Annotated in this window: 59 protein-coding genes (1 of these 59 only partly in view); 23 read left to right on the forward strand and 36 right to left on the reverse strand. The window is 68.9% G+C overall.

Annotated features, from left to right (window positions below; translation table 11 throughout):
• The first annotated feature begins 424 nt into the window (after window positions 1-424).
• Together AB0F43_RS36720 and AB0F43_RS36725 are read left to right on the forward strand one after the other, a co-directional pair.
• Window positions 425-1,213 (forward strand): SDR family NAD(P)-dependent oxidoreductase, encoded by a 789-nt coding sequence (locus AB0F43_RS36720; RefSeq protein WP_360488041.1) that lies wholly within the window; start codon window positions 425-427, stop codon window positions 1,211-1,213.
• Window positions 1,210-2,856, forward strand: coding sequence for an AMP-binding protein (locus AB0F43_RS36725; protein WP_360488044.1), 1,647 nt, complete (start codon window positions 1,210-1,212; stop codon window positions 2,854-2,856). Before AB0F43_RS36720 ends, AB0F43_RS36725 begins: the two co-directional genes overlap by 4 nt.
• Window positions 2,857-2,868: 12 nt before the next feature.
• On the opposite strand, the gene AB0F43_RS36730 is transcribed toward AB0F43_RS36725, so the two are convergent.
• Both AB0F43_RS36730 and AB0F43_RS36735 read right to left on the reverse strand, forming a co-directional pair.
• Window positions 2,869-3,582, reverse strand: coding sequence for an alpha/beta hydrolase (locus AB0F43_RS36730; protein ID WP_360488047.1), 714 nt, complete (start codon window positions 3,580-3,582; stop codon window positions 2,869-2,871).
• 11 nt (window positions 3,583-3,593) lie between these two features.
• The gene (locus tag AB0F43_RS36735) at window positions 3,594-4,370 is read right to left on the reverse strand and encodes an LLM class flavin-dependent oxidoreductase (RefSeq protein ID WP_360488050.1); all 777 of its coding nucleotides are present in this window, start codon (window positions 4,368-4,370) and stop codon (window positions 3,594-3,596) included.
• A 191-nt stretch (window positions 4,371-4,561) separates the two neighbouring features.
• Between AB0F43_RS36735 and AB0F43_RS36740 the strand changes: the two genes are divergently transcribed.
• The gene (locus AB0F43_RS36740; RefSeq protein ID WP_360488053.1) at window positions 4,562-4,963 is read left to right on the forward strand and encodes a universal stress protein; all 402 of its coding nucleotides are present in this window, start codon (window positions 4,562-4,564) and stop codon (window positions 4,961-4,963) included.
• 143 nt (window positions 4,964-5,106) lie between these two features.
• A complete protein-coding gene (hrpA, locus tag AB0F43_RS36745; RefSeq protein WP_360488056.1) occupies window positions 5,107-9,186 on the forward strand; it encodes an ATP-dependent RNA helicase HrpA in 4,080 nt (1,359 codons plus the stop codon).
• A gap of 104 nt (window positions 9,187-9,290) precedes the next feature.
• Here hrpA and AB0F43_RS36750 read toward each other — a convergent pair whose 3' ends face one another.
• The gene (locus tag AB0F43_RS36750; protein WP_360488059.1) at window positions 9,291-9,707 is read right to left on the reverse strand and encodes a VOC family protein; all 417 of its coding nucleotides are present in this window, start codon (window positions 9,705-9,707) and stop codon (window positions 9,291-9,293) included.
• A gap of 156 nt (window positions 9,708-9,863) precedes the next feature.
• Here AB0F43_RS36750 and AB0F43_RS36755 point away from each other — a divergent pair, with 156 nt between their 5' ends.
• A complete protein-coding gene (locus AB0F43_RS36755; protein ID WP_360488062.1) occupies window positions 9,864-10,046 on the forward strand; it encodes a hypothetical protein in 183 nt (60 codons plus the stop codon).
• Entirely contained in the window at window positions 10,015-10,779 is a 765-nt protein-coding gene (locus AB0F43_RS36760; RefSeq protein ID WP_360488065.1) for a fructosamine kinase family protein, read from the forward strand. The genes AB0F43_RS36755 and AB0F43_RS36760 overlap by 32 nt, the downstream gene beginning before the upstream one ends.
• A gap of 63 nt (window positions 10,780-10,842) precedes the next feature.
• Here AB0F43_RS36760 and AB0F43_RS36765 read toward each other — a convergent pair whose 3' ends face one another.
• Entirely contained in the window at window positions 10,843-11,118 is a 276-nt protein-coding gene (locus tag AB0F43_RS36765) for a protealysin inhibitor emfourin (protein ID WP_360488068.1), read from the reverse strand.
• Between the two features lie 439 nt (window positions 11,119-11,557).
• Here AB0F43_RS36765 and AB0F43_RS36770 point away from each other — a divergent pair, with 439 nt between their 5' ends.
• Together AB0F43_RS36770 and AB0F43_RS36775 are read left to right on the forward strand one after the other, a co-directional pair.
• Window positions 11,558-11,761 carry a cold-shock protein gene (locus AB0F43_RS36770; protein ID WP_012921273.1) on the forward strand — a complete coding sequence of 68 codons (204 nt, stop codon included), beginning with the start codon at window positions 11,558-11,560 and terminating at the stop codon, window positions 11,759-11,761.
• A 94-nt stretch (window positions 11,762-11,855) separates the two neighbouring features.
• Entirely contained in the window at window positions 11,856-12,344 is a 489-nt protein-coding gene (locus tag AB0F43_RS36775; protein ID WP_360488071.1) for a DUF6328 family protein, read from the forward strand.
• Here AB0F43_RS36775 and AB0F43_RS36780 read toward each other — a convergent pair.
• The gene (locus tag AB0F43_RS36780; protein WP_360488074.1) at window positions 12,286-13,179 is read right to left on the reverse strand and encodes an LLM class flavin-dependent oxidoreductase; all 894 of its coding nucleotides are present in this window, start codon (window positions 13,177-13,179) and stop codon (window positions 12,286-12,288) included. The two genes, AB0F43_RS36775 and AB0F43_RS36780, sit on opposite strands and share 59 nt — an antisense overlap.
• Window positions 13,180-13,304: 125 nt before the next feature.
• Here AB0F43_RS36780 and AB0F43_RS36785 point away from each other — a divergent pair, with 125 nt between their 5' ends.
• The 3 genes from AB0F43_RS36785 (at window position 13,305) to AB0F43_RS36795 (ending at window position 17,107) form a co-directional block, all read left to right on the forward strand.
• Entirely contained in the window at window positions 13,305-15,080 is a 1,776-nt protein-coding gene (locus AB0F43_RS36785; RefSeq protein WP_360488077.1) for a BCCT family transporter, read from the forward strand.
• A gap of 248 nt (window positions 15,081-15,328) precedes the next feature.
• A complete protein-coding gene (locus AB0F43_RS36790) occupies window positions 15,329-15,934 on the forward strand; it encodes a class III extradiol ring-cleavage dioxygenase (RefSeq protein WP_360488080.1) in 606 nt (201 codons plus the stop codon).
• Between the two features lie 138 nt (window positions 15,935-16,072).
• A complete protein-coding gene (locus AB0F43_RS36795) occupies window positions 16,073-17,107 on the forward strand; it encodes a glycosyltransferase (protein WP_360488083.1) in 1,035 nt (344 codons plus the stop codon).
• A gap of 68 nt (window positions 17,108-17,175) precedes the next feature.
• On the opposite strand, the gene AB0F43_RS36800 is transcribed toward AB0F43_RS36795, so the two are convergent.
• Both AB0F43_RS36800 and AB0F43_RS36805 read right to left on the reverse strand, forming a co-directional pair.
• Window positions 17,176-18,156: an SMP-30/gluconolactonase/LRE family protein gene (locus tag AB0F43_RS36800; protein ID WP_360488086.1), complete on the reverse strand. Its 981-nt coding sequence runs from the start codon at window positions 18,154-18,156 to the stop codon at window positions 17,176-17,178.
• 9 nt (window positions 18,157-18,165) lie between these two features.
• Window positions 18,166-18,825: an NAD(P)-binding domain-containing protein gene (locus AB0F43_RS36805; protein ID WP_360488089.1), complete on the reverse strand. Its 660-nt coding sequence runs from the start codon at window positions 18,823-18,825 to the stop codon at window positions 18,166-18,168.
• 84 nt (window positions 18,826-18,909) lie between these two features.
• On the opposite strand from AB0F43_RS36805, the gene AB0F43_RS36810 reads away from it, so the two are divergent.
• Entirely contained in the window at window positions 18,910-19,266 is a 357-nt protein-coding gene (locus AB0F43_RS36810; RefSeq protein ID WP_360488092.1) for a helix-turn-helix domain-containing protein, read from the forward strand.
• A 120-nt stretch (window positions 19,267-19,386) separates the two neighbouring features.
• Window positions 19,387-19,785: an SRPBCC domain-containing protein gene (locus AB0F43_RS36815; RefSeq protein ID WP_360488095.1), complete on the forward strand. Its 399-nt coding sequence runs from the start codon at window positions 19,387-19,389 to the stop codon at window positions 19,783-19,785.
• Here the strand turns inward: AB0F43_RS36815 and AB0F43_RS36820 are convergent.
• Window positions 19,778-21,205 carry an ATP-binding protein gene (locus tag AB0F43_RS36820; protein WP_360488098.1) on the reverse strand — a complete coding sequence of 476 codons (1,428 nt, stop codon included), beginning with the start codon at window positions 21,203-21,205 and terminating at the stop codon, window positions 19,778-19,780. The two genes, AB0F43_RS36815 and AB0F43_RS36820, sit on opposite strands and share 8 nt — an antisense overlap.
• 77 nt (window positions 21,206-21,282) lie before the next feature.
• Here AB0F43_RS36820 and AB0F43_RS36825 point away from each other — a divergent pair, with 77 nt between their 5' ends.
• Together AB0F43_RS36825 and def are read left to right on the forward strand one after the other, a co-directional pair.
• A complete protein-coding gene (locus AB0F43_RS36825) occupies window positions 21,283-22,098 on the forward strand; it encodes an LLM class F420-dependent oxidoreductase (protein WP_360488101.1) in 816 nt (271 codons plus the stop codon).
• Between the two features lie 88 nt (window positions 22,099-22,186).
• On the forward strand, window positions 22,187-22,792 hold the full coding sequence (gene def / locus AB0F43_RS36830; protein ID WP_360488104.1) for a peptide deformylase: 606 nt from the start codon (window positions 22,187-22,189) through the stop codon (window positions 22,790-22,792).
• Window position 22,793: 1 nt separating this feature from the next.
• Here the strand turns inward: def and AB0F43_RS36835 are convergent, their stop codons facing one another.
• The 4 genes from AB0F43_RS36835 to cobT form a co-directional block, all read right to left on the reverse strand.
• Window positions 22,794-23,348 (reverse strand): AAA family ATPase, encoded by a 555-nt coding sequence (locus AB0F43_RS36835; protein ID WP_360488107.1) that lies wholly within the window; start codon window positions 23,346-23,348, stop codon window positions 22,794-22,796.
• A 65-nt stretch (window positions 23,349-23,413) separates the two neighbouring features.
• Complete coding sequence (locus tag AB0F43_RS36840) at window positions 23,414-24,223, reverse strand: RNA methyltransferase (RefSeq protein WP_360488110.1); 810 nt, start codon at window positions 24,221-24,223, stop codon at window positions 23,414-23,416.
• Window positions 24,220-25,485: a uroporphyrinogen-III C-methyltransferase gene (gene cobA / locus AB0F43_RS36845; protein WP_360488113.1), complete on the reverse strand. Its 1,266-nt coding sequence runs from the start codon at window positions 25,483-25,485 to the stop codon at window positions 24,220-24,222. Before cobA ends, AB0F43_RS36840 begins: the two co-directional genes overlap by 4 nt.
• Window positions 25,482-26,522: a nicotinate-nucleotide--dimethylbenzimidazole phosphoribosyltransferase gene (gene cobT, locus AB0F43_RS36850; RefSeq protein ID WP_360488116.1), complete on the reverse strand. Its 1,041-nt coding sequence runs from the start codon at window positions 26,520-26,522 to the stop codon at window positions 25,482-25,484. The genes cobA and cobT overlap by 4 nt, the downstream gene beginning before the upstream one ends.
• Window positions 26,523-26,648: 126 nt before the next feature.
• Here cobT and AB0F43_RS36855 point away from each other — a divergent pair, with 126 nt between their 5' ends.
• The 4 genes from AB0F43_RS36855 to AB0F43_RS36870 all read left to right on the forward strand — a co-directional run bounded on the left by AB0F43_RS36855 (window position 26,649) and on the right by AB0F43_RS36870 (window position 30,190).
• Window positions 26,649-27,179 (forward strand): YbhB/YbcL family Raf kinase inhibitor-like protein, encoded by a 531-nt coding sequence (locus AB0F43_RS36855; protein WP_360488119.1) that lies wholly within the window; start codon window positions 26,649-26,651, stop codon window positions 27,177-27,179.
• A 358-nt stretch (window positions 27,180-27,537) separates the two neighbouring features.
• On the forward strand, window positions 27,538-28,533 hold the full coding sequence (locus AB0F43_RS36860; protein ID WP_360488122.1) for an ATP-binding cassette domain-containing protein: 996 nt from the start codon (window positions 27,538-27,540) through the stop codon (window positions 28,531-28,533).
• A complete protein-coding gene (locus tag AB0F43_RS36865) occupies window positions 28,530-29,342 on the forward strand; it encodes an ABC-2 family transporter protein (protein WP_360488125.1) in 813 nt (270 codons plus the stop codon). The genes AB0F43_RS36860 and AB0F43_RS36865 overlap by 4 nt, the downstream gene beginning before the upstream one ends.
• Window positions 29,339-30,190, forward strand: a complete 852-nt coding sequence (locus AB0F43_RS36870; protein WP_360488128.1) for an ABC-2 family transporter protein — start codon at window positions 29,339-29,341, stop codon at window positions 30,188-30,190. The genes AB0F43_RS36865 and AB0F43_RS36870 overlap by 4 nt, the downstream gene beginning before the upstream one ends.
• A 110-nt stretch (window positions 30,191-30,300) precedes the next feature.
• On the opposite strand, the gene AB0F43_RS36875 is transcribed toward AB0F43_RS36870, so the two are convergent.
• Window positions 30,301-32,436, reverse strand: coding sequence for a 3-hydroxyacyl-CoA dehydrogenase NAD-binding domain-containing protein (locus tag AB0F43_RS36875; protein ID WP_360488131.1), 2,136 nt, complete (start codon window positions 32,434-32,436; stop codon window positions 30,301-30,303).
• A complete protein-coding gene (locus tag AB0F43_RS36880) occupies window positions 32,433-33,653 on the reverse strand; it encodes an acetyl-CoA C-acetyltransferase (RefSeq protein WP_360488134.1) in 1,221 nt (406 codons plus the stop codon). Before AB0F43_RS36880 ends, AB0F43_RS36875 begins: the two co-directional genes overlap by 4 nt.
• Before the next feature lie 62 nt (window positions 33,654-33,715).
• On the opposite strand from AB0F43_RS36880, the gene AB0F43_RS36885 reads away from it, so the two are divergent.
• Window positions 33,716-34,456 (forward strand): MerR family transcriptional regulator, encoded by a 741-nt coding sequence (locus AB0F43_RS36885; protein ID WP_360488137.1) that lies wholly within the window; start codon window positions 33,716-33,718, stop codon window positions 34,454-34,456.
• 1 nt (window position 34,457) lies between these two features.
• Here AB0F43_RS36885 and AB0F43_RS36890 read toward each other — a convergent pair whose 3' ends face one another.
• The 11 genes from AB0F43_RS36890 to AB0F43_RS36940 form a co-directional block, all read right to left on the reverse strand.
• Window positions 34,458-35,684: a sugar ABC transporter permease gene (locus AB0F43_RS36890; RefSeq protein ID WP_360488140.1), complete on the reverse strand. Its 1,227-nt coding sequence runs from the start codon at window positions 35,682-35,684 to the stop codon at window positions 34,458-34,460.
• Entirely contained in the window at window positions 35,681-36,481 is an 801-nt protein-coding gene (locus AB0F43_RS36895; protein WP_360488143.1) for an ATP-binding cassette domain-containing protein, read from the reverse strand. Before AB0F43_RS36895 ends, AB0F43_RS36890 begins: the two co-directional genes overlap by 4 nt.
• Window positions 36,481-37,548 (reverse strand): sugar ABC transporter substrate-binding protein, encoded by a 1,068-nt coding sequence (locus AB0F43_RS36900; RefSeq protein WP_360488146.1) that lies wholly within the window; start codon window positions 37,546-37,548, stop codon window positions 36,481-36,483. The genes AB0F43_RS36895 and AB0F43_RS36900 overlap by 1 nt, the downstream gene beginning before the upstream one ends.
• 136 nt (window positions 37,549-37,684) lie before the next feature.
• Window positions 37,685-37,954 (reverse strand): acylphosphatase, encoded by a 270-nt coding sequence (locus tag AB0F43_RS36905; protein ID WP_360488148.1) that lies wholly within the window; start codon window positions 37,952-37,954, stop codon window positions 37,685-37,687.
• A complete protein-coding gene (locus AB0F43_RS36910) occupies window positions 37,951-38,217 on the reverse strand; it encodes a DUF6510 family protein (protein WP_360488151.1) in 267 nt (88 codons plus the stop codon). Before AB0F43_RS36910 ends, AB0F43_RS36905 begins: the two co-directional genes overlap by 4 nt.
• Window positions 38,214-38,966: a ferredoxin reductase gene (locus AB0F43_RS36915; RefSeq protein WP_360488154.1), complete on the reverse strand. Its 753-nt coding sequence runs from the start codon at window positions 38,964-38,966 to the stop codon at window positions 38,214-38,216. The genes AB0F43_RS36910 and AB0F43_RS36915 overlap by 4 nt, the downstream gene beginning before the upstream one ends.
• On the reverse strand, window positions 38,936-39,532 hold the full coding sequence (locus tag AB0F43_RS36920; protein WP_360488157.1) for a sulfite oxidase-like oxidoreductase: 597 nt from the start codon (window positions 39,530-39,532) through the stop codon (window positions 38,936-38,938). Before AB0F43_RS36920 ends, AB0F43_RS36915 begins: the two co-directional genes overlap by 31 nt.
• A gap of 38 nt (window positions 39,533-39,570) precedes the next feature.
• Window positions 39,571-40,713: an acyl-CoA dehydrogenase family protein gene (locus AB0F43_RS36925; RefSeq protein WP_360488160.1), complete on the reverse strand. Its 1,143-nt coding sequence runs from the start codon at window positions 40,711-40,713 to the stop codon at window positions 39,571-39,573.
• A 12-nt stretch (window positions 40,714-40,725) separates the two neighbouring features.
• Entirely contained in the window at window positions 40,726-41,847 is a 1,122-nt protein-coding gene (locus tag AB0F43_RS36930; protein WP_360488163.1) for a CaiB/BaiF CoA-transferase family protein, read from the reverse strand.
• A gap of 34 nt (window positions 41,848-41,881) precedes the next feature.
• Window positions 41,882-42,268, reverse strand: a complete 387-nt coding sequence (locus AB0F43_RS36935) for a hypothetical protein (protein WP_360488166.1) — start codon at window positions 42,266-42,268, stop codon at window positions 41,882-41,884.
• Window positions 42,265-42,978: an NAD(P)H-binding protein gene (locus AB0F43_RS36940; protein WP_360488169.1), complete on the reverse strand. Its 714-nt coding sequence runs from the start codon at window positions 42,976-42,978 to the stop codon at window positions 42,265-42,267. The genes AB0F43_RS36935 and AB0F43_RS36940 overlap by 4 nt, the downstream gene beginning before the upstream one ends.
• A 98-nt stretch (window positions 42,979-43,076) precedes the next feature.
• On the opposite strand from AB0F43_RS36940, the gene AB0F43_RS36945 reads away from it, so the two are divergent.
• Window positions 43,077-44,270 (forward strand): transposase, encoded by a 1,194-nt coding sequence (locus tag AB0F43_RS36945; RefSeq protein WP_360488172.1) that lies wholly within the window; start codon window positions 43,077-43,079, stop codon window positions 44,268-44,270.
• A 60-nt stretch (window positions 44,271-44,330) separates the two neighbouring features.
• Here AB0F43_RS36945 and sigJ read toward each other — a convergent pair whose 3' ends face one another.
• The 5 genes from sigJ to AB0F43_RS36970 all read right to left on the reverse strand — a co-directional run bounded on the left by sigJ (window position 44,331) and on the right by AB0F43_RS36970 (window position 48,288).
• On the reverse strand, window positions 44,331-45,260 hold the full coding sequence (gene sigJ, locus AB0F43_RS36950; protein ID WP_360488175.1) for an RNA polymerase sigma factor SigJ: 930 nt from the start codon (window positions 45,258-45,260) through the stop codon (window positions 44,331-44,333).
• Window positions 45,261-45,264: 4 nt separating this feature from the next.
• Window positions 45,265-45,828: a DinB family protein gene (locus AB0F43_RS36955; RefSeq protein ID WP_360488178.1), complete on the reverse strand. Its 564-nt coding sequence runs from the start codon at window positions 45,826-45,828 to the stop codon at window positions 45,265-45,267.
• A gap of 23 nt (window positions 45,829-45,851) precedes the next feature.
• On the reverse strand, window positions 45,852-47,312 hold the full coding sequence (locus AB0F43_RS36960; RefSeq protein WP_360488181.1) for a cobyric acid synthase: 1,461 nt from the start codon (window positions 47,310-47,312) through the stop codon (window positions 45,852-45,854).
• Window positions 47,313-47,336: 24 nt separating this feature from the next.
• A complete protein-coding gene (locus AB0F43_RS36965) occupies window positions 47,337-47,873 on the reverse strand; it encodes a YbaK/EbsC family protein (protein ID WP_360488184.1) in 537 nt (178 codons plus the stop codon).
• Window positions 47,874-47,988: 115 nt separating this feature from the next.
• Entirely contained in the window at window positions 47,989-48,288 is a 300-nt protein-coding gene (locus tag AB0F43_RS36970) for a GNAT family N-acetyltransferase (protein WP_360488187.1), read from the reverse strand.
• 191 nt (window positions 48,289-48,479) lie between these two features.
• Between AB0F43_RS36970 and AB0F43_RS36975 the strand changes: the two genes are divergently transcribed.
• Complete coding sequence (locus AB0F43_RS36975) at window positions 48,480-49,304, forward strand: helix-turn-helix transcriptional regulator (protein ID WP_360488268.1); 825 nt, start codon at window positions 48,480-48,482, stop codon at window positions 49,302-49,304.
• 19 nt (window positions 49,305-49,323) lie between these two features.
• Here AB0F43_RS36975 and AB0F43_RS36980 read toward each other — a convergent pair whose 3' ends face one another.
• The gene (locus tag AB0F43_RS36980; RefSeq protein WP_360488190.1) at window positions 49,324-49,755 is read right to left on the reverse strand and encodes an organic hydroperoxide resistance protein; all 432 of its coding nucleotides are present in this window, start codon (window positions 49,753-49,755) and stop codon (window positions 49,324-49,326) included.
• A 65-nt stretch (window positions 49,756-49,820) separates the two neighbouring features.
• The gene (locus tag AB0F43_RS36985) at window positions 49,821-50,774 is read right to left on the reverse strand and encodes a zinc-binding dehydrogenase (protein ID WP_360488193.1); all 954 of its coding nucleotides are present in this window, start codon (window positions 50,772-50,774) and stop codon (window positions 49,821-49,823) included.
• A gap of 50 nt (window positions 50,775-50,824) precedes the next feature.
• Here AB0F43_RS36985 and AB0F43_RS36990 point away from each other — a divergent pair, with 50 nt between their 5' ends.
• A complete protein-coding gene (locus AB0F43_RS36990) occupies window positions 50,825-51,475 on the forward strand; it encodes a TetR/AcrR family transcriptional regulator (RefSeq protein ID WP_360488196.1) in 651 nt (216 codons plus the stop codon).
• Here the strand turns inward: AB0F43_RS36990 and AB0F43_RS36995 are convergent.
• From AB0F43_RS36995 to AB0F43_RS37010, 4 genes are all read right to left on the reverse strand, one after another.
• The gene (locus AB0F43_RS36995; protein WP_360488199.1) at window positions 51,459-52,205 is read right to left on the reverse strand and encodes a sulfite exporter TauE/SafE family protein; all 747 of its coding nucleotides are present in this window, start codon (window positions 52,203-52,205) and stop codon (window positions 51,459-51,461) included. The two genes, AB0F43_RS36990 and AB0F43_RS36995, sit on opposite strands and share 17 nt — an antisense overlap.
• 131 nt (window positions 52,206-52,336) lie before the next feature.
• Window positions 52,337-53,494, reverse strand: coding sequence for an SPFH domain-containing protein (locus AB0F43_RS37000; RefSeq protein WP_360488202.1), 1,158 nt, complete (start codon window positions 53,492-53,494; stop codon window positions 52,337-52,339).
• A gap of 160 nt (window positions 53,495-53,654) precedes the next feature.
• The gene (locus AB0F43_RS37005; protein ID WP_360488204.1) at window positions 53,655-54,179 is read right to left on the reverse strand and encodes an NfeD family protein; all 525 of its coding nucleotides are present in this window, start codon (window positions 54,177-54,179) and stop codon (window positions 53,655-53,657) included.
• A gap of 183 nt (window positions 54,180-54,362) precedes the next feature.
• Window positions 54,363-54,918, reverse strand: partial view of an ABC transporter ATP-binding protein gene (locus tag AB0F43_RS37010; RefSeq protein ID WP_360488207.1) — the 3' portion only. The gene runs 227 nt beyond the window's last position; only the last 556 of its 783 coding nucleotides appear in the window; the start codon falls outside the window, past its right edge; the stop codon is at window positions 54,363-54,365.

Raw genomic sequence — 54,918 nt, forward strand, 5'->3', positions numbered from 1 at the left:
CACCCCCTTGCGCCTTCGCTTCGCTCGGCGGCTACGGTTCCCGCCGCGGCCGGCTGACCGGCTTGGGGTGCCCGCCGCGGTCGGCTGACCGGCTTGGGTTGCCCGCCGCGGTCGGCCACGGTCGAGCGGTGGGGCCCGTGTGCGGATCGGTCAGCACGTTGGTGAACACCAGCCGGGCTGCTCTCCGTCGTACCGGTGATCTGTCAGGCCAGGATCTCGCCGGCCCACCCGTACTCGTTCCGCAGTACCGCCCGGCGGCCCGGTTCCCGCAGCGCCTGGGGTGTTGGGTGGGGCTACTTGTGGGTAATGTCGGGGCATGGTGAGTGGGAAGCGCGGCGTGGGGTGGGGGTTGTTGGTTGCGTTGGCGCAGGGGCGGCGGCGGGTGGAGGATTCGCGGCTGGCGAGGGTTGTGGGTGGGCGGGTTGTGTTGGTGACGGGGGCGTCGTACGGGATCGGAGAGGCGACGGCGCGGCGGTTGGGGCGGGCGGGGGCGACTGTCTTGCTGGTGGCTCGTACGGCGGAGCGGCTGGACGAGGTGGCCGACGACATTCGCCAAGCGGGTGGCGAGGCCTATTCGTACGCGGTCAACTTGGCTGATCCGGTGGCCGTCGAGGGGCTGGTGCGGACTGTGCTCGAGGAGCATGGGCAGGTTGATGTGCTGGTGAGTAATGCCGGAAAGTCGATCCGTCGGGCGATCGCGGATTCTTATCAGCGCTTCCACGACATCGAGCGGACGAATGCGATCAACTATCTCGGGCCGGCGAAGCTCGTGCTCGAGTTGTTGCCGTCGATGCGGGAGCGCCGGTCCGGTCATATCGTCAACGTGTCGACGGCCGGCGTACGGACGCCGCCGATGGCGCGGTGGTCGGCGTACCTGGCGTCGAAGAGTGCGTTCGACGTCTGGCTGCGGTGCGTCGCGCAGGAGATCCGGGGGGACGGGGTGACCGTGTCGACGGTCTACATGGGGCTGGTGCACACCCGGATGAGCGAGCCGACGCCGTTGCTGAACAAGATGCCGGGGCTGACGCCGGAGCAGGCGGCCGATCAGGTGTGTACGGCGATCGCGGAGCGGACGCACAACATCACGCCGCCAATGGTTCGGCCGGCCGAAGTGGTCGGCACTCTGTTTCGGGTCCCGACCGATCGGCTCCTGGAGCTGTACTTCCGGATCAGCTCCAAGCGCAAACGGACCACCGGAGACGAGCAACCATGAGGATGCCGCGACCGATCGGGCCGATGCGGCCGCCGGACTGGCTGGTCCAGGCGGCGGCCGAGGTCGGTGGTGTGTCGGTCGCGCTGATCAAGTCCGGCGTCTGGCGGTCGGCGCGCCCGGCCCACCTGGTCGGGATCGAGCGGGCGCTGCGCTACTGGGGTCAATCGATGGCCGCGTTGGGCGCGATCGCGGCGATCCGGTTCCCCGATCGGCTCGCGGTGATCGACGAGACCGGCAGTACGACGTACGCCGAACTGGACCGCCGGTGCGAGCGGATCGCCGCCGCCTTGTCCGCCGATCACGGGATCGTTGCCGGAAGCAAGGTTGCTGTGCTGTGCCGGAACCATCGCGGCTTCCTGGAGGCGACGTTGTCGGCGTCGCGGGTCGGCGCGGACGTACTGTTCGTGAACACCCAGTTCGCTCCCCCGCAGCTGACGGCGGTGCTCGAGCGGCACCGGCCGGACCTACTCATCCACGACGCGGAGTTCACTCCGCCGGCCGGCATCCCCACCGTTGTCGCCTGGCCTGACGAGGGACCCGCACTCGACAAGAACGCGATCGACCTCGACACGCTGGCTGGTTCGAAGGCGGCCGCGGCGCCGAAGCCAGGGTCGCCCGGACACATCACGATCCTGACGTCGGGTACGACGGGCACGCCGAAAGCAGCGTCTCGCGCGCCGACCGCATTGGGGCTCGCAGGACTGACGGCGAGTGCGCTCAACCGGTTCGGACTGCGGTCCGGTGAGCCGATGGTGATCTGCCCGCCGCTGTTCCACGGGCTCGGGCTGCTGAGCTCGATACTCGCGTTGTTCCTGGGATCACCGATCGTCCTCACCCGCCGGTACGACGCGCGCACCGTACTGACCCAGGTCGAACAGACCCGCGCCGGCTCGATCGTCGCCGTACCGGTGATGCTCCGGCGCATGCTCGAGCTCGGACCGACCGAAATCGCCAAACACGACCTCCGCTCGCTTCGCGCGGTGATCTCCGGCGCGTCGACTTTGGGTGCACCGCTGGCCGAGCGGTTCATCGCGCAGTTCGGCCCGGTGCTGTGCGACGCGTACGGCTCCAGCGAGGTCGGCGTCGCCACGATCGCGACGTCCGCCGACCTGATCGCGGCGCCGGGGACGGTCGGCCGGCCGTGTCTGGGCAGCACGGTGCGGATCCTCGACGACAACGACCGCCCGGTGCCGGTCGGCGAGACCGGGCGGATCTTCGCCGGCGGCGGGTTGATGTTCGGCGGGTACTCCGATGGATCGTCGAAGACCGTGGTGGACGGGCGGATGAGTACCGGTGATCTCGGGCATCTGGATCGGGCCGGCCGGTTGTTCGTCGACGGACGCGAGGACGACATGATCGTGTCCGGCGGCGAGAACGTGTACCCGGTCGAGGTCGAAAGCTGCCTCGCGAGTCATCCGGCGGTGGCCGAGGCGGCAGTGGTCGGCGTACCGGATGAGGAGTTCGGTCAGCGACTCGTCGGGTACGTCGTACTGCGCGAGCCGGCGACTGAGGACGAACTGATCGAGCACGTCCGGGCGAATCTGGCCCGGTACAAGACGCCGCGGCAGATCGTCGTACTCGATGAGTTCCCCCGCAACGCGACCGGAAAGGTCCTGCGAAGCAAGCTCAGCCCGCCGGAGTAGCCCACGCCGATGTCAGAGCCAGCTCCTGAGCAGGTCCGCGAAGCGGTCGGGGTGCTGTTGGTGGAGGTAGTGAGTCGTGCCGGGCCAGACCTCGATGGTCGACCCGGCAGGCCACGGGATGGAGCGTGCGAAGGCGGCCGCGTACGCGTTCGAGTACAGGCTGAGGCATGGCCTGCCGACCGAGGGAAGGAAGGCGCGAGCCGCCGGCCGGGCGCCGATGCTGCCTGACGCGAGGTACATCGACTGGTAGAGATCGGCCAGCACCGGCCCAGGAGTGGCGGCCATCTGTGCGCGGGCGTCCAGGTGCAAAGGGCTCCCGTACGCATCGCCGAAGGCCCGATCGACGAACTCGACACCCGACTCGGATCCTCGCGTCCGCAGGTCTTCCAGTACGGCGGGACAACGCTCCATCTCGGCGTCGTCCGCGCCGTACGCCGGGTCGATGACGACGATTCGCTGCACCAGCGACGGATACCGTACGGCGAGCCACGCGACGAGCTGTCCGCCCATCGAGTGGCCGACGGCAACAACCGGTTCGGTCAGGCCGGCCGCGAGATCGTCCACCAGCCGCTCGACCGTCAGCCCTCGTTCGTCCGTCCGGGAACCGTGGCCGGCCAGGTCGGGCGCGACCACATCACCCCAGGGGTCGACAAGCTTGGCGATCTCGTTCCAGGATTGGCGATCCGCACCCCAACCGTGGACCAGCAACAGGCGTGCTCTACTCACAGCGCCCCACTCTAGGCAATCAGCGCCTGGAACCGCGTCATCCGTTCCAGTGCACCCCGCTCGTCGCCGAACGACACCGCCAGCGTCTCAGCGCCCGCGTCGATGAGCTCCTGGGCCAGCTTGAGCGTCGGCTCGACGTCACCGCCGGGCCAGTGCAAGCGCGTCCCCACTTTCACCTGGCGATCCGTCTGCGCCCGAATCCGCGCCACCGCCGCCGCGAAACCCGGGCCATCCAGGTTCAGCCCCTGCCATTCGTCGCCGAAGCGGGCGGTCCGGCGCAGCGCCGGCCCCGTCGTACCGCCGATCATGATCGGCAGCGGCGCGCGCAGCCTCGGCTCGAACACGCCGCCGCGATCCTCTCCCGCAAATAGTCCGCGGATGATCGCGAGGCTCTCGTCCGCACGCCGCCCCCGCTCGGAGAACGACGCGCCGACCGCCGCGAACTCAATCGAGTTCCAGCCCGCGCCGACCCCGAGGATCAGGCGCTCGCCGGACAACCGGTGCAACGTCGCCGCCTGCTTCGCGACGACGTACGGACTGCGCATCGGCAGCACCAGCACCGAGGTGCCGAGCCGGATTCGCGTCGTCCGCGCGGCCAGGTATCCGATGGTGACCAGCGGTTCGTACACGCCGCCGTACGTCGGACCGAACTCACCCGGTGGCAGGAGATGGTCGGGCAACCACGCCGTGCCGTAGCCGACCTCCTCCGCGGCGACGGTGAGCTCCGTCAAGCGCTCCGGCGGCATCGTCGCGGACTCATCGGGCAGCACGACCTGGAGCTCAACCATGGGACCGACGTTATTCCCTCACATCGATGTGAGAGTCAAGTGAACGCGGCGGGTGCCCCGTGCAGGTCGGGATGGTGCCCTTCGGGACCGGGCCTTTGATGCCACCGACCTTCAGGGAGCACGACTACGGCGGGTCTCTCGTCCCGCGCAGCACGCCCGAGGTGGGATGCCTGCCATGGGAGAGTAGGGCTGTGAAGATCCTGGTCGGTTATGTGCCAACTCCCGAGGGCGAGGCCGCGTTGGCGGCCGCGGCTGCCGAGGCGGAACTGCGCGGTGCGTCAGTCCTCCTGCTCAACACCAGCCGCGGCGACGCCTACATCGACGCCCGCTACGCCAACGCCGACGAGCTGGCCGCCGCCGAGGCCGCCCTGCGCGAACGCGGCGTCGAGGTGACGATCCAGCAGGCCGTCTCCTCCAGCGACGTCGCCGGCGAGCTGCTCAAGGCGGCCGCCGCCGAGGACGTCACGCTGATCGTCCTGGGCCTCCGCCGCCGCAGCCCGGTCGGCAAGCTCATCCTCGGCAGCACCGCCCAGCGAGTTCTCCTCGAGTCCCCCGTGCCGGTCCTGGCGGTCAAGGCGCCCGCCCGCAACTGATCGGCGGACGCCCAGCACATCACAATCGGCGTGCCCCGTGCCGGTCGCCGCGTCAGGTCCCGGGCCCGGCGCGGTTGTGATGGCCTGGCGGTCCGCTAAACCCAGGTGAGCGGCTGGGGCGCGCCGCCTAAACTGGTGGCGTTATGCCTGATGCCCGGACCGAGTCGTCGAGTCCCACCCCAGTCACCGGTCCCGCCCAGGACCCCGCCGCGCGCTCGCGCCGACCGCGTCGTCGCGGCAGGAAGGCGGCCGCGAGCGCATCCGACGCCGTCTCCCCCGCCGTCGAGGCCGACGGGCCCAGCCTCGCTGAGGTGTTGGCTCGGCTGGACGGGCTGACGGCGTACGACCGGGAGCAGCTCGGGCGACGGTTGGAGCGGGTTCGGGCGACGAAGGACGCACGCAAGCGTGGGCAGGCGCTTCAGGGTGTGGTCGGGGCGATCGAGCACGCTGAGCGCCGGGTGGAGGTACGGCGGCTCGCCGTACCGGAGATCACGTATCCGCAAGAGCTGCCGGTCAGCCAGCTGAAGGACGACATCGCGGCCGCGATCCGGGAGCACCAGGTCGTGGTGATCGCGGGTGAGACCGGGTCCGGGAAGACGACGCAGATCCCGAAGATCTGCCTCGAGCTCGGCCGCGGCGTGCAGGGCATGATCGGGCACACCCAGCCGCGGCGGCTGGCGGCGCGGACGGTCGCGGAGCGGATCGCCGACGAGCTCGGCACCGAGCTGGGCGAGGCGATCGGCTTCGCGGTCCGGTTCACCGACAAGGTGAGCGACCGCTCGCTGGTGAAGCTGATGACCGACGGCATCCTGCTGAACGAGCTGCAGCGCGACCGCGACCTGACCCGCTACGACACGCTCATCATCGACGAGGCGCACGAGCGCAGCCTGAACATCGACTTCATCCTCGGCTACCTCAAGCAGCTCCTCCCACGCCGCCCCGACCTCAAGGTGATCATCACCTCGGCGACCATCGATCCCGAGCGGTTCGCCGAGCACTTCAGCGACAGCCAGGGCAACCCGGCGCCGATCGTCGAGGTGTCCGGCCGGACCTACCCGGTCGAGGTGCGGTACCGCCCGATCAACGACCCGGACGACCCGGCCACGATCGAGCGGGACCAGACCCAGGCGATCCTGGACGCGGTGGACGAGCTGTCGCTCGAGCCGTCCGGCGACATCCTGGTGTTCCTCAGCGGTGAGCGCGAGATCCGGGACACGGCCGACGCGCTCAACGACAAGTACGCCGCGCAGCGCGGCCGTCCGGGTGCGGTCGACGTACTGCCGCTCTACGCCCGCCTGTCGAACGCCGAGCAGCACCGCGTCTTCCAGCCGCACTCCGGCCGCCGGATCGTGCTGGCGACCAACGTCGCCGAGACCTCGCTGACCGTCCCCGGGATCAAGTACGTCATCGACCCCGGTACGGCGCGCATCTCTCGCTACAGCCATCGCACCAAGGTCCAGCACCTGCCGATCGAGCCGGTCTCGCAAGCGAGCGCCAACCAGCGCAAGGGCCGCTGCGGCCGGACCAGCGACGGTATCTGCATCCGGCTGTACTCGGAGGAGCATTTCGAGAGCCGGCCGGAGTTCACCGACCCGGAGATCCTGCGCACCAACCTGGCGTCGGTCATCTTGCAGATGACGGCGATCGGCCTCGGCGATATCGCCGCGTTCCCGTTCATCGACGAGCCGGACAAGCGCAGCATCACCGACGGCCTGCAACTGCTCACCGAGCTCGGCGCCATCGAAGCCCCGAAGGGAGCCGGCCGCCGGCTCACCACCGTCGGCCGCCAGCTCGCCCAGATCCCGCTCGACCCACGGCTCGCGCGGATGATCGTCGAGGCGGACAAGCACGCCTGTGTCCGCGAGGTGATGGTGATCGCGGCCGCGCTGTCGATCCAGGACCCGCGCGAACGCCCGACCGACGCCGAAGCGCAGGCCCAGCAGGCGCACGCCCGGTTCCGCGACCCGAACAGCGACTTCCTCGGGTACCTGAATCTCTGGAACTACCTGAAGAAGCAGCAGAAGGAGCTGTCCGGCAACCAGTTCCGCCGGATGTGCCGCAGCGAGTACCTGAACTACCTCCGGGTCCGCGAGTGGCAGGACATCTTCGCCCAGCTCCGCCAGGTCGCCTCCCAGATCGGCGTGACGCTGAACAGCGGTGAGCCGGCCGATCCGCAGAGCGTGCACATCGCGCTGATGTCCGGACTGCTGTCGCACCTCGGCATGAAGGATCCGGCGAACCAGCACCAGTACCTCGGTGCCCGCGGCACCAAGTTCGCGATCTTCCCCGGCTCCGGCCTGTTCAAGAAGCCGCCGCAGTTCGTGATGGCCGCCGAGCTGGTCGAGACCTCCCGCCTCTGGGCGCGCGTCAACGCGAAGATCGAGCCGGAGTGGGCCGAGGATCTCGCCCAGCACCTGATCAAGCGCTCGTACTCCGAGCCGCACTGGGAGCGCAAGGCCGGCGCGGTGATGGCCTACGAGAAGGTCACGCTGTACGGCGTGCCGATCGTCGCGCGGCGCAAGGTCAACTACGGCAAGGTCGACCCGGAGGTATCGCGCGAACTGTTCATCCGGCATGCGCTGGTCGAAGGCGACTGGGACACCCACCACAAGTTCTTCCACGAGAACCGCAAGCTGATCGAGGAAGTCGAGGAGCTCGAGGAGCGCACCCGGCGGCGCGACCTGCTGGTCGACGACGAGACGCTGTTCGCCTTCTACGACGAGCGGATCGGCGCCGACGTCGTCACCGGCCGGCACTTCGACACCTGGTGGAAGACGGCCCGCCAGCGCGACCCCGACCTGCTCGACTTCGAGCGATCGCTGGTGGTCCGTGAGGGTGCCGAGGTCAAGGAGGAGGAGTTCCCGCTCACCTGGACGCGGAACGGGATGACCTTCGACCTGACCTACGCCTTCGAGCCGGGCACCGATGCCGATGGTGTCACCGTGCACATCCCGTTGCTGGTGCTGAACCAGGTCACCGCCGACGGGTTCGAGTGGAGCGTACCGGGGTTCCGTGAGGAGCTGGTCACCAGCCTGATCAAGTCGTTGCCAAAAGCAATCAGGAAGAACATCGTGCCGGCCCCGGACCATGCCCGGCAGGTCCTCCCCCGGCTCGATCCGGCCTCGGGTCCGCTGACCGACGCGCTCGCCCGCGAGCTGCGGAATCTCCGGGACGTGGTCATCGACCCGGCTGACTGGGATTGGAGCCGGGTGCCCGAGCACCTGCGGATGACGTTCCGGGTGGTCGACGACAACGGCAAGACCGTGGCCGAGGGCAAGGACCTGGCCACGTTGAAGGAACGGCTGAAGCCGAAGACCAAGGCGGCAATCTCGCAGGTCGCGTCGAAGGCGGTCAGCGGTCTGGAACGGTCCGGCCTGACCGACTGGACGTTCGGCGATCTCCCGCGCAGCTTCTCCGAGCATCGCAACGGGCTGACGGTGGCCGGCTACCCGGCACTGGTCGACGAGGGCAAGACCGTTGCGATCCGGCTGCAGGAGACCGAGCGCGACCAGGCCGCCGCGATGTGGAACGGCACCCGCCGGCTCCTGCTGCTGACCATGCCGTCGGTGATCGACGTGGTCCAGCGGAACCTGACCAACCAGCAGAAGATGACGCTGATGGCCGGACCGCACCGCAACGTCGGTGAACTGCTGGACGACGCGATCGCCGCGGCCGTCGATCAGCTGATGGCCGCCGCCAACGGCCCGGCGTGGAACCTGACCGCCTTCTCCGTACTGCGCGACGCCGTACGGTCGGAGCTCGCGGACACCGTCCTCACGATCCTGCGGCAGGTCGAGCAGGTGCTGGCGCACGCGCGGACCGTGGACAAGCAGATCTCCCGCGCATCGAGTCCCGCTCTTCTCGCGGCGTTGTCCGACGTTCGTGGCCAATTGGAAGGTCTGGTGCACCCCGGCTTCATCACCGAGACCGGTGCCCAGCGGCTGCCCGATCTGATCCGCTATCTGCGCGGGATGGAGCAACGGCTCGACAAGATCGGCGCCAACGCGATGCGGGATCGCTCGGGGATGGCGATCATCCAGATGCTCGACGACGAGTACCGCGCCCGGCTGAACGCCGTACCGACCGGGAAGTACCCGAGCCCGGAGCTGCTCGAGGTGCGCTGGATGCTCGAGGAGCTCCGGATCAGCCTGTTCGCTCAGACCCTCGGTACGCCGTACCCGGTCTCGGAGAAGCGGATCCGCAAGGCCCTCGCGGCGGCTTGATCGACCGTCGATTCACGCCTGGAGCAGAGACGGGCAGCGGAACGACGAAACCGGCGCCTCCCGATCACGGGAGGCGCCGGCGTCATCAAAAGGTTTGGCCGAGGTCATTCCAGGCAGATACGGAACGGGTGGCCTGCGGGGTCGGCGTAGATGCGCCAGCCGCGGGCGTTCTCGGCGGGTGGTGGGTCCAGGGGATCGAGCGGTTCGGCCCCGAGCGCGGTCACGCTGGCGTGGCCGCTGGAGAGGTCCTCGACGATGAGGTCGAGATGGAGATCCTGCGGGTCGGTGCCGGGCCACGTGGCCGGCGAGTACTCCTCCGAGCGACGGAAGGCCAGCGTCGAGAACCCGAGAGACGAGCCGGGGCCGGTCAGGCTCCGCCAGTCGTCGTCACCGTTCTCGTCGATCTCCAGCCCCAGCAGCGCCGAGTAGAACTGGGCGAGCTCGAGTGGGTCCGGGCAGTCCAGCACCACCGAGCCGAGCCGCCCGGCAGTACTGCCCGGCTGCTCTGCCACCTGCGTCATCTGTCCTCCAACTTCTGTTTCGACGCCCGCCCCTGTCCGGGGCAGGACCGGCCAGGCCCGTCGTGGTCGGAAGGCCCGGCCGCCTACGATGACAGGTCGGACCGACAGTTCGCATCTTTCGACACGCCTTGTTGACGCATCACGCGACTGCGGACCGTGAGCAAGATCTCGCCGTACCGGCTCAATGGTCAGTTGGAGGTAGCAGATCGGCGGCGTTCGCTGAGCTTGCGGATCTTGGCGCTGGTGGCCATGACAGCGGACGAGCCGGTGCTGGCCGGACGCCGCAGGTTGATGGAAGAGTGCGGGGATGGCTGTCGAGTTCGTGAAGAGGCGGCATGACGCGCCGCCGGGGTTCTTCGAGGTCGAGGCGGCCGGACTGCGGTGGCTCGCCGTACCCGGTGGAGTGCCGGTCGCGGAGCCGGTCGACGTCTCCCCCAGTCACCTGAGCACAGTCAAGCTGGACCTCGCCGCACCGACTCGTGCCGCGGCGGACGAGTTCGGGCGGCGTCTGGCGGTTACGCACGACGCCGGCGCGCGGCATTTCGGCGTACCGCCGGACGGCTGGGACGCGGACGGCTACATCGGCACGATCGGGCTGCCGCACGCGCTGGAGCCGGTGAAGTCGTGGGGCGAGTTCTACGCGAACCTGCGCATCCGGCCGTACCTGCGGTCGGCGTACGACCACGGCACGATCGACGGGCACCAGCTGCAGGTGTTCGAGCAGGTGTGCGTCCGCCTCGAGGCCGGTGCGTACGACGACCCGTCCGAGCACCCGAGCCGGATCCACGGTGACCTGTGGTCGGGCAACGTCCTCTGGTGCGGCGACGGCGTACACCTGATCGATCCCGCGGCGCACGGCGGTCACCGGGAGACGGACCTCGCCATGCTGGGCCTGTTCGGGCTCCCCCAGCTCGAACGAGTGCTCCACGCGTACGACGAGGTGCACCCGCTCGTGGACGGCTGGCGCAACCGGGTAGGGCTGCACCGGCTCCACCCGTTGCTGGCCCATGTGGTGCTGTTCGGCGCGAGCTACGCACCTCAGGCGATCGCGGTGGCCCACAAATATGGCTGAGACGCTCGACGAGGTGGACAAGCTCGAGTTCATGGCCTTCCCGCGGCCGGGTATCGCCTGGCGCTAGCTCTCGAGTACCCGCTCCAGTAGCCAGGCTGTCGTCTGGTCCAGGTCCTGCTCGGCGATGGTCAGGTGCGCGGCGTCGGAGCCAGGGGCGTCACGCACCTCCACGCGGTACACGAACCGGTCAGGTTGCGGCAGGCCGGAACCGAGCCGTGCCTGGTCCAGCGCGTGCACGGCCGCCTCCAGCCGGGCCGCGTCGGGCTGGAAGGTGGTGTCGAGCTCGCCGTGGGCCGTCAGGCCGGCGAAACCTCCGCTGCGGGTCACTGTGATGATCAACCGAGCCTCCTCCGGGGACACGATGGCGCGCCGGGCAACGGTTGTCCAGAGTCGTGCGACACGCCGAAGAAATCGATCAGGTTCGCGCGTCGATCACCCGGCGTACCGATGCCAGGTGCCACGTTGCAACGGCGCACGCCCGGGGCGGTACGACGAACCAGCAGGTCGGCGCAGGATTTCGCGGTCCCGGCGCCGTCTTCCAGGACTGCAGTGGGGTGGTCACAGAACGTGGCGGGCGGCGACTATTAGCGACACGTGTTCGTGGTCACCCCTTCCACCAGGCCACAGATCGGCTACAGTTATCGCGTTGCACTTTTGGACTCCCACTGACTTTCGCTGTGCTGCATGGCCGGTTCTGTCTTCTGGGGCCTTTCGGCGACACGTGGCTCATGAGGTGTGGGTCGCGGTTTGTTACAAGCCATCAAGGAGATAGACACAAATGGCTGTCGGTACTGTCAAGTGGTTCAACGCTGACAAGGGCTTCGGCTTCATCACCCCGGATGACGGTGGCGCGGACGTGTTCGCGCACTACTCGGCCATCCAGACCTCGGGCTTCCGCTCGCTGGACGAGAACCAGCGCGTCGAGTTCGAGATCACCCAGGGCCAGAAGGGCCTGCAGGCGGAGAACATCCGCCCGATCTGATCTCAGGATCACCCTTCTCGAAACTGCAGTGGAGGGGCCGCACACCGATCGGTGTGCGGCCCCTTCGCCGTTTCCCAGGGGGTACTTCAGAGTTATGACCGATCGTGGGGCTCGGTACGACCGCAACGGTGAGGACGAGGCGGAGCGCCTCGACCGGCACTGGAACGAGCTGCTGCAGGAGCTGAGGCTGGCCCAGACCGGCACGCAGATCCTGTTCGCCTTCCTGCTCAGCATCGCCTTCCAGGCGAAGTTCCAGGAGGCGGACAGCTTCACCCACGACGTGTATTCCGGGACTCTGATCGCCTCCGCCCTGGCGGTCGGCCTGTTCCTCGCCCCGGTGTCGTTCCATCGACTGGTCTACCGGCAGCGACTGCGCGACCGGATGCTGCCGATCGCCGGTCACATGGCCGCGGCCGGCCTCGTCTTCCTCGTCATCGCGATGGCCGGCGGAGTCCTGCTGGCGCTCGACGTCGTCCTGTCCCGGAGCGTCGCGCTCGTCGTCGCCGCCCTCGTCCTGGCCTGGTTCACCGTCTTCTGGTACGCCATCCCGGCATGGGTCCGCGCGAACGCCAACGGGGAATGACCTCAGCCGCCACCTTCTCGAGCACATCCTCGGAGCCGGCGTACACGCCCTCGGCGCGCGGCCAGTGGGTGATCACGTCGGTGAAGCCGAGGTCGGCGGCGCGGCCGACCACGTCCTCGAAGGCGTCCACGCTGCTCAGGGAGAACCGGGCCGAGTCCAGCGCGAGGTAGCGGTCCAACGGGCGGCCTTCGAGTACGTCGTCCAGTCGGTGACTCAGGTCCGCGACCGACGCGATCCACGTGTCGAAGTCCGGCGACTTCACCCCGGTCGTCACCCAGCCGGCGCCGTACCTGGTCGCCAGTTTCAGTGACCGTGGCCCGTTGGCGGCCATGATGAACGGCACCCGCGGCTGCTGGACGCATCCCGGCAACGTCCGGCCGTTGCGTGTCTCGAAGTACTCGCCCTTGAAGTCGACCCCGTCGGTCGTCAGCAACGTGTCCAGCAGTACGACGAACTCCTCGAACCGGTCCACCTTCTGCCGGGGGCTCAGGTCGTCGCCGCCCTGGATCGTGGTGTCGATCCCGCCGCCGGAGCCGACACCGCACAGGAAGCGGCCGTTCGAGATGTCGTCGAGGGCCAGGATGTCGCGGGTCAGCGCGAGCGGGTGCCGGAAGTTCGGCGAGGTGACGAAGGTGCCGAGCTTGATGGCCGACGTGACCACAGCGGCCGCGGTCAGCGTCGGCGTCGTCCCGTACCAGGGCGAGTCCTGCAGACCGCTCCAGGTCAGGTGGTCGTACGTCCACGCGTGGTCGAACCCGAGCTCCTCCGCCCGGCGCCACCGCGGCGCCGCCTCGCTCCAGCGGTACTCCGGAAGGATCGTGATGCCGAATCGCATGCCCGCACCCTACCGAGTGTGGCCGAGACCACGATTGTTGCGCTTTGCCACAAACTTCGACACGGTAACGCAGTCCCCCTACCAAAAAGAGATGGAGGCGCGCCGAAGCGAGGCGTGATTCACCTGTGGCCATCGAGATCGACAGCCGGACAGAGAACACGAACCCCGATCATGCACAACATCCCGCGATCGCAGCACCACCACCGCCCGGCAGCCGAAGTCGCGGCTCCGGCCTGGACCGCGTCGTCTTCGGCATCACCGCGGTCATCGCCCTGGCCTTCGTCGGCTGGGGTTTCGCCGACGCCACCGGCCTCGGTACGGCGTCCACCTCGGCCTTGACCTGGGTCGAGACCAACACCGGCTGGCTGTTCGTCCTGCTGGCCTCCGGCTTCGTCGTCTACGTCCTCTGGCTGGCCGCCGGCCGCTACGGCCGGATCCCGCTCGGCGCCGACGACGAGGAGCCCGAGTTCAAGACCGTCTCCTGGGTGGCGATGATGTTCAGCGCCGGGATGGGCATCGGCCTGATGTTCTACGGCGTCAGCGAGCCGCTGACCCACTTCACCAGCCCGCCGCCCGGCACCGTCGAGGCCGGCTCGTCGGCCGCGCTGGAGACGGCGATGGCGACGACACTGTTCCACTGGACCCTGCACCCGTGGGCGATCTACGCCGTCGTCGGCATAGCCATTGCCTACGGCACCTTCCGGCGCGGGCGGTCGCAGCTGATCAGCTCCGCGTTCGCTCCGCTGCTCGGCCGCCGTACCGAAGGACCGATCGGCAAGGTCATCGACAGCCTCGCGATCTTCGCGACCCTGTTCGGCTCGGCCGCGTCCCTCGGTCTGGGCGCGCTCCAGATCGGCTCCGGCGTACAGATCCTGGGCTGGCTGGACAAGACCGGCAACGCGTTGCTGGTCGGCGTCATCGCGGTCCTGACCGCGGCGTTCGTCGCGTCCGCGGTGTCCGGCGTCGCGAAGGGCATCCAGTGGCTGTCCAACATCAACATGGTGCTGGCCGTCGCGCTGGCGTTCTTCGTGTTCGTCGCCGGGCCGACCGTGCTGATCCTCAACCTGGTCCCGACCGCGATCGGCGACTACTTCCGCGACCTGGCCGACATGGCGGCGCGGACCGAGGCCAGCGGCGGCGACGCGATGGCGAAATGGCTGTCCGGCTGGACCGTCTTCTACTGGGCCTGGTGGATCTCCTGGACCCCGTTCGTCGGGATGTTCATCGCCCGGATCAGCCGCGGCCGGACCATCCGGCAGTTCGTCACCGGCGTCCTGCTGGTGCCGTCGCTGGTCAGCCTGGTCTGGTTCTGCATCTTCGGCGGTACGGCGATCGACCTGCAGCGCCACGGGGCCGACATCGCCGGGCAGTCCACCGCCGAGGGCCAACTGTTCGGCATGCTCGACCACATCCCCCTCTCCGCGGTGACGACGATCGTGGTGGTGATCCTGGTCGCGATCTTCTTCGTGTCCGGCGCCGACGCGGCGTCGATCGTGATGGGGACCTTGTCGGAGCGCGGCGCGATCGAGCCGAGGAAGCCGGTGGTGATCTTCTGGGGCGTGCTCACCGGCGCCGTGGCGGCGGTGATGCTGCTGGTCGGCGGTGGTGGGTCCAAGGCCCTCCAAGGCCTGCAGAACCTGACCATTGTGGCAGCGCTCCCGTTCGCGGTGGTGATGGTCGGGCTCGCGGTCGCGCTGGCGAAGGATCTGCGCACGGATCCCATGATGCTGCGGCATGCGATCGGCTCGGAGGCGGTCGAGGCAGCGGTGATCGAGGGGGTCAGCACCCACGGTGACGACTTCTCGCTCGTCGTCGCCGGCAACGGGCACGACACCGGCACCGACATCCCGGACTCGCCCCAGCCACGGGGTGAGGTGCCCGCACCGAAACCGGAGCTGTGACGAGCTAGGAATAACTTGAGGGTTCAACTACATTGGAAGCAGTATGACTTCCGAGAAGGTGGAACCCTCGATGCCCGAGCAACTGCCGGTGCTGTACCTGAGCCACGGGGCACCGCCGCTGGCCGACGACCGTCTCTGGACGGCCGAGTTGGCGGCGGTGTCCGCCGGGATCACGCGGCCGACCGCGATCCTGATCGTGTCGGCGCACTGGGAGGCCGCGCCACTCAACCCTCGGCGCGACCGAGACTGTGCCGCTGCTCTACGACTTCTGGGGCTTCCCCGAGCGCTACTACCAGGTCCAGTACGCCGCACCCGGCGCACCGCACCTCGCCGAACAGGTGCGCAAACTGCTGCACTCCCCCGCGACTCCCGTGTACGACGACCCGCGGCGCGGACTGGATCACGGTGCCTATGTGCCGTTGAAGGAGATGTACCCGGAGGCGGACATCCCGGTCCTTCAGGTCTCGATGCCGACGCTGGACCCGGCCGAGTTGTTCCGGATCGGCCGGAAGCTCGCGCCGCTGCGGGACCAGGGTGTGCTGATCGTCGGCAGCGGCTTCACCACGCACAACCTGCGCGAGATGAACCTGGGCGCCGCTTCCGACGCACCGGCGCCGGCCTGGTCGATCGAGTTCGACGAGTGGACCAAGCGCGCCCTCGAGGCCCAGGACGTCGACTCCCTCATCGACTTCCTGCACAAGGCCCCCGCCGCCACCATCGCCCACCCACGCACCGAACACTTCGCGCCCCTGTTCGTCACCCTGGGCGCCGCCGAAGACCGCCTGACCGATGCCGCAACCGTCGTCGACGGCTTCTGGTACGGCCTGTCCAAACGCTCCTGGCAAGTCGGCTGACCTCTCGACGTGCGCGCCGGCTCTGTGACGAAAGCCGCCTGAGGCGGCGGAATCCGACCGGTCACCCCAGCCGCCATTAGGGTTGCCGCCCATGGTGGAGATCTGGGTGCAGGGTCGGGTTCACGTGGTTGCCGCCAGGTGAGCGGCCGGGTCATCTACGCGGTCAAGGAGCCGGAGGCGCCGGGCGGCGGCGTCCGAGTCATCGCTCGCCACGTGGAGCTGCTGCTCGAGGCCGGCATCGACGCCGCGATGTGGTGCCGGACCCCCGGCTACCGCATCCCGTGGTTCGCGAACGAGCTGCCGATGCTGTCCGGAGACCAGCTCGAGCTCAGCGCGGAAGACCTCCTGGTGGTGTCGGAGCTGTATCTCCTGCCAGGGGTCGACCCGGCACCAGGCGCTCGAAAGGTCATCTTCAACCAGAACCACTTCCTGACCTTCTGGTCCTGGCGGGACACCGAAGGCTATCCGGCCTGGGACCCGGCGCCGCACGTCTGGGCGGTGTCCAGGGAGAGCATGGATGTGCTGGCCAGGGTGCATCCCGAGTTGCCGCTCAGCCACATCCCCAACCCCGTCGACGGAGACCTCTTCCAGCCGGGCGTGCGCGACGTACGACGCATCGCGTGGATGCCCCGCCGCCGGCCCCTCGAGGCCACCATCCTGGAACGGATCCTGCGCAACGACAAACGCACCAAGGACGTCGAGCTCCTGCCGCTGTCAGGTCTCAGCGAGGAGCAGGTCGCGGACGCCCTCGGGCGGACGTCGGTCTTCATCGCGCTGGGCATCTCGGAAGGGTTCGGGCTACCGGTCGCCGAGGCGTTGTCAGCGGGTTGTCTCGTCGTCGGCTACCCGGCCGGCGGGGGCGTCGAACTGTTCGAGGCGCCCGGGGCCTGGGCGACCCCGGACGCGCGACCTCACCTGCTGGCCGACCGCGCCCTGGCGCTGACCGATGTTCCGGGCGACGACCCGCTGCGGCTCGCTGCCAGGGAGTGGGTCGCCGCCCGGTACAACGCCGACATCACTCGGGCCGCAGTGGTGGCGGCGGTCTCCGCGGCCCGCGCACAACCCGGCCGGGCCGCCACCGCCACGCACCCCGTCGTCTGGCCCGACGACCCCCATGGTCCGGCCGCAGAACGCGGTCACCCCTGGGCAGCCGCAGCCCAAACCAACCGCTAGTACCTCCACCCGACGCCATGCAGCATGAGCGGTTGCCCCATCGTCCGACGATGGCGGCGCGGCTCAGCTCAGCGGGAGGGGGTCGGGAAGGTGGCGAGGGTGTTGGTGCCGATGCTGCCCAGCCAGACGTGGCCGTCGCGTTCGCGGACGCCGGTGGGCATGTGGAAGTCGGGGTGGTGGCCGCGGAGGTCGTGGATCAGCGTGCCGTTGTCGTCGTACGCCTGGATCTCGATGATGTCGGCCGCCTTCGGCTTCAACGCCTCGGGGAGGTTCCAGACGAGCGTCCGCAGGAACGGCGGCTTCGGCAGCAGGAAGTCCAGCAGCACGTTGCGGGGTGAGCCGATCGTCACCCAGATGAGGCCGTCGGAGCCACGAGCGATGTTGTCCGGCAGCCCCGGGATCGCGGCCGCGAGCTCCGGCTCGGCGCCCTCTGTGGTGAGGTCGAGTTTGTACAGCCCGTACATCGCGGTCTCAGCCCAGAACAGAGTACGGCGGTCTCCACTCAGCGCGACGCCGTTCGGGAAACCCCTGCCCGTCGCCAGTCGGGTCAGCTCGCCGTCCGGGGTCAGCCGGTACACGCTCCCGGTCGTCGAGTGCTCGAGCAGATCCGCCTTCCACTCATCGATACCGAACCGCGTCGACGAGTCGGTGAAGTAGATCGTCCCGTCCGGTGTCACGTCCGCGTTGTTGCAGAACCGCATCGGCCGGCCCTCGACCTCGGACAGCAGCGTCGCGATCCGGCCGTCCTTGTCGAGGGTCAGCAGTCCGCGGTTGGCGTCACAGATCAGCACCTTCCCGTCCGGCAACCACTCCAGCCCGAGCGGCCGCCCGCCGGTGTCGGCCAGGGTCGTGATCGTCTTCCCGTCCGCGCTGACGCGCAGGATGCGCCCGTCGTACAACCCGGTGAGCACACCGCCGTCATCATCGATCAGCGTGTCCTCCGGCCCCTCCCCCGGCAACGCGACCGTCTCCACCTCGATCGTCTGCGGCTCACGCTTCGGCGGCGCAGCAGGCGGTGTCCAACGCACAGGCGAAATCGACGACTTCATGCCGAGACCCTAGCGCTCCGTCGCCCGTTGCGTCACCGGCCGCACCGTGCCGAACGCGGCCGCCGCCGGGGGGAACAGCGCACGTACATCACCACCTGCCACCCACACCCCGATCGCGAACGCGGCAGTTGCCTCCAGCAACCTTGCCCGCGCGAGACCGCCGGCAGCCACCGGTTCACAGCCGAGGTCCCGCACCAGTATGCCGACGTCTTCGACCGCGGCCGCGTCGTCGCCACACAACGGCACGCCGAGCCGCGCATCCTCGAATTCGCGCGGCGCCTCCCGCCAGACCGCATCAGGCGCCAGGTTGAACGCCTTGACCACTCGCAGGTGCGGCAAGGCTTGGCTGATCGCCTCGGCCATCGCCGGCTCGTCCAGCGTGAAGCTCTGGTGATTCACCGAGTTCGTACAGTCGATGAGCGTCCGGCCGGACTCGATGTCGAGTGATCTCAGCGTGTCCACCGCCGCGTCGGCCGGCAGCGCGAGCAGCAGCACCTCGCCGTACGTCGTTGCCTCCTGCAATGTCCCGGACGTCGCCCCGATACGTTGCGCGAGGTCGGCGGCGCGCTCCGGTTTTCGACCGCCGATCATCACGTCGTGGCCGGCGCGTACCCACTGCCCGCCCAGTGCCTCGGCCATCAGACCGTTCCCCAGGATCCCGATGCGCATCTCTTGCTCCTTTCGGCTGCGAGTGACAGTAGGTGTTCCGTTACGCACCTCCCGGTGCGTAACGGCCTGGGCACAATGGAGGGCATGGAGCCGAGGTTCTTCGCAGACTGCCAGGCCCGGATCGCCGTCGAGCTGATCAGCGGGCGCTGGCCGATGGTCGTGCTGTACGCGCTGGCCGACGGGCCGGCGCGCCCAGGTGAGCTGCGCAAACAGATCGGCGGCATCAGCCAGAAGGTCCTCACCGAGACGCTCCGCCGGCTGGAGTACAACGGCTTGGTCGAGCGCCACCGCTACGCCGAGGCCCCACCCCGGGTGGAGTACTCCCTCACCCCGGCGGGCGAGGATCTCCTCATCCCCATCCACGCCCTCGGCGACTGGGCGGCCGAGCACGCCGACACTGTCCTCGCCGCCCAGGAGTCCGCCGACCAGGCCAGCGCATGAGCGGCATGTCAGCACGCTGCCGGTGTGATCGCCGCCGGGTTCCGGTGGAGCGGAAAGAAACCGTAAGCGGGTCGCGAGACAGTGCTGGAGTCAGGTTGATTCCCAGCAGGAGGCCCGGTCATGTTCAATCTCAGTCAGGTCATCGATGCGCCGCCGGGCGAAGTCGTCCGCGCGTTCACCGAGCCGGAGCCGTTCGCGGCGTGGTTCGTCGCGGAGGGTTTCAGTACGCCGGCCGAGCGGGTGTCGATCGACGTACGGCCCGGTGGGCTGATCTCTGCCGTGTTCACCGCCGGCGACGTCGAGGTGCCCTTCACCCTGCGCTTCGGGAACCTCGACCTACCCCACAGCCTCGTGATCCACCTCGACGACCCCGAAGTCGTCACCGTGCGACTGACCGACCTGGGCGACGGCCGCACCCGACTCGACTACCAGAGCGTGGGTCTCCCCGCCGACCAGGAGATCACCATCCAGACCGGCGTTGCCCACATGCTCCGCCACCTGGCCGACTACTTCAGCTGACGGGGCCCGGGTAGATGCCTGGGAGAGCGGGTGGGGGTGGGGTGTAGTCGGGGACGTCGCCGTTGGTGGCGCCGAGGAGGCGGCGGGTCAGGGCGTCCCGGGAGGAGAGGAGTTCGGCGGCGGCTGTGCGGAGGTGGTCGGCGTCGGGGGTGACTCCTGACTCGGCGGCCAGCAGGACGGTACGGCGTACCAGCTCCTTCACGAAGGAGGCGGTGGTGCCCTCGGTCTGCTCGACGACTTCGTCGATGACAGCGGGGCGGAGGATCAGGTCCGGGCCGTAGAGGTGCAGGAGGCGAGCGCGGCCCTCGGCGTCCGGGAGGGGTACCTCGACGGCCAGGTCGACGCGACCGGGACGCTGCATGAGCGCGGGCTCCAGGAGATCGGCGCGGTTCGTGGTGAGGAGGAAGGCGACGTCGGCGTCCTCCGCGAGGCCGTCCATCTCGTTGAGCACCTGGAACAGCAGCGGGTTCTCCATCCCGTGCGAGTAGTCGCGCGCCTCGGCCACCAGGTCGCAGTCCTCCAGCACGACCAGCGCCGGCTGCAGCAAGCGCGCCAGCGCGCATGCCTGGGAGATGAACCCGATACTCGTCCCAGCCAGCAGTACGACGGTGAACGACGGCAGCCGCGACAGCAGGTACCGCACGGTGTGCGTCTTGCCCGTACCCGGCGGACCGTAGAGCAGCACGCCACGCCGCAGATGCTGACCCGCATCAAGCAGCGTCTGGCGGTGGTCGGCGATTCCGATCACCTCGCGCTCGACCCGCTCCAGCACGCCGTCCGGCAGTACGACGTCCGCCCGCGTGATCTCCGGTCGCGGATGCAGCCGGAACGGACCCACTCCCTGGCCGAACTCGTGCCCCTCGAACGACACCACCTTCCCGCGGAAGATGTTGTGCTCCCGAATGAGCTCCGGCAGCGCATCGAGGAAGGTGTCGGCCTTGCCGGTCGCCAGCACCTCCAGGTCAACGCGCATCCGCCCGTACTGCGGACTCGCCGCCCGCAGCAGAGCGACGTACCGATCCGTGCCCCGGGCACCGAGGTAGAACCCGAACGCGACACAGTCCATCTCCGTTTCGACGTCGATCGGCAGCCGCTGGTAGTCGACGGCGCCGATGCCGAACCGGTCGTACTGCGCGAGCTCGAGCAGCTCGCCGAGCGAGTGGTGACCGCGATTCGACCCGGCCACCCCGATCACCTCGAACGAGTCGAACCACGCCTCGATCGCGAGCTGCACATTCGGCAGGTCGTACGACGGGAAACTCGCCGCGACCACCGGCACCTGCTCGGGGTCAGCGCCGAGGTGATCGCGCAACCGGTCCCGCAGGCTCTCCCGGTCGCCGCTCGCCCGATGCTGCTGCATCCGCTCCAGGAAGCCGGTGAACAGTCGCGCGAACTCGTCGATCTCGGCGTCCTTCGCCATCACGTCGTACCCCCTGGATGTTCAGATACCGGCCCTGATCCGGAGGGTCCTCCGCAACGCCGGTTAGGATCTCCACCATGACAGATTCCGAGTCCATCGACCGTCCGTACGCCGCCTTCCCGGTGCGGATCGGCCTGCAGATCCAGCCCCAGCACGCCAAGTACGCCGACATTCGGCGGACCGTCGCCGCGGCGGAGGAGATCGGCGTCGACGTGGCGTTCAACTGGGACCACTTCTACCCGCTGACCGGTGAGCCGGAGGGACTGCACTTCGAGTGCTGGACCATGCTCGCCGCCTGGGCAGAGGCGACCGAGCGGATCGAGTTCGGCGCCCTGGTCACCTGCAACTCGTACCGCAACCCCGACCTGCTCGCCGACATGGCCCGTACGGTCGACCACATCAGCGACGGGCGGCTGATCTTCGGCATCGGCTCCGGCTGGTTCGAGAAGGACTACGACGAGTACGGCTACGAGTTCGGTACGGCGGGCGGCCGGCTGGACGCGCTCGGCGAGGCGCTGCCGCGGATCGAGCGGCGGTGGGCCAGGCTCAACCCGCGGCCGACCCGGGACATCCCGGTGCTGATCGGTGGCGGCGGTGAGAAGAAGACGCTGAAGCTGGTCGCCCAGCACGCGAACATCTGGCACGGGTTCGGCGACGCGGAGACGATCGCGCACAAGCACGCCGTACTGGACGAGCACTGCAAGACGATCGGCCGCGACCCGGGCGAGATCGAGCGCTCGGCGGGTGTCGGGGACAAGAAGCCCGAGCAGATCGGCAAGAAGCTGCTCGACGTCGGCACCCGCTTGTTCACCGTGCACTCCTCCGGCCCGGACTACGACCTGGGCCTGCTTCGCGCCTGGGTCGCCTGGCGCGACGAGATCAACAACAAGTAGTGCCCGAAACAGCGCTTACGTCCGAAGAACTGGCGAGACGTCACGCCGGTTCTTCGGACGTGAGCGGGGGGTGGATAGGATTTCCCGCATGTCTACGTTGCCTGCTAACGGTTCGGTGCGGCCCGTCACCCGGTGGGGTGAGGACGTGATGCACCGGCTCAACCAGCCCGTGACGGACTTCGGCGACGAGTTGCAGACGCTGGTCGCTGACATGGTCGCGACGATGAACGCGGCCGAAGGTGTCGGCCTCGCGGCGAACCAGATCGGCGTGGATCTGCAGGTGTTCGTGTTCGACTGCCCGGACAAGGACGGCAACCGGGTCCAGGGTGTCGTCTGCAACCCGGTGATCGAGCTGCCGGAGGGCAAGGACCGCCGCCTCGACGAGGGCGACGAGGGCTGCCTGTCGCTGCCGGGTGCCTTCACCAAGTGCGCCCGCCCCGACTTTGCCCGGGTCACCGGTGTCGACCAGCACGGCGAGCCGGTCACCTTCGAGGGCACCGGCCTGCTCGCTCGTTGCCTGCAGCACGAAACCGACCACACCCAGGGCATGGTCTTCGGCGACCGCCTCTCCCGCAAGTACCGCAAGCGCCTGTTCGCCGAGGCCGAGGAGCTGGCACCCGACTACCCGTCCGACTGGCCCGTCTCCGCCATGGTCGAGCACGAGGACCACCACGAGGAGACGCCGGCGACCTGACCTACCAGCGGGCCTTCGGGAGGTCCGCGAGGATCGCCTCGACCGACTCCTCCGGCGTGAGACTCGTCGTGTCGAGCCACAGGCCCCGGCGTGGCGTGTTGTCGACGTACGTCTGGAAGGCTCGGACGGCGTCGGTGAGATCGCCGGACGAGTCTTGCCAGTCGCGATAGGCGTTGTTGCCGCCGCGATTGAGCTCCCGCTCGACCACCGACTCCACCGATGGCGTCAGCATCACGAGGTACGGCTCGACGCCGTGGAGCTTGCCGAACCAGCGCTCGACGTGGTGCTCGTAGATGTTGTCGCTGCAGACGAAGTCGAATCCGGCGTCGGAGTAGTGCTGGGCGATCAGGGCCGAGGCGTCGTACCGAAGCTCCAGCTGGCGCAGAGCCTCCGCGGACGGGGCGGGCGTCATGTCCTCGCCGCCGGCGACGACGCCGCGGTAGAACACATCGCCGTCCAGGGTCGCGGCGGGCGGTCCCAGCCGGCTGGCCAGCAGCGGCGCGATCGTCGACTTCCCAGCGGCTTGCATTCCGGTCACGAGCACTACCTTCGGCATGCCGCCATCACATCACTCGCGTCCACCGGTTTTCGCGCTCCAGGCAGCGGCCGTGTCGGTTGCCGCTAGGGTCGCGTCGCGTAGAAGGCGACTGCTGCCGAGGAGGCGACGTTGAGGGAGTCCACACCGCCCGCCATCGGGATGCGTACGGTCAGATCTGCCTGGTCGAGGACGTGCGGTTTGAGCCCGTGTCCTTCCGTGCCGAAGATCAGCGCGAGCCGCTCGTCCCGCCGCGCGGCCAGGTCGTCGAGCGTGATCGAGTCGTCGGTGAGCGCCATCGCCGCCACCAGGAACCCGCGGTCCTTCAGCGGCGACAGGTCGCCCGGCCACGACGTCAGCCGGGTCCACGGCACCTGGAAGACGGTGCCCATCGACACCTTGATCGAGCGCCGGTACAGCGGGTCCGCGCAGGTAGGCGTCACCAGCACCAACCCGACGCCCATCGCCGCGGCCGCCCGGAAACCGGCACCGACGTTCGTGTGGTCGACGATGTCGTCGAAGATCGCGATCCGGCGTACGTCGTCCGTGAGCAACTCGGGCAGCGGGACCGCCGGTTGACGCTTGTACGACGCCAACGCGCCGCGATGCACGTGGAAGCCGGTGACCTGCTCGGCCAGTTCCTCGGACACGACGTACACGGGCGCGTCGGGCCACTTCGCGAGCACGTCTTGTAAGGAGTCCAGCCACCGTGGTGCCAGCAGGAACGACCGTGGTTCGAAGCCGGCGTCCGCGGCCCGGCGGATCACTTTGTCGCCCTCGGCAATGAACAGCCCGTGCTCCTCCTCCAGGAGCCGGCGCAGACTCACTTCCCGCAGCTGCACATAGTCCGCCAGCCGCTGGTCACCCGGATCGTCGAGCGGGACCAGCGGACTCATGCCGGCCCAGACCGCGCGCCGCCACCCTCCGCGCCGGCCGCCGACGTCGCGTCGTCCCACGCCTGCGCCGCGACCTCCACCACGTTGCCGATGACAACGATCGCCGGTGCGCCGACACCGGCTTCCTTCATGGCGGCCGCGATCCCGGCCAGCTCGGAGGTCACCATCCGCTGACCGGGCAGGGTGCCGTCGGCGATGGCCGCGGCCGGCGTGGTGGCCGGCCGGCCGCCGGCGATCAGCCGCTCGGTGATGGCGGGCAGGTTCTCGACCGCCATCAGCAGCACCAGCGTGCCGGACAGCTGTGCCAGCGCGTCCCAGTTGATCAGCGAGTCCGGATGCGACGGCGGGATGTGCCCGGACACCACGGTGAACTCGTGCGTGACGCCGCGATGTGTGACCGGGATCCCGGACACCGCCGGGACCGAGATCGAGCTGGTGATCCCCGGCACGACCGTCCACGGCACGCCCGCCTCGGCACAGGCCAGCGCCTCCTCGAAGCCGCGGCCGAACACGTACGGGTCCCCGCCCTTCAGCCGTACGACGACCTTCCCCTGGCGGCCGCGGTCGACCAGGATCCGGTTGATCTCCTCCTGCTGCGCCGCGCGACCCCTCGGCAGTTTGGCCGCGTCGAACAGCTCCACCTCAGGGTGCAGCTCGTCCAGCAGCTGCTGCGGCGCGAGCCGATCCGCCACGACGACGTCAGCCTCGGCGAGCAGCCGGCGTCCGCGGACGGTGATCAGGTCCGGATCGCCCGGTCCCCCGCCGACGAGGTAGACGCCGGGCCGCTTGTCGACCTCGCGCGCGGCCAGTGCACCGGTGCGCAGCTCTTCCAGGATCGCGTCGCGGACCGCGGCCGACCGCCGGTGGTCGCCACCGCCGAGGACGCCGATCGTCACGTTGTCGTGCTGCCCCGACGCGGGCGTCCAGGCCGTCGCGCGGGATCGGTCGTCGGACCGGACGCAGAAGATCCGCCGCTCCTCGGCCTCCTGGGACACCTGGTCGTTCACCGCGGGGTCGTCGGTGGCCACGACGACGTACCACGCGCCGTCGAGATCGCCGTACTGATAGCCGCGTTCGGTCCAGTTGAGCGACGGGTTGGCGAGGAGACCCTCGATGGTCGGGGTGATCGCCGGTGAGATCAGGTCGATGTGAGCGCCGGACTCGAGCAGTCGCGGCAGCCGCCGCTGGGCGACCCCGCCACCACCGACGACGACCACCCGTCGTCCCTCGAGCACCAGGCCGGACAGGTACTGACTGATCACGAGCTGATCCCCGCGGACTCGAAGGTGGCCATCTCGCCGAGCGCACGGACCGCGCAAGTGAGGATCGGGTAAGCCAGCACCGCGCCGGTCCCTTCGCCCAGCCGCAGGTCCAGATCGACCAGCGGCTGCAGACCGAGCGTCTTCAGCGCGACCGCATGACCCGGCTCGGCCGACCGGTGCCCGGCGACGCAGTAGTCGATCACGGCCGGATGGAACGCCTGCGCGACAAGAGCCGCCGCGCCCGCGATCACGCCGTCGAGTATGACCGGCACTTTGTTGGCCGCTGCGCCGAGGATGTACCCGGCCAGGGCGGCGTGCTCGAGACCGCCGTACGCCTGGAGAGCTTTCAGAGGATCCGTCGCGGGTACGTCGTGCAGCGCGAGAGCAGCCCTGATCACTCTTGTCTTGTGCGCGAGCGTGGCGTCGTCGATGCCGGTGCCACGGCCGGTCACGACCTCCGCGGTCGAGCCGGTGAACGTTGCGATCAACGCCGCCGAGGCGGTCGTGTTCGCGATGCCCATGTCGCCGGTGAGCAGGCAGCGGTAGCCGTCCTTGACCAGGGTGTCGGCGAGGTCGAAGCCGACCGCGATCGCTGCCTCCACCTCGGCTTCCGTCAGCGCCGGCTCGGTGGACAGGTCGCGGGTGCCGGCGCGGACCTTGGCGTGGACGATGTCCAACCTGTCCACGTCGGCCGCCACGCCGACGTCGACCACGCGCACGTCGACCCGGTTGTTCGCCGCGAACGCGTTCACCGCGGCACCGCCGGCGGCGAAGTTCGCCAGCATCGCCGCGGTCACTTCCTGCGGCCACGGCGACACACCCTGTGCGTGGACGCCGTGATCGGCGGCGAAGACCGTCACCACGGCCGGCGCCGGCACGGCGGGTGGGCAGCTGCCGACCATCCCGGCGACGCGGACCGACAGCTCCTCCAGCACGCCGAGGGAACCGGCCGGTTTGGTCAACATGAGCTGGCGCTCCGTGGCCGCCCGCATCGCCGTCGCGTCCGCCGGGCCGATCCGGGCCAGGTAGTCCTCCACCGCACGTCCTCCACTCGTCGTCTGGTCCGATCTTCGCATCCCTTCGGCGGTGCCCACGGACGGATCGGGTGATGTGGACAGTAATGTCGGAATCACCATACGTCGCGAAATCCCGGAGGATCACAGATGTCCCTCGATCGGCCCGTCGCACCGGACCCGTACGAACTCCTCCCGCAGGCCGGCTCCTTCACCGTCACCAGCACGGATGTCGCCCAGGGTGAGCCGCTGTCGGACGATCACGCCTTCGCCGGCGGGAATACCTCGCCGCAGCTGAGATGGTCCGGGTTCCCGGAGGAGACCAAGGCCTTCGTGGTCACCTGCTTCGACCCGGACGCGCCGATCGTGTCCGGCTTCTGGCACTGGGTCCTGGTCAACCTGCCCGCGACCGTCACCTCGCTGGACACCGGGGCGGGCACCACCGAGCGCCTCGAGAACGGCGCCTTCCACGTCCGCAACGACTTCGGCACCAAGAACTACGGCGGCGCCGCCCCGCCGGCCGGCGACCAAGTCCACCGCTACTACTTCGTCGTACACGCCATCGACGTGGAAGCCCTGGACGTCGACCCCGAAGCCACCCCCGCCGTCGTCGGCTTCAACCTCGCCTTCCACACCCTGGCCCGAGCCATCATCACCCCCACCTACCAGATCGCCGAGTAGTCGCCCCACCGTTCCCGCCCACCCGCGGGCGGTCCCGGGTGGGCGGGAAACGGGTGGACATCGCTTTCCGGGGTGGTTAGCGTTTTGGCTGGCAGCCGCACGTCGGAAGGACCAGAGGAGTGCCTGCACGTCGTCGAGATAGCGGACCCGGTTGATTCTGTCCCAGCCCGCGCGGTCGCGGGTCGGGGCTTGACAGATCACGGAGCCGGGACGGACCGAGAGGTCGTCCGGCCGATCCACTTCGACGGTGTCAGGACGGCTCTCGCGCTGTGCGCGGTGACGCTGCCCGGTCCGTTGGTCAACCGACTCTCGAAAGCGGTGCTCCACTGTGGTTCACGCATCCACTGATCAGCCACCTGTGATCGCGGCACGCGATCTCACCAAGACCTACACGTTCCACCAGCAGCGCGCCGGGCTCGGCGGCGCGATCAAGAGCCTCGTCAAGCGCAGGTACGAGACCAGGCTCGCCGTCGACAAGATCACGTTCGGCATCAACCGCGGCGAGGTCGTCGGCCTGCTCGGTCCGAACGGCGCCGGCAAGACGACGACGCTCAAGATGCTGTCCGGGCTGCTGTACACGACGTCCGGTGAACTGGAGGTCCTCGGCTACACGCCGTCGGACCGCAAGCACGACTACCTGCGCCGGATCGCGCTCGTCATGGGGCAGAAGACCATGCTGTGGTGGGACGTTCCCGCCATGGAGAGCCTTCTGCTGCACAAGGACATGTACGGGCTCTCGACCGCGGAGTTCGACCGCAACGTCACCGAGCTCGCCGAGCTGCTCGAGGTCCAGGACCTGCTGAACGTGCAGGTTCGCAAGACCTCGCTCGGTGAACGGATGAAGCTCGAACTGCTGGCCGCGCTCGTCCACGGCCCGGAGATCCTGTTCCTGGACGAGCCGACCATCGGCCTCGACGTGATCGCCAAGGCGCGGGTCCGGACCTTCCTCGCGGAGGTCAACCGGGCGCGCGGTACGACGATCCTCGTCACCAGCCACGACATGGACGACATCGAGGCGCTCTGCTCGCGGGTGATGATCATCGACCACGGCCGGATCCAGTACGACGGCGGCCTCGACGACCTCGTCCGCGCGACCCGGCCCCGCAAGCTGGTGCAGGCGACGTACGCGACGAACGTCGACGCCGGCCGGCTCGCGGCTCTCGACGGTGTCACCGCCGTCGAGCACTCCGACCTGAGGGTCAAGCTCGAGGTGGACCGCGAGCGCGCCGGACACGTGCTGGAGCAGCTTACGCGGATCGGCCCGCTCGTCGACCTCGATGTCGCGGACGCCGACATCGAGGAGATCATGCGCGACCTGTTCCAGCGCCGCAGCACGTTGGGAGACCCGTCATGAGCACGATTCTGCGCAACTTCCGCGTGCTGCGACGGATGGTCGCGGCCGAGATCGCCCAGCAGTCCATCTACCGCGGCGCGTGGATCATCTTCATGGCGGCCAACATCTGCGTGCCGATCATCTCGTTGCTCATCTGGCGTACGGCGATCGCGAACGGTGCCCGGCTCCCGATCGACGAGCGCTACGTCACGACGTACTTCGTGCTGCTGAGCTTCGTCACGATGGCCACCTCGTCGTGGCTGACCGGCTTCCTCGCGAACGACATCCGGCTCGGCAAGCTGTCCAGCTGGATGGTGCGGCCGGTGTCGTTGCTGGTGGGCTTCGTCGCCAACAACCTGTCGGAGAAGTTCCTCAAGCTGTTCGCCCTGGTGCCGATGATCGGCGTCCTGTGGTGGATCTTCCGCGACTCGATGAGCATCCCGGCCGGGCCGGGCCGCTGGGCGCTGTTCGCGGTCAGCATCGTGCTAGGGGCGATCCTGGTGTTCACGATCGACATCCTGATCGCGTCCCTCGCGTTCTGGATGGACGACGTCACCGCGCTCGCCCAGGCCCGGCTGATCATCGCGAGTGTGCTGTCCGGTTCCGTCGTACCGCTGGCGCTGATGCCGGACTGGTCGCGCGGGTTCATCGACAACCAGCCGTTCCGGTTCACCGTGTCGTTCCCGGTCGAGATCGTCGCCAGCAGTCTGTCCGGCGCGGAACTCCTGGCCGGCTTGGGGATCCAGCTCGCCTACGTGGTCCTCTTCGGCGTACTCGCCCGGCTCGTCTGGTCGGTCGGGATCCGCGCGTACTCGGCGGTGGGCGCATGAGTGCCATCCGTACGTACGCCGACGAACGACGTCCGCTCGACCGCAACTGGTTGCACAAGCAGCGGCGGCACCTCCGGCTGTGGCGCCGGTTCGTCGCGCAGGCGGTCGTCCGCGAGACGCACTACCGGGCACACTTCCTGACCACGCTGCTGGTAGGGCTCGTGCAGCTCGGGCTCGGGATCGTGCCGATCCTGCTGCTGTTCGGGTACGCCAATGAGGTGCGCGGCTGGTCACGCGCCGAAGTGATCGCGCTGGTCGGGATGTACCAGATCGTCAGCGGGCTGATGGCCACGTTCGTCGCGCCGAACCTGAACCGGATGACGACGTACATCACCGAGGGCGAGCTCGACGCGATCCTGCTGCGACCGGTGTCGAGCCAGTTCTACCTGACTCTGCGCTGGATCAACGTCGCGGAGCTGAGCAACGTCGCCAGCGGCATCGTGGTGCTGATCCTCGGCCTGGTCCAGGCCGGCATCCGTCCGAACCCGCTCGAGATCCTGCAGGCGCTCGTCCTTGCGACAACCGGCCTGCTGCTCCTCGTCTGCGTGTGGTCCGCGATGTCCTTCCTCGCCTTCTGGCTCCAGTCGGTGAACCCGATCGGCTTCGTCTTCCTCAACCTGACCGAAGCCGGCCGCTATCCGCTGGCGTTCTTCCCCACGGCAGTCCGCGCCTTCCTCACCTTCGCCTTCCCAGTAGCCTTCGCCACCACCTTCCCGATCCGAGCACTAGCAGGCGACCTCCCCTGGCCCCCACTCGCCGCCGGCCTCGGCCTGGCCTTCGTAGCAGTCCTCCTCGTCCGCCTCCTCTGGCACCGAGGCCTCCACTCCTACGCAAGCGCCTCCAGCTAAAGCTCTGCGCCTCCGCGAGCGTCTGGGGTGCGCACACCGTCTGGTGGGCTTGAACAGGAAATGGCTGGTCGCAGCCCACCAGTTCCTGTTCAAGCCCCCCGGCCCGGTGGTCAGTTGAAGGTTTCGCCGGACTCTGCTTTGTGGAGGAGCAGCGCTGGTGGCTCGAAGCGGGCGCCGTACGACGACGCCAGTTCACGCGAGCGGCGGACGAACTCCGGCAGTCCGTAGGCGTTGATGTACTGGAGAGCGCCACCGTGCAGCGGCGGGAAGCCGATGCCGAAGATCGAGCCGATGTTGGCATCGGCGACGGAGCGTAGTACTCCCTCGTCCAAGCACTTGACCGTCTCCAGCGACATCGCGAACGTCATCCGCTCCTGCAGATCGATCAGCGGTACGGCGCCGCCGCGCGGGAAGTGCTCCCACAGGCCGCGCCACAGCCGCTTCGGCCCGTCAGCCGGGTAGTCGTAGAAGCCGGCCCCGGCCGCCTTGCCCCGGCGGTCGAACTCGTTCACGAGGCGGTCCGTCACCGCCATCCCCGGGTGGTCGTCGAACGCACCCGCGCTGTCCCCCGCCGCCTTGGCCGCGTCCCGGATCTTCTGCGGCAACGTGAGCGTGACCTCGTCGAGCATCGCCAGTGGCGGCGCCGGGAAGCCCATCTGCGTCGCCGCCCGCTCGATCGTCACCGGATCGACGCCCTCGGCAACCATCGCGGCGCCCTCCATGACCAGGGTGCCGAAGACGCGCGAGGTGAAGAAGCCACGGCTGTCGTTGACCACGATCGGCGTCTTCTTGATCTGCCGGACCACGTCGTACGCCTTGGCGATGGTCCGCTCCGAGGTCTTCTCCCCCACGATCAGCTCGACCAGCTGCATCCGCTCCACCGGCGAGAAGAAGTGCATCCCGAGGAAGTCGTCCGGCCGGTCGATACCGTCGGCGAGTGACGTGATCGGCAGCGTCGACGTGTTCGAGCAGAGCAGCGCGTCCGGCTCGGCCACGCCGGCGATCTCGGCGAAGACCTTCTGCTTGAGCTCCTCGCTCTCGAACACGGCCTCGATCGCCAGGTCACAGCCGGCCAAGTCGTTCGGATCCGCGGTCGGGGTGATCCGGCTGAGGAACTCCTCCACCTGCTGCGCGGTGGTCCGACCCTTCCGCACCTGCTTCGCGAGCAACTTCTCCGAGTACGACTTCCCGCGCGAGGCCGCCTCCAGCGAGACGTCCTTCAGCACCACCTCGATACCGGCCTTGGCGCACACGTACGCGATCCCGGCGCCCATCATGCCCGCGCCGAGTACGCCGACCTTGCGCGCGGTGTACTTCGGTACGCCGCCCGGGCGCGAAGCGCCGGCGTTGATCGCCTGCAGGTCGAAGAAGAACGCCTGGATCATGTTCTTCGCGATCTGCCCGGTCGCCAGTGACACGAAGTACCGCGATTCGATCCGCGAGGCGGTGTCGAAGTCGACCTGGCTGCCCTCGACCGCCGCGCTCATGATCGCCCGCGGCGCCGGGTACGGCGCGCCCTTCAGCTGCTTGCGCAGGTTCGCCGGGAAGGCCGGCAGGAACGCAGCCAGCTTCGGCGAGGACGGCGTACCGCCGGGGATCTTGTAACCGTCGCGATCCCAGGGCTGCTTGGCGTCCCCGTCGTACGACGCGATCCACCGGTACGCCGCAGCGAGCAAGTCGTCGGCCGGGACGACCTGGTCGACAATGCCGACGGATCGAGCGTGAGCGGGCTTCATCCGCTGGCCCTCGAGCAGAACCTTCATCAGCGCGTCCTGCAGGCCGAGCATCCGGACGGTGCGGGTCACACCACCACCGCCCGGGAGCAGGCCGAGGGTCACCTCGGGGACGCCGAGCTCGATCCGGTTGTCGTCGGCAACGATTCGGTGATGGCAGGCCAGCGCGATCTCGAGTCCACCGCCCAAGGCGCTGCCGTTGATCGCGGCAACCACCGGAACTCCCAGCGTTTCCAGGGCTCTGAGCTGACGCTTGACCTCTTCGAGTGTCTCGAAGACCTCGGCGGCGTGCTCGGGCTGGATCTGTGACAGCATCTGCAGGTTGCCGCCGGCGAAGAACGTCGGCTTGGCGCTGGTGATGACGACGCCTTTCAGCGAGTCCTTCTCCGCTCGCAGCCGCTCGACGGTCTCACCCATCGCCGCGATGTAGGCCTCGTTCATCGTGTTCGCCGAGGCCGAGGGGTCGTCCATCGTCAGCGTGACGACACCTTCGGCGTTGTTGCAGGAGATCATGCCGCGAGCCTCTCGATGATCGTCGCGACGCCCATCCCGCCGCCGACGCACAGGGTGGCCAGTCCGTACCGGAGCTCACGCCGCTCCAGCTCGTCCAGCAGGGTTCCGATCAGCATGGCGCCGGTGGCGCCGAGGGGGTGGCCGAGCGCGATCGCCCCGCCGTTCACGTTCACCTTCTCGTGCGGTACGCCGAGATCCTTCATGAAGTGCAGCACCGCGGCCGCGAACGCCTCGTTCATCTCGAACAGGTCGATGTCGCTCACCTCGAGACCGGCCTTGGCCAGCGCCTTGCGGGCGGCCGGCGCCGGGCCGGTGAGCATGATCGTCGGGTCGGCGCCGCTGACACCCGTCGCGACCACCCGGCCGCGGGGAGCCTGACCGAGCGCCTCACCGGTCTTCTCGTTGCCGATGGCAACCAGAGCTGCGCCGTCGACGATCCCGGACGAGTTGCCGGCGTGGTGGACGTGCTCGATCCGCTCGACCGTCAGGTACTTCTCCAGCGCGACCGCGTCGAAACCACCGTGCTCCCCGATCGCCGCGAACGACGGCGGCAGTCCGGCCAGCGTGTCGACCGTGGTACCAGGCCGGAGCAGTTGGTCGTGGTCGAGGATCTGCAGACCGTTGCGGTCGTTGACCGGGACGACGGATCGGGCGAAGTAACCGTTCGCCCAGGCCTTGGCGGCGCGCGCGTGCGACTCGGCGGCGTACGCGTCGACGTCGGTCCGGGAGAAGCCGTCGAGGGTTGCGATCAGGTCGGCGCTGATCCCTTGCGGGATGAAGTTCGTCTGGAGGGCGGTCTCGGGGTCCATCGCCCAGGCGCCGCCGTCGGAGGCCATCGGCACGCGTGACATCGACTCCACCCCGCCGGCCAGGATGAAGTCCTCCCAGCCGGACCGGACCCGCTGGGCCGCCTGGTTCACCGCCTCCAGGCCGGAGGCGCAGAAGCGGTTGAGCTGGACGCCGCCCGTCGTCTCCGGGTACCCGGCGGCGAGGACCGCCGTACGGGCGATGTCCATGCCCTGGTCGCCGATCGGCGTGACGACACCGAGGACCACGTCGTCGATCGTGGCCGGATCGAGGCCGGGATGCCGGTGGCGCAACTCGTGCAGCAGACCGGTGATCAGCTGGATCGGCTTGACCTCGTACAGCGCGCCGGTCGGCTTGCCCTTGCCCCGCGGCGTGCGGATCGCGTCGTACAGGAAGGCGTCACTGGTCATACAGCCGATTGTGACAGTTGTAGTGTCACGATGGTCAAGTGGGGCTGGTTATGATCTCCGCCATGTCGGAAGTCGCGGGGGACGAGGCGACCCTCACCGTCGACGAGTTGTCGGCGCGGGTCGGTATGACAGTGCGGACGTTGCGGTTCTATGCCGGGCGAGGGCTGATTCCGCCGCCGATCCGGCGCGGGCGCGTCGGGTACTACGGACCGGAGCACATCGCACGGCTCGACCTGGTGCGGGAGCTGCAGGCGCACGGGTTCACGCTGTCGGCGATCGAGGGGTACCTGGACCGGATCCCGGCCGACGCGACGCCGCAGGACATCGCGCTGCACCGCACGCTGCTGACGCCGTGGATGCGGGATCTGCCGGAGACGCTGGACCGGGCCACGCTGGTACGTCGTACCGGCCGCGAGCTGACCGATGACGACATCGAGATGCTGGTCGCGCTCGGGGTGGTCGAGCCGACGCCGGACGAGGACGTGTTCCAGGTCGCGACCGCGCATCTGAGCCTCGGCGTCGAGCTCCTCGACCTGGATCTACCGGTCGAGGCGGTGCTCGACGCCGGCCGGATCTTCACCGAGCACGGCCGCGCGATCGCCGAGGAGCTCACCGAGGTCTTCCGCACCAAGGTCTGGCCGCACTACCGCGACTCCGGCGGCCCGCCCGAGCACATCCAGCAGCTGGTCGAACGCTTCAAGCCGGTGACGATCCAAGGCCTGGTCCTCGCCTACGAACGAGCCGTAGGCGAGACCCAGCGAGACACCATCCGCCGCACCGGCACCAAACCACCCCGCCGGTAGCTCAGGCACGGCCGTGGGATGTTCGGGTACGGCGGGCCAGGGAGTCGACGCCCACTGCCAGCAGGAGGACCACGCCGGTGACGAAGAAGCGGTAGGAGGAGTCGAGGCTGAGCAGGGTCAGGCCACTGGAGATGGATTGGATCACCAGGACGCCTAGGACAGCGGCGAAGGCGGTGCCTCGGCCGCCGAACAACGACGTACCACCGATGACTGCCGCGGCTATGGCGTTGAGGTTGACGTCACCGCCGCCGCTGGCCTGGTTCGCGGCGGCGAGACGGGCGGCGCCGAGGACTCCACCGAAGGCGGCCAGCGTCGTGCAAATGGCGAAGGTCGAGGTGTAGACCAGGCGGACGTTGATGCCGGCGCGGCGGGCGGCTTCGACGTTCCCGCCGACCGCGTAGACCGCCTTGCCCCACTTCGTGGAGGTCAGGCAGTAGTGCAGGACCAGCGCGAGGGCGACGAAGAGGACGAACATCCAGCCGACCCCCCGCGTCCGGTTCAGGAACCAGACCGCGAAGCCCAGCCCCACCGCGAGTACGCCGCTGCGCACCAGCAGGAACCGGTTCGACCGCGCGGACAACTGCGCCGTACGACGTTTGCGCGCATGCAGGAAGCCGACAGCAAAGAGCGACGCCGAGGCGAGCAGGACAAACGTGTAGGACAGCCAGGCGGGGACGAACGCCAGCTGGGCGAACTTCACCAGGCCGGAATCGAACGGCAGGTTCACCGAGCCGATCGAGCCGAGCGCCTTCAGCTGCAACCCGAGGAAGGACAGCAACCCGGCCAGGGTGATCACGAAGGTCGGGATCCCGACCCGGTTGAAGATCTCTGCGTACAGCAGCCCGATCGCGCAGCCGGTCACCAGCGCGAGCAGCACCGCCGCCCAGGCCGGCCACCCCTCCTTGACGAAGAGGATCGCCATCAGCGCCGCGGACAGACCGCTGATCGACCCGACCGACAGATCGATCTGGCCGACCAGCAGCACACAGACGATGCCGAGGGCAATGATCCCGACCGGGACGCACTCCATCAGCAGGTTCACCAGGTTGGTGCTGGACAGGAAGATCGGGTTCAGGATCTGCAGCACCACGCAGATCACCAGCAGCCCGGCGGCCACCGGGAGCACCCCGAGCTCACCGGCCCGGACCCGGTCCACCAGGGCCGTCACCGACCCGCGCAGGCCGGCCGCCTGCCGGAGCCGCTCGTCGGTCAGATCGGCTGCGGTCACCGCTGCACTCCTTCGTTCGGGCTGCTGCCGGTTCCGATGGCGTCCTGCACCCGGCCGGCACGTTGCGTCACGACGTTGTCCACGGCACCCGTGATCGCGGCGACGATCTCCTCCGACGACGTACTCCGCGCGTCGAACACGCCGTTGTTCCGGCCAAGACGCAGTACGACGACCTGATCGGCCACCGCCCGTACGTCGGCCATGTTGTGGCTGATCATGATCACGCCGTGGCCGTTCTCGCGCAGCCGGTCGATCAGGTTCAGCACCTCGGCGGTCTGCGCCACGCCGAGGGCGGCGGTCGGCTCGTCCAGGATGATGATCTTCGGATCGCCGAGCAGCGACCGCGCGATCGCCACGGTCTGGCGCTGCCCACCGGACAACGCCGCCACCGGCAACCGGACGGCCGGCAGCTTGGCGGACAACTGCCGCAGCAACTCCCAGGACCTCACCTCCATCGCGACATCGTCGAGTCGGTACGGTCCGAGTTCCTGGCCGAGGAAGAGATTCTCGATCACGTTGAGGTTCTCGCACAGCGCGAGGTCCTGGAACACGGTCGCGATACCCAGCTTGTGCGCTGCCGCCGGGCCGGGGATCGTCACCTCCCGGCCCTCGAACGTGATCGTGCCCGCATCCGGCGCGTGCACGCCGGACAGCACCTTGACCAGCGTGGACTTGCCCGCGCCGTTGTCGCCGACGATCGCGACCACCTGACCGGCGTCCACGGTGAGGTCGACGTCGGTCAGGGCGGCGACGGCACCGAAGTTCTTGCTGATGCCGTTCAGACGCAGCGTTTCCATCAGCTCAGGCCCAGCTCCGCGCAGTCGGCCTTGTACTCCGCCGTACAGATATCGGCGATCTTCACCGCGAACCCGGGCTCCTTGAGGATCTCGGCGATGTTCTCCCGGGTCACGACGGTCGGCGTGAACAGCTCCGACGGCGTGTCGAACAGGGTCGTCTTGCCCTCCGGCTTGTTGCCCTGGGCAAACTCGTGGGCGACCACGGCGGCGGCGTCCGCGACGATCTTGATCGGCTTCGAGATGGTGTTGTACTGATCGCCGGAGATGACCCGCTGCAGGGCGGCCAGCTCGGCGTCGTTGCCGGTGACCGGCGGGACCTTGGCGCCGGCCGCCTTGAAGGCCGCGATGGTGGCGCCGCCGGTGCCGTCGTTCGCGGCGACCACACCGGCGATCTGGTTCGGGAACCGGGTGATCTGTCCGCTGACCCATTCCTGCGCCTTCGGCGGCTGCCAGCCCGGCGTGTCGAACTCGGCGAGCAGCTTGTAGCCGCTCGGGTCGACCGCGCTGTGGATGCCCTTCTTGATCAGGCCGGCCGCGGCGTCGGTGGGTGAACCGTTGACCTGCAGGATGCCGCCGGTCGCCTTGGTCTGCTTGAGGTGGTCGACCAGCGACTGGGCGATCAGCTGGCCGATCTTCTCGTTGTCGAACGAGATGTAGTAGTCGGCCTTCTTGTCCGGGATCGGCCGGTCGTACGCGATCACGGGGACGCCCTGGCTCTGCGCGGTCTGCACGATCGAGGCGGCCGCCGCGGAGTCGACCGGGTCGATCACGATCGCCTTCACGCCCTGGGCGAGCATCGAGTTGGCCTGCTGCTGTTGTTTGGCCGGGTCGGCGGCGGCGTTCTGGTACAGCACCGTGCAGCCCGAGCACAGCTCCTTCATCTTCGCCGTGAACAGCGGTGCGTCGAACAGCTCGTACCGGGTCGAGGCGATGTCCGGCATCAGGAAGGCGATCTTCGCGTCCGAGCTACCGCCTCCCGTGCCGCCCGCGCCGCCCTCGTCCGCGCCGCATGCCGCCGACGCCAGCGCCACCAGCCCAGCGACCGCCACCACACCGAACCGCCTCATCTGACCACACCTCTCAGCCGATCCTGTTAACTTCGCATCAGATCGTGTTACAAAACCGCAGGTGTGTGCGCGCTGTCAAGATCCAGGCACGTAAAGAAGCCCCGAGTCAGCTAGCTGACCCGGGTCCGGAAGGTGGTCAGAGGCCGATGACGAAGCCGGTCAGACCGCTGGGCGGCTCGTCGGTGACGTCGACCCGCTCGACCCGGGCGTACGGCGGCCCGTGCCCGACCCAGTCCAGCATCCGCTGGACGGCGTCCTCGGGTCCCTCGAAGAGCGCTTCGACGGTGCCGTCCGGCCGGTTCCGAACCCAGCCGTTGATCCCGGCCCGCCGTGCTTCCCGGCGGCAACTGTCGCGGAAGAACACGCCCTGGACGAGTCCGTGGACGACGACCCGGCGGCAGATCACTCGTTCGGCAGCTTCAGGTAGGTGAGGCCGCGCAGGTCCAGGTACGTGTCGCTCGGGGTGGTGACGACGCGCAGGAGTACGCCGTCGCACCCGGTGCACCGGGCGACCAGGCCAGGTGCGTTCACGTACAACCGCGTGTCGGCGAAGACACCGGTCTGGCCGCAGCCGGCGCAGCGGGCGATCGCGGCGGTGATGTCCACCGCGAACAACTCGCTGAGAGCACCGGCCGCCGCATTGCCGTCGAGGTGAGTGTTTTCACTCATCGCGGGCCTCCTGTCGGTCCAAAACGCTCGGTTCTCACTCGGGCCGGGTCATGTCCGGCGGCGACGAGCAGGTCCGCCACCGTCTCCACGAACGGCGTCGGCCCGCACACGTACGTCGTCGGCGCGTCCGCCGGCGTGAACCCGAACTGCTCGATCAGGCCGGCGTCGATCCGTCCGACCCGCGGCTCCCCCGCCGGCGCCTCCCGCGTGTAGACGAGACGTACGTCGACGTGGTCCGCCGCGGCCAGCGTCTTCAAGTCGTTCACGTAGATCACCGAGACGGGCCGCCGTACCGAATAGATCAGGCGCACCGGCACCGTACTCGCCGCGGCCGAGTGAGCGCGCAGCATGGCCATCAGCGGGACGATCCCCGATCCCCCGCCGATCAACTGCACCGGCTCGTCCTGCTCCGGCTTCCAGACGAACCACCCACCGACCGGCCCACGGATCTCCAACGGATCGCCGGCCTTCACCACGTCGACCAGGTACGGCGAGACTTCGCCATCCGGCACCTGCTCGACAGTCAGCTCGATCGTGTCACCGGACCACGCGGACGCGATCGAGTACGACCGGGAGGCCCGGTACCCGTCCGGTGCGGTCAGCCGGACGTCCAGGTGCTGACCCGCCAGGTGACCGGGCCACTCCGGTACCTCGAGCACCAACGTCCGGGCGGTCGCGGTCTCCCGTCGTACGTCGGCCACCGTGGCAACCTGCCAGCTCAGTCGCCGGCGTATCGCTGTTCTTTCCATGGATCTCCGTACCCGTGGTAGCCGGCGGTCTCCCAGAAGCCGAGGTCCTCGGTGTCGGACAGGACCAGCCCGCGGACCCACTTGGCGCTCTTCCAGAAGTACAGGTGCGGCACGAGCAGCCTGGCCGGGCCGCCGTGCTCGGGGTCCAGCGGCTCGCCGTCGTACTCGTACGCGATCCAGGCCTGGCCGTCGAGTAGGTCCTCCAACGGCAGGTTGGTGGTGTAGCCGCCGTAGCTGTGCGCGAGCGCGAAGTCGGCCCCGGTCTCGACGTCGGCGAGCAGGGCGTCGAGCGAGACGCCCTTCCAGGAGGTCTCGAGCTTCGACCACCTGGTCACGCAGTGGATGTCCTTGGTGATCTCCTCGGCCGGCATCCCCATCAGACCGGCCCAGTCCCACCGGTGCACCTCACCCGTCTCCGTGGTGACGGTGAACTCCCAGTGCTCGGTCCGGATGTGCGGAGTAGGCCCGGCGGACAGCACCGGAAAGTCCTGCGTCAGGTACTGCCCCGGCGGAACCTCCGACCCACCCCGCCGACGCCCGGTGAACCCCGGCGACACGATTCCCATGACGACCTCCCTCTCTGGGGCAGTCAACCACGGACAGCTCAGATTCCCATCGTGCGCCCGATGATTTCCTTCATGATCTCGGTGGTGCCGCCGTAGATGGTTTGGATGCGGGTGTCGAGGTAGGCCTTGGCGATCGGGTACTCGGTCATGAAGCCGTAGCCGCCGTACAGCTGCAGGCAGCGGTCGACGACCTTCTTCTGCAGCTCGGTGGTCCACCACTTGGCCATCGCGGCCTCGGCGACCGACAGGGTGCCGGCGTTCAGCTCCTGGATGCAGCGGTCGACGAAGACGCGGGCGATCTGCGTCTCGGTGGCCAGCTCGGCGAGCACGAAGCGGCTGTTCTGGAACGAGCCGATCGGTCGGCCGAACGCCTTCCGCTCCTTGACGTACTCCAGCGTTCCGGCCAGCAGGTTCTCGCAGGCGGCGGCCGCGACGACGGCGATGGCGAGGCGTTCCTGCGGCAGCTTCTCCATCAGGTGGACGAAGCCCTTGCCCTCCTCCCCGAGCAGGTTCTCCACCGGCACCCGCACGTTGTCGAAGAACAGTTCCGCGGTGTCCTGCGCCTTGAGCCCGATCTTGTCCAGGTTGCGACCGCGCTCGAAGCCCGGCATGCCGCGCTCCACCACCAGCAGCGAGATGCCCTGCGCGCCCGCGGCCGGGTCCGTCTTCGCGACGACGATGACCAGGTCCGCGAGGATGCCGTTGGAGATGAACGTCTTCTGACCGTTCAGCACGTAGTGGGCGCCGTCCCGGCGGGCCGTGGTCCGGATGCCCTGCAGATCGCTCCCGGCGCCGGGCTCGGTCATCGCGATCGCGGTGATGGTCTCGCCGGAGCAGAAGCCGGGCAGCCAGCGTGCCTTCTGCTCGTCGGTCGCATAGTCGAGCAGGTACGCCGAGGTGATGTCGGTGTGGATCGCGAACCCGACGCCGCTCGCCCGGGCCCGGGTCAGCTCCTCGATCACCACCGCGTTGAACCGGAAGTCCCGGACGCCACCGCCGCCGTACTCGGCCGGCATCATGAAGCCGAGCAGACCCGCCTGACCGGCCGCGGTCCAGACCTCGCGCGGGACGATGCCGGCCTCCTCCCAGGCGTCGTGGTGCGGCACGATCTCCTTGTCACAGAACGCCCGCGCGGTGTCCCGGAAGGCGTCGTGATCGGCGTCGAAGAGCTGACGTTCCACGGGCGGTACCTCTCAGTTCTGTACGGCGGCGCCGGAGTTCAGCAGGGCGTCGATGTCGGAGATGCCCCAGTCGGCGAGGGCCTCGCGAGTGTGTTCGCCGGCCCGTGCGGGCGAGCGGCCGAGGCTGGTCGGCGTACGGGAGAAGCGTGGCGCGGGTGCGGCCTGGCGGACGCCGTCCTTGTCCACAAAGGTGCCGCGGGCAACAAGATGCGGGTGCTCACCGGCGAGCGGGAGGACCGGCGCGACGCAGGCGTCCGTGCCGTCGAACACGTCCATCCACTCGGCCTGGGTGCGCTGGAGGAAGGTTTCCGTCAGCACCTTGCGGAGCTCGGGCCAGTTCGCCAGGTCGCCGCGGTCCGGTGCGGTGATGCCGAGCTTGGCGATCAGCTCGTCGTAGAACGGCTGCTCCAACGCGCCGACCGCGACGTGCTTTCCGTCCGCCGTCTCGTACACGTCGTAGAAGGGCGCGCCGGTGTCGAGCAGGTTCGTGCCGCGTTCCTGCGTCCAGGTCCCCGCGGCGAGCGCGCCGAGCATCATCGTCGTCAGGTGTGCGGAACCGTCGACAACCGCCGCGTCGACAATCTGCCCACGGCCGCTGCGCTGTGCCTCGTGCAGCGCGGCCAGTACGCCGACGACCAGGTACAACGAGCCGCCGGCGAAATCGCCGAGCAGGTTGGCCGGTACCTGCGGCGGACCACCCGCCCGGCCGATGAGATGCAGCGCACCGGACAACGCGATGTAGTCGATGTCGTGTCCGGCGGTCTGCGCGAGCGGGCCGTCCTGACCCCAGCCGGTCATGCGGCCGTACACCAGCTTCGGGTTGATCGCCTGCAGGTCGTCTGGTCCCAGACCGAGCCGCTCGGCGACACCCGGCCGGAACCCCTCGACCAGTACGTCGGCCTGCGCAGCCAAACGACGTACGACGTCGATCGCCGCCGGGTGCTTCAGGTCCAGGGCCGCACTGCGTCGACCGCGGTTGACCAGGTCGAGCTCCGCCGGGCCGAGGGACGGGCCGCCGCCGGGCCGGTCGATCCGCAGCACCTCGGCGCCGAGCTCGGCCAGCATCATGCAGGCGAACGGCCCCGGACCGATCCCCGCCAGCTCGACGACCTTCACCCCCTGGAGTGGACCCATGCCGATCATTGTGACAGCTTTACTGTCACAGTCGTCAAGTCATCCTCCGTGCGGCGGCCAGCGCGCTCAGCGGCACGAGCACGCTCAGCGTGGTGACGACGGCCAGCAGGGAGGACCAGCCCGGCGAGTCCCCCTCGAGGTGGCCGAGATGGAAGACGAGGTGCGGCACGGCGAACGCGAGGTAGGCAAGCAGTGCGACGACCGTGAGCAGCCGGTCGAAGCGGACCGCCGCCGCGATGAGCACGATCGCCAAGCCGAGCGTCGCGCCCCCGAAGTCGCGGAACAGGTGCTCGCCGTACGGCGGCGTCCAGTCGACCGTCGGCAGTTCGTAGAACGACGCCGGGAAGAACGTCAGCCACACCCCGAGGACAAGCTGGTACGCCGCGAAGATCACCAGGACGGACCGCACATACCCCCTCATCCGAGGTACTCCGCAAAGGTGATCGTGCCGTACGTCGGCCCGTCGACGAGCGCGGCCCCGCCGGCATAGGCACGGAAGGTCTTACCCGGGACGCGCAGCGGCATGATCGGGCGCCGGGAGCGCCGCGCCGCCGCCCATTCGCGGGCAAGCTCCGGCAGCCGCCGCCGCTCCGGACCACCGATGTCGGGCGCGCGCCCGTTGGCCGGCGCCTGCTCGACGAGCTCGCTCAGCCGTACGGCGACATCCTCGACGGCGATCGGCTGGAGCGTGACCGACGGGGCAAGGATGGCCGGAAGCCTCAGGCTGAAGATCCGGTCCAGCAGGTTGTGGAACTGAGTCGCCCGCAGGATCGTGTACGGCGTCCCGGACTCCGCGACCAGCCGCTCGACCTCGAGCTTGGACCGGTAGTACGGCAGCGGGATCCGGTCGATGCCCACGATCGACATGACCACAACATGAGCCACCGGCACTCTGAGCAGGTTGCGAGCCTGCTGCACGTCCCGCCGGCCGAGGCCGGTCGCGAGGTGGACGATCGTGTGGGCGCCGTCGACGGCCGCGTCGATGCCGCGGCCGGTGGTCAGGTCCCCGGTGATCAGGCCTGGCCCGGTCCTGCGACTGAGGACGCGAACCTCATGGCCGGCCGCGCGGAGGTGATCGACAGTAGGCCGGCCGAGAGTGCCGGTGCCGCCGGTGACGAGGATGGTAGACATCAGATTGGTCGCGGGCTACCCCATTCGTTCAGGTCGGGAGGGGAGGAATCGCGACTGCCCCCCTTCGGAGATCGGGACTGTCGGTCCTGGCTGTTTGGATGGTTTCCGTGTCCCGGTTCCGGATGTACCCGACTCCAACGCAGCAGGTTGCGATGCTGCAGGAGTGCGCGCACGCCCGGTACGTGTGGAACCTGGCCCTTGAGCAGTGGTCGATGTGGACGCCCGACGAAGGCCCAGTACCTGGGTACGTGAACCAAGCACGGCAACTGACCGAGGCGCGGGCCGTGTTCGGCTGGCTGCGGGCCGGGTCGCAGACCGTCCAACAGCAAGCGCTGCGGGACTTCGACCAGGCTGTCAGGAACTTTTACGCCGGCACCCACCGGCGCCCGACCTGGCGCAAGGCCGGGCGGCACGAAGGCTTCCGCATCGTCGGCCCGCCAGTGTCCCGGATCACGCAGCTGAACCGGAAGTGGGCCAAGGTCAACGTACCGAAGGTGGGCTGGGTCCGGTTCCGGCTGTCCCGACCTGTTCCCGACGCAAAGTCGTACCGCATCACCCGTGATCGGAGGGGGCGCTGGCACCTCGCGTTCGCCGCGATCCCGGCACCCCGTACCGGTGAGGTCGTTGGCGTGGACCGCGGCGTCGCCGTATCGGCCGCCCTGTCCACCGGCGAACTCCTGTCCTGCCCAGGTCTCTCCGACCGCGAACAGGTCCGACTGAAGCAGCTGCAACGCCGGCTGGCCCGGTGTCGCCGCGGCTCCAAGCGGTGTCAGCGGATGCAGGCCGCGATCGCCAAGTTGCACGCCCGAGTCGGCGATAGGCGCAAGGACTGGGTGGAGAAGACCAGCACCGACCTCGCCCGTCGCTTCGATGTGATCCGGGTGGAGGACCTGCGCATCGCGCAGATGACCCGGCGGCCCAAGCCCAAACCCGACCCCGACCGACCAGGGAAGTACCTGCCGAACCGTCGCCTCGCCAAGGCGGGACTGAACCGGGGCATCCTGGCCAACGGCTGGGGGCTGCTCGTCCGGCGCCTGGAACACAAGGCCCGGGGGCGGGTAGAGAAGATCAACGCTGCGTACACGTCGCAGACCTGCAGCGTCTGCGGGCACTGCGCACCGGGCAACCGCGAGAGCCAAGCGGTCTTCCGGTGCGTAGCCTGCGGGCATCGGGCGCCCGCGGACCTGAACGCGGCAGTGAACATCGCGGCCCGACGGGCCGTCAGCGCACGCCGAGAGACGCCACCACGGGTCTCCCCGAAGCGTGAACCCCAACACGCTACCTCCGCGTAGTAGTAGTTGGAATCCCCCTTCACGGGCGGGGAGGACGTCAACTGGTGTCCTTTCGTTCGTTCACCAGGTCAGATCCGGTAGCCCTCCGATTCGTGACAACTGCCCGACCGCGAAAGTGAGCTTGTCCGGATTCATCACGAACTCCAGGTCGATCACGCCGCGGTCGTCGTACTCGACGAAGCAGACGGCCGCCACGCCTTCGGGGCTGACGGCAACGAGTGCCGGCCTGCCGTTCGCCTCGGCGAAGTGCGGCTCGATCCCGGCGCCGAAGCGTGCCAGTGCGCCGACCAGGTACCGCGCGACGCGCTCGCGGCCGGCGATCGCGTTGCGGGCCGCGACCACCTTGCCGCCGCCGTCGGCACGCGCCACGACGTCCTCGGCGAGCAGCGCCTCCAATTCGCCGATCTCACCGAGCTTGGCCGCCGCGATGAATCGCTCGACCAGCCGTCGCCACTCCCCCGGATCGACCCGGCGCTCACGCCGCGGCTCGGCGGCGACCCGCTTGGCCGCGCGGGACGCCAGTTGCCGGGCGTTGGCCTCGGACGTGCCGATCAGTTCGGCGACCTCGCGATGGCTGTAGGCGAAGGCTTCGCGGAGCACGTACGCCGCTCGCTCGGCCGGGCTGAGCCGTTCGAGCAGGAGCAGCAACGCGAACGACACCGACTCCCGCTCGCCGACCAGCTCCAGTGGCCCGAGCTCGTCGAAGGCTCGGCCGGTGAGCACCGGTTCCGGCAGCCACTCCCCGACGTACGTCTCCCGCCGGGCCCGGGCCGAGGTGAGCTGCTTGATCGACAGGTTGGTGACCACTTTCGCCAGGAATGCGCCCGGGTCCTTCACCGACTGCTGGTCGACGCCCTGCCACCGCAGCCACGCCTCCTGGACAATCTCATCGGCATCACTCGCCGTGCCGAGTATCCGGTAGGCGATCCCGAACAACCGCCCGCGCACCCGCTGGAAGGCCGCCAGTCCGTCGACGTCGGTGGTCCTCACCCGGTCAGTCTGTCAGGAAGGCCTGCGCGGCCCGTTGGATCTTGGTGTAGAACTCGGTCCAGCCGGCCTCGTCCATCATGTCGGCGTCGGCGCCGCCCTGGCCGTCGATGAGCTCGCGCAGGATGTCGGCGTGGCCGGCGTGGTGGGCGGTCTCGTCGACGACCCGGACCAGCAGCGCGCCGAACGTCGTACCGCGCTTTCCTTCGGCCCAGTGCGGAACCTCGGCCGGGGTGTCCAGGGGCAACTCGGCGATGCTGCGGTCGCTGTGGGCGCAGGCCTGCCGGTAGAGGTCGGTGATGTACTCCGTGCTCTCGGACGGCAGGGCCCACATGTCGGCGCCCTCCCAGACGCTGCCGTCCTCTTCCCAGGGCAGCGGCTTCTCCGGCGGCCGGCCGACGCTCGTCCCGAGGTAGACGTACTCGACCCCGGTGAGGTGCTTGACCAGGCCGAGCAGGTTCGTCCCGGAGGGCACGAGTGGACGCCGGCGGTCAAATTCACTCAAGCCCTCCAGCTTCGCCAGCATCAGCGCGCGGGTGGCCTGGAGGTATTGCTGCAGCTCAGCCTTCATAGCTGAGGACGCTAACCCACGCCTCAGACAGTTTGCGGCACACCCGGTGGAATGAACGGCGGCGCGGTCGGGCCGTGTGCGATCAGCTTCATCAGAGCGGCCGTGTCGGCGTACGAGTCGATGGCGTCGGCGAGCCGGTCCAGGCGGGCCTCGCGCAGCGCGGCGAACGAGACCGTGCCGTCCGGCGCCGGCTTGCCGGTCACCTCGGCGACCTCGGCCAGGAACGCGTGCCGCGCCGCGTCGTCGTCCAGCAGCCCGTGCCAGATCGTTCCCCAGGTGTTCCCGACCCGGCACCCGCCAGGAAACTCGGCCGCGTCCCCGGTGATCGTCACCACGCCATGATGGATCTCGTACGCCGTCGGCGCCGGCCGGGCCAGCACCTTGCCGGCCGCGAACACCGTTGCTCCCGGCAACAACCCGAGTCCGGTGTGCTCACCACCACCCTCGACACCGTGCGGGTCCGAGATCGCACCACCCAGCAACTGATACCCACCACAGATCCCGAGCACCGGCCGCCCGGCCGCGACCCGGGCCGCCACCGCATCGGCAAGCCCGTGCTCCCGCAACCACTGCAGGTCCGCCACGGTCGCCCGCGATCCCGGCAGTACGACGAGATCGGCGTCCCGCACCTCGGCCGGGCTGGTCGTGAAGAACACACTGTTCGTCGGCTCGACCGCGAGGGCGTCCAGGTCGGTGAAGTTGCTGATCCGCGGGAACCGGACGACCGCGACGGTGAGCAGGTCGGCCGGCGAACTCCGCCGTACGGGGATGTCGAGCGCGTCCTCGGAGTCCAGCCACAGCTCGGGCAGCCACGGGAGTACGCCGTACGTCGGACGGCCGGTCACGGCGGTCAGCATGTCGATCCCCGGCTGGAGCAGCGACACATCACCGCGGAACTTGTTCACCAGGAACCCGCTGATCAGCCCTTGATCGGCCGCGTTCAGCAACGCGACCGTGCCGAACATCGACGCGAACACTCCGCCACGATCGATATCGCCGACCACGACCACCGGGGCCTTGGCGTGCTGCGCGAGGCCCATGTTCACGTAGTCGGATTGCCGCAGGTTGATCTCCGTCGGGCTGCCCGCGCCCTCGCTGATCACCACGTCGTAGCGCGACGCCAGATCGTCGTACGCCGCGAAGGCCGCCTTGGCCAACTCCGCTCGCTCGGTCAGGAACCCGCGAGCGGTCAGTTCGCCCCACGGCTCCCCCATCAGCACGACATGGCTGCGACGGTCGCTGCCGGGCTTGAGCAGCACCGGGTTCATCGCGGCCTCCGGCTCGGCGCCGGCGGCGACGGCCTGGATCCACTGCGCCCGGCCGATCTCGGCGCCGTCCGCGCAGACCATCGAGTTGTTCGACATGTTCTGCGCCTTGTAGGGCGCCACCCGCACACCCTGACGCGCCAGCCACCGGCAGAGCCCGGTCACCACGGTCGTCTTGCCCGCGTCGGACGTCGTACCGGCAATCAGGAGCGAACCCACCCGGCCTACCTTACTGCGCGGCGTTCAGCCCACGGGAGACGCGAGCCGCAGGACCTCGGCGGTGGAGAGCTTGGCGAGATCGGCGCCGTCGACGAGGAGCTTGGACGCCCGGATACCGCTGCCGATCACGACCGGCCCGGCGTTCGCGACCGCCTCGTCGACCAGGACCGGCCAGTCCGCGGGCAGTCCGATCGGGGTGATGCCGCCGTACTCCATCCGCGTCGTGCTGACCGCGTCGTCCTGGGCGGCGAACGAGATCTTCCGGACACCGAGGTGCTTGCGGATCACGCCGTTCACATCCGCCCGGTGGGTCGCGAGCACCATCACCGCGGCGTACGTCGACTCACCGGCCCGCTTGCCGTGGACGATCACGCAGTTCGCCGACGCGGCCATCGGTACGTCGTACTCCGCGCAGAAGGCGGCCGTGTCGGCCAGGCCGGGATCGATCGCCGCCGCGTACCCCGGGATCGACCCGAGACCGTCCCGCACCGGCTCGGCCAGCAACTCCGGCACCTCGGCCGCCGGCCGCCACTCGAGCTTGCCCAAACCCGGCCCGGTCATGGGGCCTCCCGGCCTGGACTGAGGAGCGGAGGGAGCGAAGCGACTGGAGTGACGAGGGAAGGCTGGGAGTTAGAGCCCCATGACCCGCCGCGCCGGAGGCGTGGCATCAGTACAGTCACTCGCCCGGCCGCTTGACTAAGTCGGCGTACTCGGTGTGTTCCTCGAGGAAGTCCTGGTAGAACGGGCAGGCCGGCTTGACCCGGAGTCCGAGTGCCCGGGCGTCGTCCAGCGACTTCGTGGCGATCTGGCCGGCCACGCCGCGGCCGCGATAGTCGGGCAGTGTCTCGGCATGCAAGAAAATGATGACACCAGGATGCAGCGCGTAGTCGACGAAGCCCATCAGGTTGCCGTCCGCGTCGAGCGCCTCGTACCGGCTCCGCTCGCCGGCGTCCACCACGTTGATCTCGTTCTCCATGCTCGCCACTCTAGCCACGGCTCCAGCCACGCCCGGCCGGCCTACCGCGAGTAAGTTGTGGACGGCCGACCGCCTGTTGCCGTGGACAGACGGTAGCATCGCGGGCTGAAATGGGTGAGTGGACGGGCGCTGGGGTGGGTGACGACGTGACGGTGGCTGGTGGAGACGGTGGACCGACCGCTCTCCGCATCATGCTCGGCGGACAGCTGCGGCGGATGCGGGAGCAGGCCGGGATCAGCCGCGCCGACGCCGGCTGGCAGATCCGCGCCTCCGAGTCCAAGGTCAGCCGGATGGAACTCGGCCGGGTCGGGTTCAAGGAACGGGACGTCAGCGACCTGCTCGAGCTCTACGGCATGCAGGACGAGGAGGAACGCTTCCGGCTGATGGAGCTGGCCCGGGCGGCCAACAACCCGGGCTGGTGGTCCCGGTACGGCGACGTGATGCCGACCTGGTTCACCAACTACGTCGGCCTCGAGGTCGCGGCCACCCTGATCCGGACCTACGAGGTGATGTTCGTCCCGGGCCTGCTGCAGACCGAGGAGTACGCGCGGGCCGTCGTCCAGATGGGCAAGGCCTACCTGCCCGTCCAGGAGATCGAGCAGCGGGTGGCGCTGCGGGTGGCCCGGCAGCAGATCCTCAACCGGGCGAACCCGGCCCGCCTCTGGGTGGTCATTGACGAGTCGGTGCTGCGCCGCCCGGTCGGTGGCGAGGACATCATGCGGGCCCAGATCGAGCACCTGATGATGTGGGCGCAGGAGCCGAACATCACCCTCCAGGTGATGCCGTTCAGCAGCGTCGGCTACCCGGGCGCGGGCGGTGCGTTCAGCATCCTGCGGTTCCCCGAGGGCGACCTGCCGGACATCGTCTACATCGAGCACGCGGCCAGCGCGCTGTACCTGGACAAGCTGGAAGAGGTCGACGAGTACGTCGCGATCATGGAAGCGCTGACGATCGCGGCGGCGCCGGTGTCGCACACCGACAGCCTGTTGAAGGAAGCCCTCGCTCGGATGGACTGATCCTCCGGGGTGGCAACGCTCAGGCGACCTTGAGGTCGACCTCGATGTTTCCACGGGTGGCGTTGGAGTACGGGCAGACCTGGTGCGCCTTGGCGACCAGCTCCTCCGCGACGGCGCGCTCGACGCCCGGCAGGCTCACCTCGAGCACGACCTCCAGGCCGTAGCCGGCGCCGCCGTTGATCGGGCCGATCCCGACCTCCGCGGTGACGGTCGACCCGTCCGCGTCCTGGCGGGCCTTGCGGGCGACCAGCTTGAGCGCGCTGTGGAAGCAGGCCGCGTAGCCGGCCGCGAACAACTGCTCCGGGTTGGTGCCGTGGCCGCTGCCGCCCATCTCGACCGGCGGCGCGACGACGACGTCGAGCTTGCCGTCGTTGCTCGCGACCTTGCCGTCCCGGCCGCCTTGAGCGGTGGCCTTGGCGGTGTAAAGAACCTTCTCTACTGCGACTGCCATAAAGACAACCCTCCTGAATCGTTGCGTGTGAAGTGCAGGTCGTGGCTGGTGCCGCGTTGAAAGGATCAGCGGGTGGGGTCGAGCACGAGCTTGCCGACGGTCCGGCGGGCTCGCAGGTCCTCGTGGGCGGTGGCGACGTCGGACAGCGCGTACTCGCCACCGACGATCGGGCGGAGCTTGCCGCTCGCGGTCAGGTCGAACAGCTCGGCCAACGGGTCGCCGAGCAGCGCCGGCTCGCGGAAGCAGTCGGCCAGCCAGAAGCCGGCGATCGTCTTCGAGCCCTTCATCAACCGGCTCGCGTCGATCGGCGCGGCGACCTGCCGGGACGCGGCACCGAAGGTGACCAGTCGGCCGAACCGCGCGAGCGCCGCGAACGACTCGTCGAACGTCGGCCCGCCGACCATCTCGAGCACGATGTCGACCGGCTTGCCGCCGTTCGCCTCGACGATGCGGTCCTTCAGGCCGTCCGGCTCGCCGTCGATCGCCTCGTCCGCGCCGAGCTCCAGCGCCTGCTTGCGCTTCTCCTCGCTGGACGCGGTCGCGATCACCCGGCCCGCACCCCACAACTTCGCGAGTTGCACCGCGAGGGACCCGACACCACCGGCACCGGCGTGCACCAGCACGGACTCAGCCGGCTGCAGGTGCGTGGACGTCTTCAGCAGGTGCCAGGCCGTCGTGCCCTGCAGGACCAGCGCGAGCGCGGCGTCGTCACTGACACCTTCGGGTACGTCGAACGCGTACGCCGCCTGCGCCACCGCCTTCTCGGCGTATCCGCCGGAACCGACGAGTGCGACCACTCGGCGTCCGTCCGCCGTACGTCCGACGACCTCTCCGCCCGGGATCATCGGCAGCTCGGTCTTGGACAGGTACGAGTTCTCGACCTGGTGGGTGTCCGCGTAGTTGATGCCGGCGCGATCGACCGTGATCAGGACCTGGCCGTCACCGGCGACCGGCTCCGGCACATCGCTGATCTTGAGGACCTCGGGTCCGCCGAACTCGGTAATCTGTATCGCACGCATACACCGTACTATACACTGTACGTTAGGAACGTCGACGGGAGGTGCGTCACATGGCGAGGACGCCGCGCAACACGCTCAGCTCCGAGCTGATCGTGCGGACCGCCCTGGAGCTGATGGAGTCGAAGGGCACCGACGGGTTCAGCCTGCGCCGGGTGGCCGCGGAGCTCGGGGTCGGCCCAATGGCGCTCTACACCTACTTCCGCAACAAGGACGACCTGTACGACGCCGTCCGCGACCACCTGATGGGGCTGCTCCCCGCCGTACCGCAGGACGTGGCGTGGCCCGACCAGGTGCGGGCGGTGTGCCGGAGCCTGCGGTTGCTGATGCTGCAGCACCCTTGCCTTGCGCAACTACTGTCGGGACGCCCGTTGAGCGGTCACGAGACGGCCCGGGTCGCTGAAGGGCTGCTCGGCGTACTGCGGAACGCCGGCTTCGACCCGGAGGCGGCGGCGCGGACGCACACCACGTTGTTCACCTACGTACTCGGGGCCACATCCTGGGAGATCCAGATGGCCGCCGAGCGCCGCGATCCCGAGGCCTGGCGGCGGTTGCGCACGACGATGGAGTCCCTGTCCGCACGCGAGTTCCCGACGGTGGTCGACCTCGCGCCGGAGCTGGCGCGTACGACGGGTGGCGACGACCAGTTCGACTACGGCCTCGACCTGCTGCTCGCCGGCCTCGAGGTCAGAAGACCATCGTGACGATCGCGATGATGCCGATGCAGACGATCAGGGAGCGCAACGCGATCGGCGGGAGCTTGCGGCCGTAGCGGGCGCCGAGGAAGCCGCCGATGGTGGAACCGACCGCGATCAGGCCGGCCGCCAGCCAGTCGACGTCGGCGACGATGATGAACAGCACTGCGGCGACCGTGTTCACGAACGTCGCGAGCACGTTCTTCAGACCGTTCATCCGCTGCAGGTTCGGATCCAGGCCTAGGCCGAGGATCGCCATCAGCAGCACACCTTGGGCGGCACCGAAGTACCCGCCGTAGATGCCGGTGGCAAACACCGCGGGGATCACCCACCACGCGCCGCGGTGGGTGTGCTCGGGGACGCTGATCCACTTCTTCAGCCACGGCTGCAGGGCGACCAGCGCGCAGCCGAGCAGGATCAGCACCGGTACGACGGCGTGGAACGCGGAGTCGGGCAGGGTCAGCAGCAGCACGGCTCCGACGATGCCGCCGATCAGCGAGGCCGGGATCAGCCGGATCATCCGGCCGCGCTGGCCCTCCAGCTCACGCCGGTAACCGATCGCGCCGGCCGCCGTACCCGGCGCCAGGCCGACGCTGTTGCTCACGTTCGCCAGTACCGGAGGGATGCCGACGGCAAGTAACGCGGGGAAGGTCAACAGCGTGCCCGAACCCACCACGGCGTTGATCGTGCCCGCGCCCATCCCCGCCAGCAGGACGAACAGCGCCTCGAACCATGTCATCGCTGCCAGACTTTACGCACCTGACAGTCCGGTCCGCTCATCCGTCCATCCGTTGAGCAGGCAACCTCTTGGCGACGGACAGCACAAGGCCTTCCCGGGCTGACCCCGGGAAGGCCTTGTTTTCCGTGTGTTCAGCGCTCGAGCGGCGGCTCTGGTGACGGCGGAACCGGGGGCTCCTGGTTCTGGCCGACGGCGGGCGGGACCTGCTGCTGGCTTCGGCTGCTGACGGCCGCTTTCTGCGCTTCGGCGATCGCCTCGGCGACCGCGTTGTCGGCCTCGGCCACGGCGGCGGCGTCCTGGGCACCGGATCCCGTCTCGACCTCCGGCAGGTGGCCGTCGCCGAGCTCCGGCGCCTGCCACGAGCCCTCGGCCTTCTGCGGGATGCCGGCCACCTGGCCGACCGCACTGCCGAGACCCTTGAGCGCGTCGCCGATCTCGCTCGGCACGATCCACAGCTTGTTCGCGTCGCCCTGGGCGATCGACGGCAGCATCTGCAGGTACTGGTAGGCGAGCAGACCCTGGTCCGGCTTGCCGGCGTGGATCGCGTTGAAGACCGTGGTGATGGCCTGCGCCTCACCCTGGGCCTTCAGGATCCGGGCCTCCCGCTCGGCCTGCGCGCGCAGGATCCGGGACTCCTTGTCACCCTGGGCGGTGAGGATCGCGGACTGCTTCTGGCCCTCGGCCGACAGGACGGCGGACTGCCGCATACCCTCGGCGGTCAGGATCGCGGCGCGCTTGTCCCGGTCGGCGCGCATCTGCTTCTCCATCGAGTCCTGGATCGACGGCGGCGGGTCGATCGAGCGCAGCTCGACCCGGTTGACCCGGATCCCCCACTTGCCGGTCGCCTCGTCCAGCACGTACCGGAGCTTCTCGTTGATCTCCTCACGGGAGGTCAGCGTCTGCTCCAGGTCCATCCCACCGATGATGTTGCGCAGCGTCGTCATGGTCAGCTGCTCGATCGCCTGGATGTAGTTGGAGATCTCGTACGTCGCCCGGACCGGGTCGTTCACCTGGAAGTAGATGACGGAGTCGATCGACACCATCAGGTTGTCCTCGGTGATGACGCCCTGCGGCGGGAACGCGACGACCTGCTCGCGCATGTCGATGGTGTAGCGGACCTTGTCGACGAACGGGGTCAACAGGTTCAGGCCGGGCTGCAACCCCGTCTTGAACTTGCCGAACCGTTCGACGATCCCGACGGTCTGCTGCTGCACCACCCGGACTGACTTGACCAGCGTGACGATCACCAGCAAGGCGACCACCGCCAGCACTACGAGGAACGCGGTCACTTGACCCTCCACTCGACAGAACCCTCAGGACGGACAGTCTTTCCTATCGACGGTCCACCCGCCGGACCGGTTCCCGGCGCGTCGGCTGCCTGATCGCGCAGGTATCGCTGTCATCCCTCAAATCCGACAGTACTGCGGCCCCCCGGCCAGGCAACCGGGGTCAGCCCTGCGGCGGATCGGTGGGTTTCGGGTCCTCCGTCGGCTGCGGGGTGTTCAGCTGGTGCAGCGAGTCGCCGACCGGGTAGACAACCGCGGTCGCGCCGTCGATCGACATGATCTCGACCCGCGTCCCCGGCGCGATCGTGGACACCTCGTCGTACGGGCGGGCCGTCCACAGGTCACCGCCGAGCCGGATCGAGCCGCCGCCGTCCGGGTGGATCTCCTTCACCACCGTGCCGGTGCGGCCGATGACGTGCGCGGAGCCGGTCTTCAGCTCGGTGCCGTGGTGGAACTTGCGGGCCAGCAGCGGGCGGATCGCGACCAGCATCGCGGCGGTGGTGATCAGTCCGACCACGATCTGCAGCCACAGCAGTCCCGGGAAGACGGCACTCACCCCGGCGGCGGCCAGCGCCCCGGCCGCCAGCATCAGCAAGGTGAAGTCGAGCGAGGCCAGCTCGGCCAGACCGAGGACAGCGGCAACCGTCAGCCACGCTGCCCAGATGTTGTCCCGCAGCCAATCCATCATTTCCCAAGCCTATCCACGTTCGGGGCCCCAAGCAGGTCCGACGACCTGTCGGACGCACCCGCGTTTCCGCCGGATCCCCACCCCCACCTCGTGGGTCCACCAGCCATCTCGTGGGTTTGCCACCCGGAACCCGGGTGGCAAACCCACTAGTTGGTGGGTCAACCAGTCAAATGGGCCGGGGCGTTAGAGGGCTCGGGCGGTGTAGCGGCCGTCTTCCTGCTTGAGGGAGAGGGCGAGATCGAAGGTGTCGCTGAGGGTTTCGGAGGTGAGGGCTTCCTGCATCGGTCCGGCCGAGACGATCCGGCCCTGCTTCAGCAGCAGCGCGTGGGTGAAACCGGGCGGGATCTCCTCGACGTGGTGGGTGACCAGGACCATCGCCGGGGCGCCGGCCGCGGTCGCGATCGAGCTGAGCGACCGGACCAGCTGCTCGCGACCGGTGAGGTCGAGACCGGCCGCGGGTTCGTCCATCAGCATCAGCTCCGGATCCGTCATCAGCGCCCGGGCGATCTGGACCCGCTTGCGCTCCCCCTCCGACAACGTCCCGAAGGTCCGGTCGCCGAGGTGACCGATGCCGAGCTCGGTCAGCAGCTCCTTGGCCCGCTGGTGGTCCAGCTCGTCGTACTCCTCCCGCCACCGGCCGAGGACGGCGTACGACGCGGAGACGACGACGTCGGACACCCGTTCGCCCCGGGGCAGCCGGTCGGCGAGGGCGGCGCTGGTCAGTCCGATCCGCGGCCGC

Origin of the sequence: Kribbella sp. NPDC023972 (assembly GCF_040639075.1) — a bacterium.
In the GTDB taxonomy this organism is placed as follows: domain Bacteria; phylum Actinomycetota; class Actinomycetes; order Propionibacteriales; family Kribbellaceae; genus Kribbella.

Bases quoted from the DNA above. Each gene is read 5' to 3' on its own strand.
- AB0F43_RS36930 (WP_360488163.1), bottom strand. From the start codon at position 41,847: ATGGGTCCACTCCAGGGGGTGAAGGTCGTCGAGCTGGCGGGGATCGGT.
- AB0F43_RS36805 (WP_360488089.1), bottom strand. From the start codon at position 18,825: ATGCGCATCGGGATCCTGGGGAACGGTCTGATGGCCGAGGCACTGGGC.
- AB0F43_RS36955 (WP_360488178.1), bottom strand. From the start codon at position 45,828: ATGAAGGCTGAGCTGCAGCAATACCTCCAGGCCACCCGCGCGCTGATG.
- AB0F43_RS36825 (WP_360488101.1), top strand. From the start codon at position 21,283: ATGACAGATTCCGAGTCCATCGACCGTCCGTACGCCGCCTTCCCGGTG.
- AB0F43_RS36885 (WP_360488137.1), top strand. From the start codon at position 33,716: ATGTCGGAAGTCGCGGGGGACGAGGCGACCCTCACCGTCGACGAGTTG.
- AB0F43_RS36875 (WP_360488131.1), bottom strand. From the start codon at position 32,436: ATGATCTCCTGCAACAACGCCGAAGGTGTCGTCACGCTGACGATGGAC.
- AB0F43_RS36915 (WP_360488154.1), bottom strand. From the start codon at position 38,966: ATGGAAAGAACAGCGATACGCCGGCGACTGAGCTGGCAGGTTGCCACG.
- AB0F43_RS36865 (WP_360488125.1), top strand. From the start codon at position 28,530: ATGAGCACGATTCTGCGCAACTTCCGCGTGCTGCGACGGATGGTCGCG.
- AB0F43_RS36880 (WP_360488134.1), bottom strand. From the start codon at position 33,653: ATGACCAGTGACGCCTTCCTGTACGACGCGATCCGCACGCCGCGGGGC.
- AB0F43_RS36945 (WP_360488172.1), top strand. From the start codon at position 43,077: ATGGTTTCCGTGTCCCGGTTCCGGATGTACCCGACTCCAACGCAGCAG.
- AB0F43_RS36780 (WP_360488074.1), bottom strand. From the start codon at position 13,179: ATGCGATTCGGCATCACGATCCTTCCGGAGTACCGCTGGAGCGAGGCG.
- AB0F43_RS36940 (WP_360488169.1), bottom strand. From the start codon at position 42,978: ATGTCTACCATCCTCGTCACCGGCGGCACCGGCACTCTCGGCCGGCCT.
- hrpA (WP_360488056.1), top strand. From the start codon at position 5,107: ATGCCTGATGCCCGGACCGAGTCGTCGAGTCCCACCCCAGTCACCGGT.
- AB0F43_RS36855 (WP_360488119.1), top strand. From the start codon at position 26,649: ATGTCCCTCGATCGGCCCGTCGCACCGGACCCGTACGAACTCCTCCCG.
- AB0F43_RS36735 (WP_360488050.1), bottom strand. From the start codon at position 4,370: ATGGTTGAGCTCCAGGTCGTGCTGCCCGATGAGTCCGCGACGATGCCG.
- AB0F43_RS36895 (WP_360488143.1), bottom strand. From the start codon at position 36,481: ATGGAAACGCTGCGTCTGAACGGCATCAGCAAGAACTTCGGTGCCGTC.
- AB0F43_RS36770 (WP_012921273.1), top strand. From the start codon at position 11,558: ATGGCTGTCGGTACTGTCAAGTGGTTCAACGCTGACAAGGGCTTCGGC.
- AB0F43_RS37005 (WP_360488204.1), bottom strand. From the start codon at position 54,179: ATGATGGATTGGCTGCGGGACAACATCTGGGCAGCGTGGCTGACGGTT.
- AB0F43_RS36935 (WP_360488166.1), bottom strand. From the start codon at position 42,268: ATGAGGGGGTATGTGCGGTCCGTCCTGGTGATCTTCGCGGCGTACCAG.
- AB0F43_RS36870 (WP_360488128.1), top strand. From the start codon at position 29,339: ATGAGTGCCATCCGTACGTACGCCGACGAACGACGTCCGCTCGACCGC.
- AB0F43_RS36750 (WP_360488059.1), bottom strand. From the start codon at position 9,707: ATGACGCAGGTGGCAGAGCAGCCGGGCAGTACTGCCGGGCGGCTCGGC.
- AB0F43_RS36820 (WP_360488098.1), bottom strand. From the start codon at position 21,205: ATGGCGAAGGACGCCGAGATCGACGAGTTCGCGCGACTGTTCACCGGC.
- def (WP_360488104.1), top strand. From the start codon at position 22,187: ATGTCTACGTTGCCTGCTAACGGTTCGGTGCGGCCCGTCACCCGGTGG.
- AB0F43_RS36725 (WP_360488044.1), top strand. From the start codon at position 1,210: ATGAGGATGCCGCGACCGATCGGGCCGATGCGGCCGCCGGACTGGCTG.
- AB0F43_RS36965 (WP_360488184.1), bottom strand. From the start codon at position 47,873: ATGACCGGGCCGGGTTTGGGCAAGCTCGAGTGGCGGCCGGCGGCCGAG.
- AB0F43_RS36760 (WP_360488065.1), top strand. From the start codon at position 10,015: ATGGCTGTCGAGTTCGTGAAGAGGCGGCATGACGCGCCGCCGGGGTTC.
- AB0F43_RS36840 (WP_360488110.1), bottom strand. From the start codon at position 24,223: ATGAGTCCGCTGGTCCCGCTCGACGATCCGGGTGACCAGCGGCTGGCG.
- AB0F43_RS36980 (WP_360488190.1), bottom strand. From the start codon at position 49,755: ATGGCAGTCGCAGTAGAGAAGGTTCTTTACACCGCCAAGGCCACCGCT.
- AB0F43_RS36995 (WP_360488199.1), bottom strand. From the start codon at position 52,205: ATGACATGGTTCGAGGCGCTGTTCGTCCTGCTGGCGGGGATGGGCGCG.
- AB0F43_RS36920 (WP_360488157.1), bottom strand. From the start codon at position 39,532: ATGGGAATCGTGTCGCCGGGGTTCACCGGGCGTCGGCGGGGTGGGTCG.
- AB0F43_RS36900 (WP_360488146.1), bottom strand. From the start codon at position 37,548: ATGAGGCGGTTCGGTGTGGTGGCGGTCGCTGGGCTGGTGGCGCTGGCG.
- AB0F43_RS36810 (WP_360488092.1), top strand. From the start codon at position 18,910: ATGGAGCCGAGGTTCTTCGCAGACTGCCAGGCCCGGATCGCCGTCGAG.
- AB0F43_RS36815 (WP_360488095.1), top strand. From the start codon at position 19,387: ATGTTCAATCTCAGTCAGGTCATCGATGCGCCGCCGGGCGAAGTCGTC.
- AB0F43_RS36970 (WP_360488187.1), bottom strand. From the start codon at position 48,288: ATGGAGAACGAGATCAACGTGGTGGACGCCGGCGAGCGGAGCCGGTAC.
- AB0F43_RS36990 (WP_360488196.1), top strand. From the start codon at position 50,825: ATGGCGAGGACGCCGCGCAACACGCTCAGCTCCGAGCTGATCGTGCGG.
- AB0F43_RS36835 (WP_360488107.1), bottom strand. From the start codon at position 23,348: ATGCCGAAGGTAGTGCTCGTGACCGGAATGCAAGCCGCTGGGAAGTCG.
- AB0F43_RS36985 (WP_360488193.1), bottom strand. From the start codon at position 50,774: ATGCGTGCGATACAGATTACCGAGTTCGGCGGACCCGAGGTCCTCAAG.
- AB0F43_RS36800 (WP_360488086.1), bottom strand. From the start codon at position 18,156: ATGAAGTCGTCGATTTCGCCTGTGCGTTGGACACCGCCTGCTGCGCCG.
- AB0F43_RS36910 (WP_360488151.1), bottom strand. From the start codon at position 38,217: ATGAGTGAAAACACTCACCTCGACGGCAATGCGGCGGCCGGTGCTCTC.
- AB0F43_RS36775 (WP_360488071.1), top strand. From the start codon at position 11,856: ATGACCGATCGTGGGGCTCGGTACGACCGCAACGGTGAGGACGAGGCG.
- AB0F43_RS36975 (WP_360488268.1), top strand. From the start codon at position 48,480: ATGCTCGGCGGACAGCTGCGGCGGATGCGGGAGCAGGCCGGGATCAGC.